The 57,671-nt window shown below is 47.3% G+C and carries 40 protein-coding genes and 1 pseudogene (1 of these 41 running past the window's edge); 17 read left to right on the top strand and 24 right to left on the bottom strand.

Annotation, left to right across the window (positions count from 1 at the left end; all coding sequences use genetic code 11):
- The 5 genes from H6F50_RS11225 to ftsE all read left to right on the top strand — a co-directional run.
- On the top strand, positions 1-496 hold the end of the coding sequence (locus H6F50_RS11225; RefSeq protein WP_190428756.1) for an adenylate/guanylate cyclase domain-containing protein. 1,247 nt of this gene lie to the left of the window's left edge; the window shows 496 of its 1,743 coding nt (coding positions 1,248-1,743); the start codon falls outside the window, past its left edge; the stop codon is at positions 494-496.
- A 43-nt stretch (positions 497-539) separates the two neighbouring features.
- Positions 540-800 carry a hypothetical protein gene (locus H6F50_RS11220; RefSeq protein ID WP_190428755.1) on the top strand — a complete coding sequence of 87 codons (261 nt, stop codon included), beginning with the start codon at positions 540-542 and terminating at the stop codon, positions 798-800.
- A gap of 289 nt (positions 801-1,089) precedes the next feature.
- Entirely contained in the window at positions 1,090-1,458 is a 369-nt protein-coding gene (locus H6F50_RS11215; protein WP_190428754.1) for a VanZ family protein, read from the top strand.
- A gap of 761 nt (positions 1,459-2,219) precedes the next feature.
- A complete protein-coding gene (locus tag H6F50_RS11210) occupies positions 2,220-2,960 on the top strand; it encodes a WecB/TagA/CpsF family glycosyltransferase (protein ID WP_190428759.1) in 741 nt (246 codons plus the stop codon).
- Between the two features lie 169 nt (positions 2,961-3,129).
- The gene (gene ftsE / locus H6F50_RS11205) at positions 3,130-3,789 is read left to right on the top strand and encodes a cell division ATP-binding protein FtsE (RefSeq protein ID WP_190411357.1); all 660 of its coding nucleotides are present in this window, start codon (positions 3,130-3,132) and stop codon (positions 3,787-3,789) included.
- A gap of 31 nt (positions 3,790-3,820) precedes the next feature.
- Here the strand turns inward: ftsE and H6F50_RS11200 are convergent, their stop codons facing one another.
- The 3 genes from H6F50_RS11200 to H6F50_RS11190 all read right to left on the bottom strand — a co-directional run bounded on the left by H6F50_RS11200 (position 3,821) and on the right by H6F50_RS11190 (position 9,061).
- Positions 3,821-6,574, bottom strand: a complete 2,754-nt coding sequence (locus tag H6F50_RS11200; RefSeq protein ID WP_190411334.1) for a chloride channel protein — start codon at positions 6,572-6,574, stop codon at positions 3,821-3,823.
- A 90-nt stretch (positions 6,575-6,664) separates the two neighbouring features.
- Positions 6,665-7,981 (bottom strand): TldD/PmbA family protein, encoded by a 1,317-nt coding sequence (locus H6F50_RS11195; RefSeq protein ID WP_190428753.1) that lies wholly within the window; start codon positions 7,979-7,981, stop codon positions 6,665-6,667.
- Between the two features lie 201 nt (positions 7,982-8,182).
- Positions 8,183-9,061 carry a Tab2/Atab2 family RNA-binding protein gene (locus H6F50_RS11190; RefSeq protein WP_190428752.1) on the bottom strand — a complete coding sequence of 293 codons (879 nt, stop codon included), beginning with the start codon at positions 9,059-9,061 and terminating at the stop codon, positions 8,183-8,185.
- A 59-nt stretch (positions 9,062-9,120) separates the two neighbouring features.
- On the opposite strand from H6F50_RS11190, the gene rtcA reads away from it, so the two are divergent.
- Positions 9,121-10,197 carry an RNA 3'-terminal phosphate cyclase gene (gene rtcA, locus H6F50_RS11185; protein WP_190428751.1) on the top strand — a complete coding sequence of 359 codons (1,077 nt, stop codon included), beginning with the start codon at positions 9,121-9,123 and terminating at the stop codon, positions 10,195-10,197.
- Positions 10,198-10,207: 10 nt separating this feature from the next.
- On the opposite strand, the gene H6F50_RS11180 is transcribed toward rtcA, so the two are convergent.
- Positions 10,208-10,345 (bottom strand): hypothetical protein, encoded by a 138-nt coding sequence (locus tag H6F50_RS11180; RefSeq protein WP_190428750.1) that lies wholly within the window; start codon positions 10,343-10,345, stop codon positions 10,208-10,210.
- Here H6F50_RS11180 and H6F50_RS11175 point away from each other — a divergent pair.
- Positions 10,324-10,995 (top strand): GNAT family N-acetyltransferase, encoded by a 672-nt coding sequence (locus H6F50_RS11175; protein ID WP_190428749.1) that lies wholly within the window; start codon positions 10,324-10,326, stop codon positions 10,993-10,995. The genes H6F50_RS11180 and H6F50_RS11175 overlap by 22 nt on opposite strands.
- Before the next feature lie 47 nt (positions 10,996-11,042).
- Here H6F50_RS11175 and H6F50_RS11170 read toward each other — a convergent pair whose 3' ends face one another.
- From H6F50_RS11170 to H6F50_RS11145, 6 genes and pseudogenes are all read right to left on the bottom strand, one after another.
- Positions 11,043-13,274 (bottom strand): glycoside hydrolase, encoded by a 2,232-nt coding sequence (locus H6F50_RS11170; protein WP_190428748.1) that lies wholly within the window; start codon positions 13,272-13,274, stop codon positions 11,043-11,045.
- A 150-nt stretch (positions 13,275-13,424) separates the two neighbouring features.
- Complete coding sequence (locus H6F50_RS11165; protein ID WP_190411328.1) at positions 13,425-13,667, bottom strand: NifU family protein; 243 nt, start codon at positions 13,665-13,667, stop codon at positions 13,425-13,427.
- A gap of 130 nt (positions 13,668-13,797) precedes the next feature.
- Positions 13,798-14,448 (bottom strand): DUF3386 domain-containing protein, encoded by a 651-nt coding sequence (locus H6F50_RS11160; RefSeq protein WP_190428747.1) that lies wholly within the window; start codon positions 14,446-14,448, stop codon positions 13,798-13,800.
- Positions 14,449-14,574: 126 nt separating this feature from the next.
- The gene (locus H6F50_RS11155; protein WP_190428746.1) at positions 14,575-14,781 is read right to left on the bottom strand and encodes a hypothetical protein; all 207 of its coding nucleotides are present in this window, start codon (positions 14,779-14,781) and stop codon (positions 14,575-14,577) included.
- 312 nt (positions 14,782-15,093) lie between these two features.
- Positions 15,094-16,368, bottom strand: a pseudogene (locus H6F50_RS11150) (ATP-binding protein); the annotation flags it as partial.
- A gap of 188 nt (positions 16,369-16,556) precedes the next feature.
- Positions 16,557-16,787, bottom strand: a complete 231-nt coding sequence (locus tag H6F50_RS11145; protein WP_190411356.1) for a type II toxin-antitoxin system CcdA family antitoxin — start codon at positions 16,785-16,787, stop codon at positions 16,557-16,559.
- A 456-nt stretch (positions 16,788-17,243) separates the two neighbouring features.
- Between H6F50_RS11145 and H6F50_RS11140 the strand changes: the two genes are divergently transcribed.
- The 4 genes from H6F50_RS11140 to H6F50_RS11125 all read left to right on the top strand — a co-directional run bounded on the left by H6F50_RS11140 (position 17,244) and on the right by H6F50_RS11125 (position 22,138).
- Positions 17,244-17,384 carry a hypothetical protein gene (locus H6F50_RS11140; RefSeq protein WP_190428745.1) on the top strand — a complete coding sequence of 47 codons (141 nt, stop codon included), beginning with the start codon at positions 17,244-17,246 and terminating at the stop codon, positions 17,382-17,384.
- Between the two features lie 190 nt (positions 17,385-17,574).
- Positions 17,575-19,386, top strand: a complete 1,812-nt coding sequence (gene lepA / locus H6F50_RS11135) for a translation elongation factor 4 (RefSeq protein WP_190411324.1) — start codon at positions 17,575-17,577, stop codon at positions 19,384-19,386.
- A 292-nt stretch (positions 19,387-19,678) separates the two neighbouring features.
- Positions 19,679-20,638, top strand: coding sequence for a UDP-glucuronic acid decarboxylase family protein (locus tag H6F50_RS11130; RefSeq protein ID WP_190428744.1), 960 nt, complete (start codon positions 19,679-19,681; stop codon positions 20,636-20,638).
- A 108-nt stretch (positions 20,639-20,746) separates the two neighbouring features.
- Entirely contained in the window at positions 20,747-22,138 is a 1,392-nt protein-coding gene (locus tag H6F50_RS11125; RefSeq protein WP_190411322.1) for a UDP-glucose/GDP-mannose dehydrogenase family protein, read from the top strand.
- Positions 22,139-22,174: 36 nt separating this feature from the next.
- Here H6F50_RS11125 and H6F50_RS11120 read toward each other — a convergent pair whose 3' ends face one another.
- Both H6F50_RS11120 and H6F50_RS11115 read right to left on the bottom strand, forming a co-directional pair.
- Positions 22,175-23,467 carry an amino acid permease gene (locus H6F50_RS11120; RefSeq protein WP_190428743.1) on the bottom strand — a complete coding sequence of 431 codons (1,293 nt, stop codon included), beginning with the start codon at positions 23,465-23,467 and terminating at the stop codon, positions 22,175-22,177.
- A 185-nt stretch (positions 23,468-23,652) separates the two neighbouring features.
- Positions 23,653-24,447: a DUF2993 domain-containing protein gene (locus H6F50_RS11115; RefSeq protein ID WP_190428742.1), complete on the bottom strand. Its 795-nt coding sequence runs from the start codon at positions 24,445-24,447 to the stop codon at positions 23,653-23,655.
- Between the two features lie 481 nt (positions 24,448-24,928).
- Here H6F50_RS11115 and H6F50_RS11110 point away from each other — a divergent pair, with 481 nt between their 5' ends.
- Positions 24,929-26,800: a tetratricopeptide repeat protein gene (locus H6F50_RS11110; protein WP_190428741.1), complete on the top strand. Its 1,872-nt coding sequence runs from the start codon at positions 24,929-24,931 to the stop codon at positions 26,798-26,800.
- Between the two features lie 199 nt (positions 26,801-26,999).
- The gene (locus tag H6F50_RS11105) at positions 27,000-31,667 is read left to right on the top strand and encodes a CHAT domain-containing protein (protein ID WP_190428740.1); all 4,668 of its coding nucleotides are present in this window, start codon (positions 27,000-27,002) and stop codon (positions 31,665-31,667) included.
- Here H6F50_RS11105 and H6F50_RS11100 read toward each other — a convergent pair.
- The gene (locus H6F50_RS11100; RefSeq protein WP_190428739.1) at positions 31,628-31,921 is read right to left on the bottom strand and encodes a hypothetical protein; all 294 of its coding nucleotides are present in this window, start codon (positions 31,919-31,921) and stop codon (positions 31,628-31,630) included. The two genes, H6F50_RS11105 and H6F50_RS11100, sit on opposite strands and share 40 nt — an antisense overlap.
- 1,232 nt (positions 31,922-33,153) lie before the next feature.
- Here H6F50_RS11100 and H6F50_RS11095 point away from each other — a divergent pair.
- On the top strand, positions 33,154-36,294 hold the full coding sequence (locus H6F50_RS11095; RefSeq protein WP_190428738.1) for an MFS transporter: 3,141 nt from the start codon (positions 33,154-33,156) through the stop codon (positions 36,292-36,294).
- A 68-nt stretch (positions 36,295-36,362) separates the two neighbouring features.
- Here H6F50_RS11095 and H6F50_RS11090 read toward each other — a convergent pair whose 3' ends face one another.
- Positions 36,363-36,674, bottom strand: a complete 312-nt coding sequence (locus H6F50_RS11090; RefSeq protein ID WP_190411315.1) for a chromosome segregation ATPase — start codon at positions 36,672-36,674, stop codon at positions 36,363-36,365.
- A 468-nt stretch (positions 36,675-37,142) separates the two neighbouring features.
- The gene (locus H6F50_RS11085) at positions 37,143-39,302 is read right to left on the bottom strand and encodes a tetratricopeptide repeat protein (protein ID WP_190428758.1); all 2,160 of its coding nucleotides are present in this window, start codon (positions 39,300-39,302) and stop codon (positions 37,143-37,145) included.
- A 1,047-nt stretch (positions 39,303-40,349) separates the two neighbouring features.
- Between H6F50_RS11085 and H6F50_RS11080 the strand changes: the two genes are divergently transcribed.
- Together H6F50_RS11080 and H6F50_RS11075 are read left to right on the top strand one after the other, a co-directional pair.
- Entirely contained in the window at positions 40,350-43,058 is a 2,709-nt protein-coding gene (locus H6F50_RS11080; protein WP_190428737.1) for an RNA helicase, read from the top strand.
- Positions 43,059-43,282: 224 nt separating this feature from the next.
- Positions 43,283-46,027, top strand: a complete 2,745-nt coding sequence (locus H6F50_RS11075) for a family 10 glycosylhydrolase (protein ID WP_347277157.1) — start codon at positions 43,283-43,285, stop codon at positions 46,025-46,027.
- A gap of 81 nt (positions 46,028-46,108) precedes the next feature.
- Here the strand turns inward: H6F50_RS11075 and H6F50_RS11070 are convergent, their stop codons facing one another.
- The 9 genes from H6F50_RS11070 to H6F50_RS11030 form a co-directional block, all read right to left on the bottom strand.
- On the bottom strand, positions 46,109-46,498 hold the full coding sequence (locus H6F50_RS11070; protein WP_190411312.1) for a hypothetical protein: 390 nt from the start codon (positions 46,496-46,498) through the stop codon (positions 46,109-46,111).
- Positions 46,499-46,718: 220 nt separating this feature from the next.
- Complete coding sequence (locus tag H6F50_RS11065; protein ID WP_190428736.1) at positions 46,719-47,837, bottom strand: HAMP domain-containing sensor histidine kinase; 1,119 nt, start codon at positions 47,835-47,837, stop codon at positions 46,719-46,721.
- Positions 47,837-48,811: an adenylate/guanylate cyclase domain-containing protein gene (locus tag H6F50_RS11060; protein ID WP_190428735.1), complete on the bottom strand. Its 975-nt coding sequence runs from the start codon at positions 48,809-48,811 to the stop codon at positions 47,837-47,839. The genes H6F50_RS11065 and H6F50_RS11060 overlap by 1 nt, the downstream gene beginning before the upstream one ends.
- A 42-nt stretch (positions 48,812-48,853) precedes the next feature.
- Positions 48,854-49,351, bottom strand: a complete 498-nt coding sequence (locus tag H6F50_RS11055; RefSeq protein ID WP_190411309.1) for a Rab family GTPase — start codon at positions 49,349-49,351, stop codon at positions 48,854-48,856.
- Complete coding sequence (locus H6F50_RS11050) at positions 49,351-51,132, bottom strand: OmpA family protein (protein ID WP_190428734.1); 1,782 nt, start codon at positions 51,130-51,132, stop codon at positions 49,351-49,353. The genes H6F50_RS11055 and H6F50_RS11050 overlap by 1 nt, the downstream gene beginning before the upstream one ends.
- Before the next feature lie 126 nt (positions 51,133-51,258).
- Positions 51,259-51,882, bottom strand: a complete 624-nt coding sequence (locus tag H6F50_RS11045) for an OmpH family outer membrane protein (RefSeq protein WP_190428733.1) — start codon at positions 51,880-51,882, stop codon at positions 51,259-51,261.
- Positions 51,883-52,310: 428 nt separating this feature from the next.
- Positions 52,311-53,408: a YihY/virulence factor BrkB family protein gene (locus H6F50_RS11040; protein WP_190428732.1), complete on the bottom strand. Its 1,098-nt coding sequence runs from the start codon at positions 53,406-53,408 to the stop codon at positions 52,311-52,313.
- A gap of 99 nt (positions 53,409-53,507) precedes the next feature.
- Positions 53,508-54,194: a ribonuclease III gene (gene rnc, locus H6F50_RS11035; RefSeq protein ID WP_190411305.1), complete on the bottom strand. Its 687-nt coding sequence runs from the start codon at positions 54,192-54,194 to the stop codon at positions 53,508-53,510.
- Between the two features lie 190 nt (positions 54,195-54,384).
- Positions 54,385-55,137 carry an NYN domain-containing protein gene (locus H6F50_RS11030; RefSeq protein ID WP_190428731.1) on the bottom strand — a complete coding sequence of 251 codons (753 nt, stop codon included), beginning with the start codon at positions 55,135-55,137 and terminating at the stop codon, positions 54,385-54,387.
- Positions 55,138-55,676: 539 nt separating this feature from the next.
- Between H6F50_RS11030 and bchD the strand changes: the two genes are divergently transcribed.
- Positions 55,677-57,671 (top strand): magnesium chelatase ATPase subunit D (bchD, locus tag H6F50_RS11025; protein ID WP_190428730.1); only part of this gene is annotated, 1,995 nt, incomplete at its 3' end.

The raw sequence follows: 57,671 nt of genomic DNA, 5'->3' as shown, positions 1-57,671 counted from the left end.
ATCACCAGTAGAACTAGTCAACTTGCTCAACCAAATATTTTCTGCGTTTGACCAACTTGCGGAACAACATGGTTTGGAAAAGATTAAGACCATTGGCGACGCCTATATGGTGGTTGGCGGTTTACCTATCCTTCGCACGGATCATGCAGAAGCTATTGCCGAAATGGCGTTAGATATGCAAAAGGCAATTGACCGATTCAATGCAGTGAATGGCGAAGAGTTCAACATCCGAATTGGCATTAACACTGGCCCGGTTGTTGCTGGAGTCATTGGTTTGAAAAAGTTTATCTATGATTTATGGGGAGATACAGTTAATACCGCCAGTCGCATGGAATCCCACGGAGTCACAGGTTCTATTCAAGTTACCGCCGCCACTTACCAGCTTTTACAGGACAAATATCAATGGGAAGAGCGGGGTGCAATCCAGGTGAAAGGAAAGGGAGAAATGATGACTTATCTACTTATCGGCAGGAAAACAGAAAAACTGCTAGTGTGAGCTAGAAGTTTATAGATATCGCTGTTTAGAAAGGCAAAACTTTATGGGTCGCTTAAATCCTTACACGCTACAGATGCAGATTACCCGGATGTTCCAAGACGGGCAATCTATCTTCGCGCCAGTGAAGGTGCAGGATTGGCTGCGAGAGCGCAATCACGATCCAGCCGAATATGATATTCTCTTCCATCAGCAACCCGCGCCGCCGGGAGCCAAAGAAGCGATCGCTATTCAGATTGAGTTGCGCCGCAAAGATGGACAGCCGGTCGATCCGTGGCTCCAACAAGAAGTCAACCGCCACGCTTAACGCTGTTTAATGCACTAACTTGTCAGCCAAATTTGTCAGCCAAAATGGATGGGTTGTAGAGACACGATTAATCGTGTCTCTGCTTGACCGCCTACCACCCTAAAAAATCTGTTTTAATGGACGTATTTTAAGAAGAATCCCCTTTAATTTCATAAACAAATCGCAGTATAGTTGTGTAATTTGTTATTAAATATAACCAGTTAAATTTATTGAAATTATTTTAATTGAAAGCAAACAGATTTTCTAAACTTACGCTGAGGGGTGACACGCGCCTCAGGGAGCAATGGGTATGAAATCAAATCAGCGTTGGGTTCTAGCTTTTATTCTTTATTTCGTAATTTTACTGACAATTTTTGTTTCTGCTTATTTAGGAATTGTGCCAGTTAAAATTTCTGCCATTCCTTTTTATGACACAATTGGACATTTCATTTTATTAGGATTTGCCAGTTACTTAGGTCAGAAAGCTTTAGGGAACCGGGTGATTAATATTTGGTCTCGTTCCATAAGCCTACCACTATCACCAATTCTGATTAGTATCTTTGCCTTATTTGATGAGAGTCTGCAAGCCCTCTCACCGCTTCGTTCCTCCACCTTGTCTGATCTCGCTGCCAACCTAATCGGAATTTGGTTTTTTTACTGGCTAGCATCGTTAAAGTAGAGCCTGGGAATCGTTTTTTGGAGTTGGTTACATCCTGAGCATTTGGATTTACTAGAGATTGATGGCGTCGCCGATGCTGCGATGATTCGGCGGCTTTCTCAACGCTTGGTACGTGACGACTGGGCAGAAGTTATTGACATGAGCATGGGAGAACAGAGATTACTTCCCTTGTCACCGATCTCTATCTCAAGAAGTATTCACTTAAAGTAATTCAGTTTATGTGTATCTACAGACTTAATTCCAAGGGTTAATGACAGGCAATTCCTGTGGATTTACCCTTAATTTAGATGGCTTTAGACGATACAAATATAGTTCTACACAGTCCAAGTTTTTACAAAACAATCATTAGAAAGCTTACTATTCTCTTCTGGAGCTTTCAAGCGACTCAGTGTAGCAAAAAAGTAAGTCTAAAGAGAAGACATTGGAATAAAATCAACTAAAAAATTCTGAAAATCAAGGTTCACGCGGAGGTTTAATATGTCTTATCGCTACAACCAAAATAAAGCTCCCTTTGTGAGAATCGTCTACTCAAAGGTTAATGTAAACGGAAAAACTGAACTAGTGCCGCTGGAGTTATACGCAGATGGCTCTCTTAAGAGAGCTATCTGAAGAGAAAATACGATCTGCAAATATAAAAAAATTCTGTTTCCCGATTCTGTACCAAAGTTCGGGAATACTCTACAATACAGCGAATAAGTTAGCGTTCATAGTCTTGAAACGACAGAGCTGCTATGGCTGGTGTAAAGCCTTACCAAAATTCGATGCTATTGGAGAAACCCGAACATTTTCCCGTCCTGGGAGTGCCCGTTCATCTGTTAGAAGACTATTCTAAGTGGCTAATCTCGCGCCTACATGAGAAGGTAGGCGGTCATGTCGTTACGCTAAATGCGGAAATGGCGATTCAGGCAGAAGACAACCCCACCCTTGCGGGGATCATCCAGCAGGCTGAACTGGTGATTCCGGATGGAGCTGGGGTTGTCCTTTATTTGCGGCTAAAGGGTAGACGCCTGAGACGCTGTCCGGGAATTGAGTTGGCAGAGTCACTTTTACAGGAAGCTGGGCAAATGGGGAAGCTTTGCCCGATTTTTTTCTATGGTGGGGCACCGGGAGTCGCGCAAGCAGCAGCTGCGGTTTGGGAGGAACGAGTGCCGGGAATTGCGATCGCTGGGAGTCAACACGGCTACCTCTTACCCGAAGCAGAACCAGAATTTAAGACAACCCTGCAAACTCTCCAACCCCGTCTGATATTCGTGGGTTTAGGCGTTCCCCGTCAGGAATTATGGATTGCCCAAAACCGACACCTGTGTCCCGAATCGATTTGGATTGGTGTCGGCGGTAGCTTTGATATTTGGGCTGGAATTAAATCCAGGGCACCCGCTTGGTTGCGGGATAATCATCTGGAATGGCTTTATCGCTTGTATCAAGAACCCTGGCGCTGGCGAAGAATGATGGCTTTACCGCAATTTGCCTTGCGAGCTGTGGTAAAAAGTTATGAGTTTTGAATTGTTAATTGTTCATTGAAGTTGCCATGAACGATGAGCGATTAGCTATTAGCCCTTAGCATTACGCACTGATAACTTTTATATGACCACAGCTTCTGCTCATCCCAGCATTGGCAAAGATCGCCGGAGTGACGCACGGGACGCCAATTACTCAGCCTCCTCAGCAGTCATGGTGAAATTGCGGGAAGTGACAAAAATTTATTCCAATGGCAGCCGTGGGTTATTGGATGTGAATTTGGAAGTTAAGCGAGGGGATTTCTTGTTTGTTACCGGGCCTTCTGGTTCTGGTAAATCAACACTCTTAAAGCTGTTGTATGGGGAAGAACGCCCCACGGATGGCGAGGTCATGGTCGATAACTGCAACGTGGCGCAGTTGCGGGGTCATCGCCTGTCTTTGCTGCGGCGGCGCATCGGCGTTGTTTTTCAAGACTACAAACTCATCCCCCGCCGGACAGTCACGGAAAATATTGCTTTTGTACTGTGGGCGCAAGGCTTCACGCGCAAGGAAATTGAGCGCCGCCTTCCTCCAACGCTGAAATTAGTCGGGTTGCAGCATAAAGCGGATTGTTTTCCTGAAGAACTCTCTGGTGGAGAGCAACAGCGGGTCAGTCTTGCTCGTGCCATTGTCGGAACGCCGCCGCTGCTACTGGCAGATGAACCGACCGGAAACCTCGATGCTGATAATTCGGCATCGGTGCTGAGAATTCTCCAAAAACTCAACGCCTTCGGTGCCACAGTGATGGTGACAACGCACGACGAACGCTTATTGCGGATGGCGAATCGACCTGTGGTGCAAATCCGTGAGGGGCAAGTCAAAATCAGAAATTAACCAGAAATGAATAATTCTTCTGTTTAATTTTTTACTGGGCGCTTCTTACCAAAATCACGGTGCTTTTCACGCCACGCGCGATCGCTTCGGGGATATTTCCCTTCATCACCTGCTGCAATAGCCCTTCCCGACTAGCACCCAATATCACCACATCGCAGGCGTCAGCTTGCGCTAGATCGATCACGGCATCCGAGACAGAACTGGAACGAAGGGGAATCGCCGTCACGCTTGCACTCAGTTGGCGGCTGAGGAACAAGGCTGATTTTTCTAACATGGCGGTGTCCGGCAAGAGGGTGGAAGGATGGAAAACTTGGGCTAGCTCAATTGCGGGTGTCTTACTCAGACACATCAAAGCGGGTAGGAGTTGCAAAGCTTGCTGGGCGTTGGGACCACCAGCAATCGGAACCAGCCAGCGATTGAAGCAGAGGGACACGGTGGGTGAGTGGGTGCCGATGCGATGCCGGGGTGCCAGGATGCGGGGCGGCCGGGGAGAATTGGCAGCGATATGCGCCCTGATGCCTCTGCTTCTCGGCTCTTCTACACCTGGAGTCTCTTCGCCCATTTTCACCAGCACCACCTCGCAGGGAGCCTGCCGGATGATCGTGTCTACCACATCGCCAAAAACTCGACCGGGCGTGATGCTGGTGCCTTTCCAGCCCATCAGCAGCAAATTAATGTGACGCTCGTTAATGGTTTCCAGAATCGCTGGAGCAACATCATGAGACACGCGGATCTGAGTGTGGACGGGAATTTGCCAATCTTGCCCCAGTTTTTCGGCATGACGGAGCAACCGACGACTTTTCGTTGTGCTAACGGGCGTTTGAGCCGGGGCACTGTTGCGGGGAACCGAGATAACCTGAAGACATTCGATTTCGTAGTTGCGATCGCGCGCAATTGCAGCTGCCATTTGCAACAATGCGGGTGCGGTTTGCGGGTTGGCGATGGTAACGAGCATTCGTCCGCTTCCCACTGCCGGAGAACGAGTTTGATAAACACAGTAAGAAGGCTCCGGACGCGGGCCAATATTCACCGATTGACCGTTCAGCTTATCTGCTTGCGCCCGAATAATATCAGCACGGGTAATAATCCCAATCAGCTTGCGCCCTTCCGTCACTGGCAACCGACTGAGTTGATAGCGATTGAGTAAATAGAGAACATCACCCAAGGAGTCGGTAGGGTTTACCGCCATCGGCTTCGGCGTCATGATTTTGCTCAAAGGGGCATTCCCTGGTAATCCCCGTTGGGCAATTCCAGCAAGGTCAGTTTGGGTAATAATCCCAACCAGTTTCTCTTTATACACAACCGGAAAGCCGCGATGATGGGAGCGAGAGAAGGCTTGCACGGCTTCATCAAGGGTCATATTGCTGGTTAAGGTTTCGACTCGGCGCTGCATCACGTCTGCCGCCTTCAGCATCGATAAGAGTCCATCGGTAGTTGGCTTTTTCTCTAGTTCAATCCCATTCCACTTCAGCAGGCGATCGTAGAGCGACCCCCTAACTATCTTTTCTGACACCAGGTAAGCAACAACAGACCCAATCATCAGCGGCAGAACAAGATTGAAGTCCATTGTCATTTCAAAAACGATGACAATAGCAGTGATGGGCGCTTTGGAGACGGCACTAAAAAATGCCCCCATGCCAGCCAGGGCGTAAGTAGTCGGTGAACCCACTGCCAAGGTTACCTCCTGCACGAACCCGACCAGATAGCCAAGCCCAGACCCCAGAATCAGGGAAGGCGCGAATAACCCCCCAGGGGCACCAGAACCACAGGCGACGAGCGTGAGTATATACTGAGCCACAAAAGCGATCGCTGCCATTTCCCAGCTCACTCCACCTGCCAGCAGGGACTCTCGCAGCCCGGTGTTGTCTCGAAATGTTGAGGGGAGAAGGGCGGTCACGATACCAGAAATTAATCCAGCCAGCCCAATTCGCAGCGGTAGAGAAAGTTTGAGGCGGCGATAGAAGGCGAGGGAAGTAAAAATTCCTTTCCCAAACATTGCCCCCAGCACCCCAGCCAAGGCTCCTAACAACAGGTAAAAAGGAATCTCTTGGGCAAAAAAGCTAGTCTGAGATTGGCTAATATCGAGGTTGAGGTCAAGGCTACGACCGCCCAGCAGCCGCGACACAACCGCACCGATAAAGGATGCGAGAATGGCTGTGCCCAAGGTGAGGTCGGATAAATCTTGGAGGAGTTCTTCGACAATAAACAGCACACCGGCAATCGGTGCATTGAAACCAGCCGCTAACCCAGCACCCGCACCAGCGGCAATCATCTGGCGGCGATGGTCGGGCGAAGTAGGAACCCAGTGGCTGAATTGAGCAGCAACGGCTGCACCGATATGCACGGTTGGCCCTTGACGCCCCAAGGTGAGTCCGGAACCCAGAGCAATAATGCTGCTGGCTAACTTCACGAGGGCAACTCGTAAATTCAGGGCGATGGGGAATTGAGAAAGGGCAGCTTTAACAAAAGGAATGCCGCTCCCCGCTGCTTCTGGTGCCAGACGTTCGACTAGGAAGCCGGAGAGGAGTCCAAAGGATAAACCAATGGCGGGTAATGCGAACCATGCAGGGAGAAAGTGGGAAGCATGAACTCGCCATGCACCCAAGGTCCCGACGCCGACTTTGAACAGAACTGCGGCGAGTCCCGATACTAACCCAATTAGACAAGCTTCAGCGATCGCTAAACGCCGTCTGGGTTGTAAGAAAGCTTTGACCTTGGATTTGGGAAATTTGAGTCTTGAGTGTAAAGACAAAACTTGAGAACTTAACACTCTCAAATAATTCATAAGTCATTCAACATTTTGCCCTCAACTCATTTCATGGCTAATGGCTAATGGCTAACGGCTAACGGGCAATTAGCCAGTCTTCGATTCGGATTAACTCAGCATTTTGCCGGTGACAGACAGCCCTTCCACAATCAGAGATGGGGTATAGACCGAACCATTCCACTCGGCGTCGCCTCCCAATGCCACTAGCTGCTTGAGGGCTGCGTATACGTTACCTGCCACCATCGTATCTTTTACCCTGCCGACCACCTGACCGTTCTTGATCCGGTAGCCCAGGTCAACGTTAATCGAGAAGTCCCCCGAAATCCCAGAACCGCCTCCCAGCATCTGATCTACTACCAGCCCATCACCCATCTGCTGCATTAAGCTCAGCAGATCCCCAGTTCCCGGATGAATCAGCAAATTAAATAGCCCCGGTGTCGGGTAACTACCTAAACCGGGACGAAACCCGTTTCCAGTAGTCCCGCTACCCAGCTGGCGTCCGGTCGTGCGGTCGGTATAAAACAGCTGCAAAATGCCGTCTTTGATAAATTCCAGATTCCGCGTGACCGTGCCTTCATCATCAAAAGGACAGCTAAACGGCCCAGATTCTGGGTTTTGGGTAATGGTGAGGGCTTTTGAAGTCACGGGTTCGCCCAAGCGATCGCTCCACGGCGAAGCCCCCTCAAGGGTTCGTTTCCCATTCAGTGCAGCTGAGAGGGTTCCCCAAAGCATATCCGCTGCTTTGGCGGTAAATAACACGGGCACGCGACCGATGGGGGGTGAAATGTTTTCTTTCGCCCACGCTAACCGCTGCAAAATTTGGTTTGCCAAGGCGACCGGATCGAGGCTATCCCGCTGGGTTTGTCCATCGCCAACGCTCAAGAAATCATCCCCCCGCACCCATTCGGCTGCCAGATAACAGCTGAGGGTCGTATCGGTATAGCGACAATCCAATCCTTTGGTGTTGACAAGGCGCGTCGTTTCTGCTTCGCATTCCCATTGAGCGGTGCAGAGGACTTCTGGGTAGGCATCTCGGACGAGGGCGATCGCTTCTTTGCCCATTAATATCAGCTCCTCCACGGGCATAAACTCGCCCAAGTCGGGATACTTAGATGCCCGCCCCTCAGTCAATTCCACGGTTTCCACTCCGTTGAGTGCCGACAAAGCGAGCGCTCGATCTACCAGTGCTTGCGGTTCCACAGGCCCATAAGCAACGGCTAAACCCGGACGCCCTTCTCGCCACAGCCGCAACGCCGTCCCTTCTGATTGGGCACTTTCCAGTTGTTTGAGCCGGTTGGCTTCAAAAAAAACTGGGCGAGAAAGCGATCGCGCTTGATAAACCTCCGCTGCCTCGGCTCCGGAACGAGTGGCTAACTCCAATAACTGCTCTGCTAGCGTCTCTTGTGGTAAATCGTTAAAACCCATATTCTGACCGTGGAATTTATTGATGGAACCGCCAAGACGCCCTCATAAAGTCAAAGTAGAAAGTGCGAAATTCTGTCGTTCAGTCTCAAAATCCGCGCTTTTACTCCGACTTTTATGCTTGTCTGAGAGCCTTTTTTTATGTCTTTGTCTTCTATTCTCCCAGTCTGGTTGCGAAACCGAAAGATTTACTTTGGAATCAATTTAACTTAGAGGCAATTCTTGCATTAGCCAAAAACCCGCAAAGGATTCTGATTGCGGATCGGACTGAATCGCTAAAAAATGCAACATCCCAGCTTTTCGCTTGGCATCCTCAAAGTTTTCGGCTTCCGTCAAAGTTTTTGAATCTTTGATACTTGCCAAAATCCAGCTATTACTCTCACCCGTCTCTAAAAGCAATCTAGGCGGTGTGTTCCGATTAAATTTCAGGAACGCCGGTTCAATTCCCGACATCCAGCCAGCCATTGGCACTGCTCTGGGAGAGAAAATCACCACCCCTGGAATCTGCGTCTCCGGTGGCAAAGGCGCGAAATCTCCTAATCCAATGAGTGGGAAAGCTTCTCGAAAGCCAATGTCCCACTCGTGCATTTCCTCAAAGGCTTCTGCTGACAAGGTTACAAATGCCCACTTTTGCCCAATCAGCGCATCCGGTAAAGGTTGGGGCGGCTGGGGTTGGTATTGGACAGAGGGATTCGGGGCAACTCCTTGGTAGCCCGATTGCTGGGGATAAACGTCCTGCATCCGCTCTTGCAGCCACCGATACAATGTAAAAGTTCGGCGGCTCAGCTGAGCGGAAATGCCCAACTCATCGCAGGCTTTCACAATCATTTTGGTCATCGGGCGGCGGAAGAAGCGGATTTTTTGAGGAGGTTCAGCTGCCCTAGCGATCGCTTCTTCCAACGTCGTTCGCAGCCAGATCGAATTTACCGTGCTATTGGGGCAAAACTCGGCGTAACGAAACAGGGACTCAGGTTTGGTGCGGATATCCAATGGACTTTCGCACACCAATAATTCCCAAATCTTTTTCTGTTGTTCGTCCAAAATTGGACGCGAATAAAAATCTAATTCCCAAACTGTTCCCATGCCGCGCCGTTAAAATCTGGTCACTTCCTTCATAATACGTTTGAAGCATCCTTTTACTCATGATTTACATCGACGGTTCCTACGGAGAAGGCGGCGGACAGGTTTTACGGACTTCCCTCAGCCTGGCGGCGATCGCAGGTCATCCGATCCGAATCGGGCGGGTTCGGGCGGGACGCAAAAAGCCCGGACTCGCTGCCCAACACTTAACGGCTGTGCGTGCCGCTGCTGCCATCTGCGGAGCGAAAGTGCAGGGGGATACGTTAGGTTCAACGGCTTTAGAGTTTATTCCGGGTGATTCAATCCAACCGGGAAAATACACGTTTGATGTCACCGAAGCACAAGAAGGCGGTTCGGCGGGTGCTGTCACTTTGGTTTTGCAGACAATTTTGCTGCCTTTAGCGATCGCGCAGGGAGAATCGCAGGTGACGCTGCGCGGCGGCACCCATGTCGCCTATAGTCCCGCTTATACCTACATCGAGCAAGTCTACTTGCCTCTGTTACGTCAGATGGGAGTGGAAGCTGAGGTGAGGATACGCAGTTGGGGGTGGTATCCCCAAGGCCAAGGAGAAGTGGAACTTCGCGTTAGCGGTAGGGGCGTTAGGGGTAAGAACAGGGAAATCCAACCATTGCGAGGGATTAGCCTTCTGGAACCTGGAGAATTTCAGCAGGTGCGGGGGATTGCTGTGGTGACACAACTTCCTTCCCACATTCCCCAACGGATGGCTAGCCGCGCCGAGAATGTGTTGCATCAGGCAGATCTCAAAGCCACTGTCCAACCCTTACGGGAAAGGGGTATCGCACCGGGGGCGGGGATTTTCCTCACCGCTGAGTACGAGAATAGCAAGGCTTTCTTTGGTGCTTTGGGACGTCTGGGACTGCCAGCCGATAAAGTTGCCGATATGGCTTGTCAGGAGTTGCTGGATTTTCATAACACTGGCGCACCCGTCGATGTACACCTGGGGGATCAGTTGCTATTGCCAGCGGCTTTAGCTGACTCGACGAGTCAATATCGAGTGGCGGAGATTAGCACCCACCTAACGACCAATGCATGGGTGATTGAGCAGTTTGGGTTGGCATCAATAACGATTGATGAAGTCGATCGTCGGGTGACGGTAACACCCAACCCCGATAGATGAGTAGGGACAGTTAGGCGATCGCTTCTAAATTTCCAGTTAATTTAAACACGACAACGGCTCCCATACTGCTAATATTGCCCTCATCGCCGCAGACTTTGATGTTCGCTGCTGCAACAAAATGGACTAATGGCTGACCTACCTCCTTCATTGCCACCAGGGTGTGTTCTCCGACCAGCCCGTGCGGAAGAAAAATGGTTAATTCAGCAATTATTATTAGAATTCACAAAATCTGAGGCTTTAAAATTTGATTTGAGAGTTTTATCTTTCAATTTCCTAATTTTGATTGCCTTGACTTTTTTCATGCTAGCAATCATACAAATTATCAAAATTCTTGCTTCTAATTTCTTGCTCGGAATTCTTTTATTTCTTATCCTTGCACTTCTTTTTATTGTTACTCTTTGTTTAGCAGCTTCCTTTATTCTATTTTTCTTCTCAATTTTTACCTATGCTTTTGTCAATTGGTCGCGGTTCTGGGTCATTGAATGTAATGGAAGCTTAGTAGCTTGCGGTGAAATAAACGGCTACAATACGCACTCTATGCTGTATTACTTATTTGTGAAACCTGTTTGGCGCAGCCAGCACCTGGGTTCCTATCTAGTGAAGCGTCTTGTTCAAGAAGCGACCCACCCCCTCTATTTAGTCTGTAAGCCTAAATTAGTACGATTTTATTCGCAACTTGGCTTTACGATTGTTCCTTGGCAAGAAATCTCACAGCCTCTCAAATCAAGTTTTCACATTTTCCAACTAGATACCCTAATTAGTGGAAATGTTTGGACAGTTATGCGGTATCAAAGTTAGAAAAATCAGGGATTTTTGTAAAATCCCTGATTTTTGCGATTGAATTCTTAAGGAACATCAATCGGAATCAAGGCATTTTCAGGCACATAGCTACTAAACCGTTCGCCATCCGCTAAGATAGCTACCATCCGCAGCGGAAAATCTGGACCGATTTGCAAATCTGCCCAAGGAACTGCCACTTCCAAACACTTATTTAAACCCACTTGAGCGCGGCTAAACCGAGGATGCCACTTGAGATGTTCCCCAGCCTCCTCAAACTCAATCGTGTGAGTCAGTAAGTTAATCCCTAAATGGTGGTGGAACAGATAGTTCAGTGGCGCTTCGTCAGGTAAATTTTCCAGCGGAATGGGGCTATTGTGCATTGTTTGGTTGGGATAGAACCACAGCAAATGCAACTCTGGCGGACAGCCTTTACCCGGTTGAATGCCGGTCTGGAAGTCCAGCCGTAGATAGAAGTTAAGGTGATCCACGCCGTACCAAAGACGCTGAATGGCACTGCTCTTGTGCATCGTACCCCGCGATCCGCCCACATCAATCCGACCAGCGCGATCCCAATCCTGTTCGTCACCCAGTCCATCGATGGTGGGATGAATAAAGCCTTGGGGTCGATGGTCTCCCCGCGCTTCGTGAGCTTCTACGGGTTGGCGCAAGTTCGACGGGATCGGCTCATTTAAAGCTTGGTAAATCGCACACAGGTGTTCCCGGAACAGCTGGTCGAACATGGCATCTTGGTTTGAGGAATGACCTTCGCCAAACCACCAGAACCAATCGGAACCTTCTGCGGCGTACAAAGCTTCCCAAACTTCTGGATTGTTTTCCTCGGTTGCTTCTGGATGGCTAGCCAAGACTTTCCGCGCATCTTCTAAGAGATCCCAGGCGCGATTTTTGGCGGGATCGCCAATCCAAGTTGTAAAGCTGCCATCGACCCAAGAGCCGCTGTGCAGCTGCTCGGCGGGGATGGTTGCCTTGGGAGGGAACTGGTCTAGAAATTCCGAAACCGTGACCAATTTCAGCTCTGAGTGGTCGCTCAGCGTTTGATAAAGAGCTTCTAAGAAGGGCTTACCATCCAGATGGTAGTGTTCCCAACAGTTTTCGCCATCAAGGGCAATGTTGACCAGCCACGGTTGTTCTAGGGCTGTACCGCCTCCTTTCTGGCGGTGTTTCAGGGTGCGAGCGATCGCTTCCAAATGCCCGACTAAGTCGGCGGCGGCGCGGCGCGGTTCCATCGCTCCATAAGTAAAGCCAATTAAATCTGATAATCGGTGATCCCGAAACACCATCGCTAAGTCGCCGAACTCGGTTTGCAGCCGATAAGGTTGATATAGTAATTCGGGTTCGTAGACATTCCCCGCGCCGTCTCGATGGAAAAATTGCTTCTTAGACCAACCTAAGACGGCTTCATCCGAGCAGATCCACTTATATCCTTGCTTGGCGATATAAGGCAAAATTTCGGGGCTGACCGATTGTTCTGAAGGCCACAAACCACGCGGTTCTTGCCCAAACCGATCTTTATACATATCCCAAGCTTTTTGGAGATGTCTGGGGATATCTTCAGCCCACTGGAAGCGCTGCTTCGGCAAGGTCATGTTGGGCACCGCCACCCGACCGGAGTTGGTATCGTTCAGTAAGGGCAAAATTGGGTGCGTGTAGGGCGTTGTCGATACTTCCAGTTGCCCCGCTTCTTGCATCTGCCGGTGCTGCGGAATGATGCGACTCAAGATTTCTCGTTGTTTAGAGAAAATTCGCTGGCGATCGCTTAAAGTAAAGTTTCTTCCCTGCTTCAACCAGCCCTCAATCTCTGGATCGTCCCAAAACAAAGGATCGATCCACGCCAGATTATGCCAAGCGAGCAAATCGCTGTAATCTTGCGGATTCCAATTTGTCCAACACCATTCTTCCCCCTTTTCTTGACGTTGCCCGTACAGTTCTCCGTAGCGAGGATGAGGGTCAATTAAGGTATGGTGATTGGCGTCAAAAAAATGCTCAATAATAAATCTTTTTTGTTCATCACTCAGTTGCTGTTCCGGCGTCAAAGCTGCTGCTAAGTACGGGTCCATCGCCGTGCCAGCAACATAATCCTCTAACTGCAAAATCAAAGATGGCACGAGATTAACCGTTTGATGCAGCTTCGGATAACGAGCCAGCAGCAGCACTAAATCTAGGTAATCTTTCGTCCCATGCAGCCGCACCCACGGCAAACGATACTGATTGACTGCGCGGCTTTTGTACAGAGGTTGATGTTGATGCCAGATGAAAGAGATATAGAGAGGATGGGGCATAGGAAAAGTAAATAGTAGAAACTAAAAAGGCAAAAGAAATATCTGTTTTATTTCTTTTGCCTTTGGCTTTGAAAAGACTGGTTCAATTAAACTAAAAAGGCAAAAGAAATCAGAAAAAATCTTTTGCCTTTTGCCTTTTACCTTGTGCCTTTAAAGGACTTGCTCAACTTCGGCAATTTCGGGGATAAATTCACGCAAGCGGCGCTCAATTCCCATTCTCAGCGTCATTGCTGAACTAGGGCAAGATCCGCAGGCTCCTTGGAGGCGTAGCTTCACGACTGGACCGTCGATGTCTACCAGCTCAACGTTACCACCATCGGACATTAAGTAAGGGCGCAGTTCATCCAAAACTTGTTCGACGTTTTCTGAAGTCAGTGCCAGTGTTTGTGACATGGTTAGTTTACCTTATCGAATCTTTCTTTCTATTGCAGCTATGTTGATCCTAGTTCACGCAGAGATAAAAACTCATCGCGAAAATGGAGAACACTGGGGACAGCCGAGAGGGTATCGTAACGCGGACCGCCTATACCGCTGCTGGTTCCAGTAACTTGACGTTCGCGTAGTTGAACTCGGTGGTCGTTTTTTGACCTTGCTCATTCGCGTGAATTACCTGCTTGGTCATCACGTAGTAATCGCCGACTTTCTGGAAGGTATCCTCAAATTGCATTTCTCTGAGCAATTCACCTGTCTGAGGATTCCGGAAGACAACATCGTAGCGACTGGCGGCGTAGCCTTCTCCTGTGTCTAAACTTTCAGCGGTATCGATGACAAATGCCATTCGACCCATTACCCGACTCACCTGGCAAATTTCAGTGCCTCGGATTTTGTAGTTAGATCCCATCGCATCGCCTTTAACCAGAATTTCCGTAGCGCCGCTGGCGTCCGTTTCCCCCAGGTTAAATTCGTTCTTGCCGTGAGCTTTGTCAAAAGACCCCCGCTTGCGGTGGGTGACAATATCCCTGAGCTGAGTATAGATGCTCTCTTGCACCGTTTCGTCTTCGATGCCGGTAACTTCAACAGTCATGTCGCTGTTGATGCGAATTTTGCCTTTGTAGACTTCATCACCTTGCTTGAGTTCTACATCAGCACTATATCCTGGGAAATTAGTATCCCAGGTGTAGCGGTTTTCGTAGGCAGCCCGAAACAAGTCACGAGCATTTGCTTGCTCAGTCATAGACTCTTACTTTAATCAACTTCTTTCCTAGTGTAAAAATGTTTGCAGAGTAGTGACACGCTTTGGCGACACAATTCTCTGAAAACTGGGGTTAGCAGAAAAATCCGATAGCGTCGCTGTACCCACCTAGATTAATAGCCCTATTGAACCCGTCTGTGGCGTAGTCATCATCACTGAAGCTTGATACAGGGGTACAGTGACCATGACTGTTGAGCCGAGTCCTTCGCCGTAACGATGAACATGAATATTGCCAGCCATTGCTTCAAGCAGTTTTTGAGAGATTGTTAGTCCGAGTCTCGTCCCCGCATCGGGAGTTGTGTGAGATCCATTCACTTTACCGAACAATTGAAACTAAGGCACCGGCTTATGTCCAATTCTTTTCCCAAACTTTCAACCGTTTGCTGAAAATCGCTTTTAGATCGAGTGTGCGATCGCTCCTGTTAGCAATTTGGTTCAAAGTTTTGGTACGGTTCGGAAATTGGCTCAGTCATAGAATCCTGTTGACCTCGCAGGCTATGTTGGCGTGCTTGCTTTCTCGAAATTTCATCGTAGAGCCTGAAACTACCAGCAAGCAGCTTGTTTGTGCTTTCAACTGGTAGAGCCAACTCAATCCAATTTCATCAATCCCCGAAAGTAGCACCTACATTAACAATCCATCGAACCTGTCTGTTGCGTTGAAATCATTACCGGCTCTTGATACAGAGGCACGGTGAACGTAACGGTTGAACCCAGCCCTTCGCCCATACTGTAGAAGTTTACGACCCCACCCATTGCTTCTACCAGCCTTTGAGATATTGCCAATCCCAATCCGGTACCACCGTACTGTCTAGTGCGAGAGCCATCCACCTGGCTAAATGATTGAAATAGTTTGTCTTGCTTGTCAAGGGAGACGCCAATTCCCGTATCGGCGACTTGGACTTTCACGACGCCTGGACATTCCTGTCCTCCAAACTTAAGTTTCTTTTTACTGACCTCGGCACTGACCGTGACGCCGCCTTCATGGGTAAATTTGATTGCATTCCCTATCAGGTTTAACATCACCTGGAGCAGCCGCTGGTAGTTGCCATACAGGATAATTTCATCGTAGGTAGATGGCATTTGAATGCATAAGCTCAGGTTTTTCTGCTGCGCCTGATTCTGGGTAAATTCCTCGACATCCCCGAATAGTTCTTCCAGCTTCACCTGTCCCAGTTCCAGCTCCATTTTGCCTGCTTCAATTTTGGCGACATCGAGAATGTCATTGATCAGGTTGAGGAGATGTAAAGCTGAACGGTAAGCATCTTGGATAAAATCCAGTTGCTCTTCTGGCTCGTCTACCGTCCCATCTAGGATCAGCTTCAGGGAGCCAATCATGCCGTTTAGCGGTGTCCGAAGTTCGTGGGAAGTATTTGCCAGAAACTCTGATTTGAGGCGAGAAGCTTCTTCTGCTTGTTCGCGGGCTTCTTCTAATTCTTTATACAGGGTGGCGTGAGCGATCGCGGTTCCCACCTGATCTGCCAGTTCTCTAACTAACTCAACTTCGGCATCGTTCCATCGCCGAGTGCGATCGCACTGTTGCAAAGCGATGACGCCATTTGGCTGGTTTTGATAGCAGGTAGAAACGACTAATACCGATTGTTGCCCAAACGCATTCACCCCAGCCTGTTCTACCACAACTGGCTCGCCTTGTGTCTCCAGTGCTTGCCTTAGGTAGGGTTGCTCGGCAAGCTGTAACTGTTGTCCCAGCATCGACCGAAACGTCTCCTGGCAATACTCCGCCACCACCTGCACTTTGGGCTTAGAACTTTCGTAGTTGCAGATGATGCAGCGACTAACGTTAAGCGCTTCTCCTAGTCCTCTAACCGTTTGCTGCCAAATGGTATCTAGATCGAGCGTGCGACGGATATTCCTAGCAATCTGACTCAGCAGTTTTTGGTACTGATCTGGACTTGACACAGTTGACTCGAAAGTTGGCAGTGAGACATTAACAGGAGCCGCCATCAGAGTATACCTGTAAACTGCAAAAGGAGAAGAAGCTAATGATTACCAGCCGTTTTCTGTGATAGATACAACCTCAAAAGACTTGCCCTGCGGCTAAAGTCTACATCTAGAGTGTTCTTTATTTTTCATTAATCGTTCCATTCTCCTCTCGGAGGCACGGGCGGATTCCTCTCTAGGTTCCGAGTCAGTTCATCATCTCGATCTCGTTCGCCTCTAAGCCACTGCCGAATTGCCGTCTCAATGACCTTACTCGGATCGTTGGTCAGGTGCTTAATTTGTGCTAACAGTTCAGAATCAAGGTGGATAGAAATTTCCACCTTTTCGGCTGAACCCTGAGAATATCTGGCCCGATCGTTCATATCAGTGCAGTGATGACATTTCCAAGCAAAACCAACGCGGAAGAGGATGCGCCGTCTTTCCATGCTAACTGCTGATGCAAGCAACGCAGTCAGTAGAATGCAGCTCCTATCCTAATGGGCAACAAAATTTTGCAATTCCGATCCCTAGTATGCATTCTGACATTCTCTGGGCGCTAACTGCTAGTTGGCAATAGCGCTCTATTTTCTGGTGAGGACGGCTGCTCCTGAAGCATTGCCACTTTTCGGTAGAGAAGTCGTTCTCTCATCAGAAAATTACCCTTTTTTTAAAGGTTTTTCATCAGAGCAGTTTTTGCATGGATTTAATTCCAATGTGCCCTAATCTACTTGAATACACAAGATTTCTTTTTAAGTCTTTAGATTCACAATACCTTTTGCTGTGTTCTCATCACCCTCCCATGCCAAATTAAATGGTTATCGCTTCGCTTGACTGACTGTTTGACAGTTACTCAGTCCTCCTTCCTCAACCCTCAGTCCTCCTTCCTCAACTCTCAGTCCTCCCTCCTCAACTCTCAGTCCTCAGTCCTCAACTCTCAGTCCTCAGTCCTGCATCTATTTTTATCGCTGTCTCTGATTTAGGTAAACCGCGCAGATTTTCTACTGTATAGTCATCGAAGGCGGTAACTGTCCTACTCAAAGTTAAAGAATTGTTTCACGTTGACAGTTAGGACATATCTGCGGCTGTCCTAACTGCCTGGGCATCGGAAACATTACAATATTTGAAGTCCGCTGAACTTTTCAATTGCCGTTCGTGCCTTTTTGTTTGGCTATGACTGACGTACCTGTTTCTCGCATTCGTAATTTCTCGATCATTGCCCACATTGACCACGGAAAATCCACTCTGGCGGATCGCCTCTTGCAGTTTACGGGCACGGTGCAAGATCGGCAGATGAAGGAACAGTTCCTGGACAATATGGATTTAGAACGGGAGCGCGGCATTACGATTAAGCTGCAAGCTGCCCGAATGAACTATACCGCTAAGGATGGTCAACAGTACGTTCTAAATCTAATTGATACACCTGGTCACGTAGATTTTTCCTACGAGGTGTCGCGTTCCCTCGCCGCTTGCGAAGGTGCACTCTTGGTCGTGGATGCCTCTCAAGGGGTGGAAGCGCAAACGCTTGCCAATGTTTATCTCGCCCTTGAGAATAATCTGGAAATTATTCCAGTATTAAATAAAATCGATCTCCCTGGAGCTGAGCCAGATCGGGTAAAGGGAGAAATTGAAGAAATTATCGGACTGGATTGTAGCGGTGCAATTCTCGCTTCTGCCAAAGAAGGGCTTGGGATTGACGAGATCCTGGAGTCGATCGTTCACTTAGTCCCGCCGCCGATAGATACGGTGTCGCAACCGCTGAGAGCTTTAATTTTTGATAGTTACTATGACAGCTATCGGGGTGTAATTGTATACTTCCGAGTGATGGATGGTACGGTCAAAAAAGGCGATCGCGTTCGTCTGATGGCGACCGGCAAAGAATATGAAATTGACGAATTGGGTATCCTTTCCCCGACTCAGAAGCCGGTGAACGAACTGCACGCCGGAGAAGTGGGCTACCTAGGAGCGGCGATTAAAGCGGTGGAAGATGCTCGCGTGGGCGACACCATTACCCTAGCGAATGCCCCTGCTAGCGAGGCATTGCCCGGTTACACCGAAGCGAAGCCGATGGTCTTTTGCGGCTTGTTCCCTACCGATGCTGACCAATACCCAGACTTACGGGAAGCCCTGGAAAAACTGAAATTAAATGATGCGGCGTTGAACTACGAGCCGGAAACGTCCAGCGCGATGGGGTTTGGCTTCCGCTGCGGCTTCTTGGGCTTGCTGCACATGGAGATCGTCCAAGAGCGTCTAGAGCGGGAATACGATTTAGATTTGATTATCACCGCTCCTTCGGTGGTCTATCGTGTGATCACCAATAAGGGAGAGGAAGTTTACATTGATAATCCCAGCCACCTACCGCCGCCGAACGAACGGGAAAAAATAGAGGAGCCTTATGTCAAGGTAGACATGATTACCCCAGAAGTCTATGTAGGGACTTTGATGGAGTTATGTCAAAACCGGCGTGGTGTCTTCAAAGATATGAAGTATTTAACGCAGGGGCGAACCACGCTGACTTATGAGTTACCCCTGGCGGAAGTGGTGACGGACTTTTTTGACCAAATGAAGTCCAGAACTCGCGGCTATGCCAGTATGGAATATCATTTGATTGGCTATCAGGAAAATCCCCTGGTTAAGCTAGATATTTTAATCAACAACGACCCCGTTGATGCCTTGGCGATGATTGTGCATCGGGATAAGGCTTACAACGTAGGACGTGGTTTGACAGAAAAGTTGAAGGAACTGATTCCCAGGCATCAGTTCAAGATTCCGATTCAAGCCGCGATTGGCAGTAAGATTGTCGCCAGCGAACATATCCCCGCTTTGAGAAAAGATGTGCTTGCCAAGTGCTACGGCGGTGATATTTCTCGAAAGAAAAAGTTGTTGCAGAAGCAGGCTAAAGGGAAGAAGCGCATGAAGTCGATTGGGACGGTTGATGTACCGCAATCAGCTTTCATGGCAGTGTTGCGCCTGGATCAAGAGTAGCGCTTGGATTGAGACTACTGAATTGAGACTTACGCTGGATTTTTAAGCTAAGCTTAGGAATCCAGCGTATTTTCATAGCTTGGCGTCTTAAATAGGGTACTATTCCAGGCGAAGAGTGGGAAAGGAACGAACTTGAGGCGAAGAAATGAATGCCGAGGAGCGATCGCTAATCTTTACATTATCTTCATCGATATCTTCAAAGATTTATTGAAAATGCAGGTACATCTGGACACCATCGCATGGCAAGGTTAGTCTAAGATGGATTCCAACTCTTAAAAGACTCAATTGCCAGATGAGAATTTTAGTCACAGGTGGTGCTGGTTTTATCGGTTCCCATCTGATCGACCGGCTAATGACGCAAGGGCATGAAGTCATTTGCCTCGATAACTTCTATACCGGACACAAACGCAACATCCTGAAGTGGCTGGATAATCCATATTTTGAACTCATCCGTCACGACATCACCGAACCGATACGCTTGGAAGTGGAGCAAATTTATCACCTAGCTTGCCCCGCCTCTCCAGTACACTACCAGTTCAACCCAGTAAAGACCGTGAAAACGAATGTCCTGGGTACACTGAATATGTTAGGACTGGCAAAGCGGGTGAAGGCGAGATTACTCTTGGCTTCCACCTCAGAAGTGTACGGCGATCCTGAAATCCACCCCCAGACTGAAGAATATCGCGGTAATGTCAATACGATAGGAATTCGCTCCTGCTATGACGAAGGCAAGCGAATTGCAGAAACACTGGCGTTTGACTATTATCGCCAGAATCATGTAGAAATTCGAGTCGCGCGAATCTTCAACACCTACGGCCCTCGAATGTTAGAAAATGACGGTCGAGTGGTTAGCAACTTTGTAGTGCAAGCTCTGCGGGGTACCGCCCTAACCGTTTATGGTGATGGTTCGCAAACCCGAAGTTTCTGCTACGTTTCAGACCTAGTAAAAGGGCTGATGCGGCTGATGAATGGCGAGCATACGGGACCGATTAATTTAGGGAATCCCGATGAATATACGATTTTAGAGCTGGCTGAGGCTGTCCAAAAGATGGTGAACCCAGACTCGAAGATTAAGCTTGAGCCACTGCCAGAAGACGATCCTCGCCGACGGCGTCCGGATATCACGCGGGCAAAGACTTGGCTGGATTGGGAGCCAACAATACCCTTGCAAGAAGGGTTACAACTGACTATAGAAGATTTTCGCGATCGCTTAGCTTCTCTGCCGGAGAATCGCATCCACAGCGATTCGTGAATTAGAGTCCTTTGTCAAAAGTTAATTATCAATGACTTTTAACAAAAGACTACCCAACAGAATCGTACCCCCAGAACTGTCATTCCAATTTTTTTGAGGTTTACTCCTATGCGTGTTTGCGTAATTGGCACTGGATATGTTGGCTTGGTCACGGGTGCCAGTCTTGCTCATATTGGACATCATGTCATCTGCGTTGACAATAACGAAGAAAAAGTCAAGTTGATGAAAGCGGGACAGTCCCCGATTTATGAGCCAGGACTGTCAGAAATTATGCAATCGGCTTCCCAGTCAGGGCATCTTGAGTTCACTACCGATTTGGGTGCTGGAGTGGCTCATGGAGAAATTTTGTTCATCGCAGTAGGGACGCCCGCTTTGGCAAATGGTGAAAGCGATACCAGGTATGTTGAAGCCGTTGCCCGTGGAATTGGCGCTCATCTTGACGGTGGTTACAAAGTCATTGTGAATAAATCCACAGTGCCAATTGGTTCTGGGGACTGGGTACGGATGATTGTACTTGATGGCGTGCTGGAGCGCCAAAAGTCCTTAGTGGGAGCTGGTGGCGTTGTTACCGAGGAGCTGACACTAGAAACAACTCCTCAGTTTGATGTTGTTAGCAATCCAGAATTTTTGCGCGAAGGTTCGGCAGTTTACGACACCTTTAACCCGGATCGGATTGTGCTGGGTAGCACCAATCCGAAAGCGATCGCCATGATGCAGGAACTCTATGCTCCCATTGTCGAGCGCCAGGTGGCAGAAGACAAATCCTTACCGCAAGTGCCCGTCGTGGTGACAGACATCAACTCTGCTGAGATGATTAAGTACGCCGCCAATGCCTTCCTCGCAACCAAAATCAGCTTTATCAACGAAGTTGCTAATATTTGCGATCGCGTTGGTGCTGATGTTACCCAAGTCGCTAAGGGCATCGGTTTGGATTCTCGGATTGGTAACAAGTTCTTGCAAGCTGGGATTGGCTGGGGTGGTTCCTGCTTCCCGAAAGATGTCTCGGCTTTGATTCATACCGCGGACGACTACGGCTATGAAGCTCAACTGCTCAAATCTGCTGTGAGTGTCAACCAGCGCCAGCGCGTGATTGCGATCGAAAAACTGCAACAGGCGCTAAAAATCCTCAAAGGCAAAACGGTGGGATTGCTAGGTCTGACTTTCAAACCCGATACCGATGATATGCGCGATGCTCCAGCGCTCAATCTCATCGAGCAACTCAACCGGCTGGGAGCGAAAGTGAAAGCCTACGATCCAATTGTTTCTTCAACTGGGATGCGTCATGGGTTAACCGGCGTGATGGTGGAAACCGATCCCGAACGGCTGGCTGATGGCTGTGACGCCCTTGTGTTGGTGACAGACTGGCAGCAGTTCCAGACCCTAGACTACAGCAAAATGTCTAAGCTGATGAACAACGCGGTGATGATTGATGGTCGTAACTTCCTCAACCGGAAGGAAATAGAAAGCGCCGGTTTCCAATACATCGGTGTTGGTCGCTAGGAAAAGTTTTGAGTTAGGGAGTTATGAGTTAATAACTCATAACTCCCTAACTCTTTGCCTGACTTGGTGCCAGATTAGACCAGCGACAATTAATCCCAGACCCATTTGCCAGATTTGCGGCTCTACCCAGAAAGCCAGGAACAGGCAAGATCCTAGACCTGCCCAGGCTATCCATTTGGGATAGAGCCGTTCTGAATCTGGCATTTTTAATGCTGCCAGATTGGTAATTGCATAGTAAATCAAGACGTTAAAGGCACTGAACGACCAAGTCGTTTTGACATTGCCAAGCAGAACTAAAAGAGCGATCGCAATTCCTACCACGACCACGGCTAAATCGGGTGTCGTTCCTTGCCGATTTAGCCGTGCCAAAATTCTGGGCATATCCCGGCGTCTTCCCATCGCCAGCAGCACGCGGGACAAACCCAAAATCAAGTTTAATAGTACCCCCAGCATCGCCGCGATCGCACCAATTGATAAAATCGCCGCACCTCTTGAACCGGCAACGCTGCGAACTGCCACCTCGAGGGGTGCTGCCTGTGCCTGGGTTGCTTTGCCCAAAATTTCTGTCCCGACCGCCCCAATGCCAACCGTTGCCACTGCCATGTAAAGCAGCATTGTCACCCCCAGGCTAACAATCATCGCGATTGGGATTGTCTTCCGGGGTTCCCGTGCTTCCTCGCCCAACGTGGCAATCCTTCCATAACCCGTGTAAGCCACAAACATCAGCGCACTGGCTTGGAGTACCGTCGCCGGAGAACTTTTGAAAAATGGCGTGAGATTTTCTGTACCAACCTCTGTGGCGCGGGGTAGACAGATAAGGACAAAGAAAATTAAAGAGAGCAGCGACACCGAGACGATGGCAATATTGGCGCGATTTGAGCGGCGAATCCCGCTCAAAACAATTAAAGTCATCAAAATCGCCGCAGCTAGCGCCGTGGGAATCAGAAATCCCCGCCCATACAAACCCGTCGCATTCAGCAAGTAGCCAGCAAAACCCAAAGCTGCCGTTGCTGCTGAAGCAGTCTTTGCCAATAGAAACATCCAGCCTGCGGTAAAACCCAGACTCGGATTGAGATACTTGTAGCCATATTCGTAGCTGCCACCGCTGACGGCGTGATTCGCTGCTAACTGGGCACTATTGAGACCATTGCAGGTTGCCACGACGGCTCCAATCGCGATCGCCAAAATTACCGCCGGTCCTGCGATTCCGGCGGCAATGCCGATGCTGACAAACACGCCCGTGCCTACGATCGAACCCAAACCCATCATCGTGGCACCCAAAACCCCTAACTCTCTCTGAAGCTGCGGGGGTGAGGTTCCAGCAGTCACAAGATATCTCCCAGATAACACTACTGTTATCCTAAGGCTGAGAGGTTAAGACACAGTTGTGCGATCGCTGACCTTTACGAATTAAGGATAGAAAAGGGGTGTTCAACCACCGCTCCTTATCCCTGTTCCTTTTAACGCGGTTCTGACCCTGCGATTGCCTACTAACCGATGACGATTGACTAAAATCAAGGGTTATTGGGAACGCGCTCGATTTGGGCATAGCCACTGAAAATTAGCTTATCTCCTTGGGTTTCCAAGCGGTTAATTCGCATGGTTACGCCGTCGAGATTAAAGCGATCCAAATCGACCATGTTATCTAAAATTTCAGAAAATGCCGAGGTCAACGTCTGAGAAATCTCCCGTGTTTCTTCTGGCACCGCCTCTGCCTGAAATTGAGGATCTTTAAACCGAATTCGACGTCGCCGTTCCACGCTTAAGGTTGATTTCATGCTGAGTGGCACCAATCCTTTTTCGCCCAAATCTGCCTTTGCAAAAATTTGCACTTGGTTTTCGGGCAGCAGCTGTACTTGGACTTCGGTAAAGGAAACGGGCTGACCGCCAGATAAATCTGTCAAAGCTGGTGTGGAAATATCTTGCAGGCGCTTCTGCACCAGTTCTGCCTGAAAGGATTGGTTAATATCTGCCTGGGTTAGCGTCACCTGTACAACTGCCTGGGTGGGTTGCTTAAGGCGAATCTGACCTTGCATTACACAACTGAAGTCAATCGAGACGGCGTCTGTCTCAAACGACATCTCCTCGGTGCGAAACTCGCGGCGAATCACAAGACCACTACCGCTCATTTTGAAGCTGTCAATACTGCCCTGCAAAAGCTTGCTGGAGGGATAGCAGCGAACAGCAACTTCCACAGACTCACTCTGGGTAAACATGTGGCGAATAGTCTTGCTAGCGACTGTATTGAGGAGGCGTTCTCCCCAATCAGTGCCAGTATTGTTTGTGAAACCAGTAAGGCCGCCTAACATAATGTTTCGCGTCCATAAGAGTGCTTACTCTCTTGTTTGTAACAAAATATTAACAAATAAGCAAGAAGACCTAAGACAGAGAGAACCCCAGAGAGCCTACTGCTTAAGGTTATCAGCCGGAAAATGGCGCGATTGATAGAATTTTCTGAATTTTCCAATTAGTTACAACAATTAGAGTCGCAGATGTGAGCAGATCGCCCTCTTGATGCGCGATCGCCTACAACATCACTAGGTGCTGCAAAGACTCTGGGCTGAAGATCCCAGATTACTGCCAAAAGTTGCAAAGTATCATTGGAGACAATTAAATTTCACAATCTCTAGAGTCTTCCGATGCCAGTAAGGGCAGGGCTTCCCTACTCCTTATGACAGATACACGAAAATTATTTGGAGTGTGGCAACGAAAGCATCGTGACTCAGACTAGGGGAATTTTGAGCGACTGGTGTGGGATGAACACTGTTCTGTATTCTTAAGTTGACGGCGATGACACGGATCATTATTCGATATTACGATCCTAGCTATCCCTATCTAGAACGGGCTATCCGTTCGATTCAGGGAGATTTTGATATTGTTGTATACGATGATGGAAGCAATATTTTTCCTGATTTGGCTGCTGTTAAAAGTAGATGCCAAATTAGACGACTAGAGCATAAAGGGCCAGCTTCTACGCTGATACAGGCTCTGACTGATGCAAAAAGAGAAAATGTAAAACAAGTATTTATTCTAGATGGGGATGATGAGGCGCTAGAGAGTTTACCAAGCTTTCTCAATGCATCCTTAGCATTACCTTATACAGCAGTTATCGGGCGGTTCAAGGATGTGCCTTCCCCGATTTACCAAGCCCAGGGAAATGAATTATTTCGAGAAGCGATCGCTAATTTAAAATTCTGCCCTCCCTGCTTCAGCCTCAAGATTGGAGACTGGGTACAAGACTTGCCCCGCATCTTCAACCTAGTGCAAACCGAATATCTCTCAACTGGCACTTTATTTTTAAGCTTATTCCTCTCTGGTCAAACCGGGATTTCTGTTGCTGAACAAGTGATTATCTGGAGACAGCACGAAGCCCAAACTTACAGACATCACCACCAGGAAAGACATTTAACAGTACAGAGAATTTGGCAAATTTACCATCAAAAAGCTTTCGAGGAATATAGTCAAATCTTGCATCTCAATCTCCATGATGCTGTTGCTTATTACAATCGGGGTAATACTTGCTCCAGACTTGGCGATGGGCAAAAAGCAATTGAGGATTACACTCAGGCGTTGAATATCAATCCTAATTTTCCTGAAGCTTACACTAATCGAGGTGTCGCACGCTTCGATTTAGGAGATAGTCAAGGAGCGATTGACGATTATACTCTGGCATTGCAGCTTAATCCTAACTTTGCCGCCGCCTACAATAACCGGGGAAATGCCCATTCTAAATTGGGTAACTATCCAGAAGCGATCGCCGATTTGCAGACATCTGCTCAACTTTTCTCTGTTCAAGGGGATATAAGTAACTACCAGGGATCGCAAAACCTCTTAGCTGAAGCCTATTTTAAAATGGGAGCAAGATTGTGGATGCAAGAACAGATTGAACAAGCGATCGCTTGTTATCAGAAAGCGCTGGAAGTTAAACCTGACTTTCCTGAAGCCTACTACGATTTAGGCATGATTTTCCAGCAAAAGGGTAGAGTTGCCGAGGCAATGAGCTATTACCGTAAACTCTTAACAATCAAGCCTGAATTTTCAAAAGCTCGTTATCAAATTGAGATAATATTGAAAGGTTATCAATTTTCTACAGACTGGTTTAGCCGCAACCTTGATATTTTGAATGAGCATGTTAAACCCTTATCTAAAATACCTGGATTAAATATTTTAGAAATAGGCAGTTGGGAGGGACGATCTACTTGCTGGTTTTTAGAAAATATTTTGATAGATAGTTCTAGCCAAATTACCTGTATAGATACCTTTGCAGGTAGCTTAGAACATCAAAGATATGATTGTGACTATCTAAGCTCTATAGAAGAGCGATTTGACTTTAATATAAATCGTACAGGTGCAGCGGAAAAGGTGCGGAAAATAGTAGGTAAATCTCAACGAATATTGCGTTCGTTACCCTTGGATTTTTATGATTTAGTTTACATTGATGGCTCCCACCTAGCCAGCGATGTTCTGGAAGATGCAGTTTTAAGTTGGGCGCTTGTTAAAGTTGGCGGCACGATCATTTTTGACGATTATGATTTTATTTTTGCAGAAAATTCCTTTCAAAATACTAAGGTGGGGATAGACGCTTTTATATCAGTATTTTCCGATAAAATTAAATTCATCCATAAGTCTCATCAAATTCTTCTAAAAAAACTTTTTTCTTAGACTTGGTTGTTTTTAGTTCCTGAAGACAATCCTGGTTGAGATAAGTTATAACAGCAGTATAATAACTGTCCAGAAAGTACATCACAGTTAGCGATTGGTTAAAGGAACAACCCGTGTAAACAAAAACGTAGTGACTTCGGCAAAGCAGAACTGCGATTGGTTGTTCAATATTTCTTAATATCTGGAAGAGAGAGCAATTATGAAACCCTTAGTGAGAAAAGTTAGCTTAGTGATGGCAGCCTTGCCTCTAGCAGGAGTCATCAGCTTAGAAAAAGCATTGGCACAACCCATCATTCCGGCTGCTGATGGCACTGGTACCCTTGTCAACGTCAATGGCGATCGCTTCGACATCACTGGCGGTAAGCTATCAAGCCAAGGTGAGAATCTCTTCCACAGCTTTAACCAATTCGATCTCCATCAAGGTGAGATTGCCAACTTCCTATCCACCCCCAGCATTCAGAATATTCTCGGTCGAGTTGTGGGTGGAGATGTCTCCGTCATTAATGGCTTAATTCAAGTCACTGGCGGCAATTCAAACTTATTTTTGATGAATCCAGCCGGAATTGTATTTGGCAACAACGCTAGTCTAAATGTGCCTGCATCTTTCACTGCCACCACCGCCAACAGTATCGGCTTTGGCAATAATTGGTTTAATGCGATTGGTAACAATAATTATGCCGCTTTAGAAGGAAATCCCAGCACTTTTGCTTTCACGGCTCCCCAACCCGGTGCCATCGTTAACGCTGGAAACTTAGCAGTAGGACAGGGGAAAAACCTCACCTTACTCGGTGGCACTATCGTTAATACCGGGCAACTTTTGGCACCAGAAGGAAATATTACTGTGGCAGCGGTTTCCGGCGGAAAATCCGTGCGGATTAGTCAACCTGGAAACCTACTCAGTTTGGAGGTCGCGACTCAGAATTTTAATCCCCAATCCCCTATCCCTAATCCTCAATCCGTACCGCAGCTGCTGACTGGCGGAAAAATTGGGAATGCGACTAAACTCACTGTTAATAGTAAAGGTCAAGTGGTACTCACGGGATCTGGCGTTGCAATCCCCACCGATACAGGGACTGCGATTGTAGCTGGCAACCTTAACGCATCCGGTCAGACTGGCGGTAAAGTGCAGGTTCTGGGTGACAAAGTAGGGCTGGTGGGTGCCAACATCAACGCTTCCGGCAGTCTTGGCGGCGGAACGGTGCTAATTGGCGGCGATTATCAAGGGAAGGGAACGGTACCGAATGCCTCTAGAACTTATGTCAGTCCAGACTCTTCGATCGATGTCGATAGCAAGAACAACGGTAATGGGGGTCGTGCGATCGTTTGGTCTGACAAGGCAACTGAATTTTACGGCAATATCAGCGCTCGTGGCGGCAAAAATTCCGGCGACGGCGGATTTGTGGAAGTTTCAGGCAAGGAAAGCTTAACTTTCAAAGGTAAGGTGGATACGCTTGCGCCACAAGGTAAGGCGGGAACCTTACTACTTGATCCACTCAATATCACGGTAACAGATCAAAGTGCGGGTCCGGGAGCGCAAGACGTTGAATTAGCCGATGGCACAATTCTTGAGGGTGATGCTCCTGCAAATTTCATCATTTCGGAAACCGAACTGGAAAATGCCTCCGCCTCTGGCAATGTGATTTTGCAAGCGACTAACAACATCACTATCAACGATCTTACAAGTGACGGAACTCTGAACTTCGGCGGCGGGCCTGCTACGTCAATCACTTTTACGGCAGACGCTGATGGTGATAAGGTTGGTTCTTTTGTGATGCAAAATACGGCGAACACCATCCGAACCAATGGAAGAGATATAACAATTTCCGGAGCAAGTATCACTGTTGGAAATATTAAGATCGATCCTCCTCCTGGTTTTGGTCCGTTCGGGAAGATTCAACTCACCAGTAGCAACGGCGCGATCGCTACCGGCAATCTAGACACCTCTAACTTATACGCGAACAGTGGAAGTATCATCCTGGATGCCACTAATGGAAACATTCTTACAGGTGATATTACTTCCTCTAATAATAATAATGATGGTGGTCTGGTGAGTTTAACTACTAACACCGGCACAATTACAGTTAATGGCGATATCAATTCCTCCTCCACCTCTTATTTTCAATCTACAGGCGGCGCAGTCACTTTAGAAGCTGGCAGTAACATCACTACAGGCACAATTAATTCTTTTGCAGAAGCTGACATATTTTTCCTTGGAGATAATCCAGGAGCTACAGGGGGTGACGTCAAGATAACATCTGGAGGCAATCTTAAAACAGATGCCATTAATTCCTCTGCTGTTGTTAGCCAAACAAGTGGTGGTGCCACTTTATTCGATGCGATAGGCGGCTCAGTTACCTTAGATGCCCAAGGTAGTATTCAAACCGGCGATATTGATTCCTCTGCTACTGACCCCATCGTTGCTACAGGGGGTGCGGTCAACTTCACAGCTAAGGACGATATAATCACCGGCAACATTAATTCCTCTGCTACTGTTAATCCCCCCCCTCCCGATCCAGATTTTCCCGATCTGGTTACTAATGCATTAGGTGGGTTAGTTAGCTTAACAACAGATGACAATATTACCTTTAATACGATAAATACCCAAGCTAAAGAACAAGTAGATGGAATCGATGGCTCACTCAGCGGTGGTAATGTCACAATATCTTCCCTAGGAGTTGTTAAGGGACTGAATATAATTGGCGGCACTTCAGCAACCATCCTCACCAGTGGAGTGACCCAAGGAGGCTCTGTTATCATCCAACATGATGGGGGGCAAGATAACTTTCAATTTATCGTCGGCGATGCGACTAACAACGGTACGGAAGGAGCGATTGATACGGGTGGAAGTAGTGGGAATGGGGAGCTGATTTCTCCTGCACAAACCATTCCATCTATCGATACTCTGATTCCCAATAACAATACCTTCGAGGTGGGCAATCCTAGTGTTGATGGTATTCAGATAACTTTTATCAACCAAGCACCGACTTTGACCGCAAATACTCTGCTAACGGCTACTCAACAAAATCAGTCGATTACATTCACCGTTGCGAGTTTAAATCCATCTATAACCGATGCAAATAGCGATTTTACCTCAATACGCATTGATGCCATTAATGGGGGAACGCTGACCAAACAAGATGGTACCGTCATCGTACCGGGAACCATTTTGTCGTTGAGCGATGTTTTAGTTTACACACCGCCTACGGGTGCGACTGGTTTGCTCAATGCCTTTACAATTAGTGCGAGCGATCGCGTTTCCTTCTCCGCCCCGCAACAGCTCACCATCAATGTAGCTGAGCCAATCCCCACACCAATTCCCACGCCAATTCCCACGCCAATCCCCACACCAATTCCCACGCCAATCCCCACACCAATTCCTACGCCAATTCCTACGCCAATCCCCACACCAATTCCTACGCCAACGCCACTTTCCAGCGAATTATCACCACCGCAGGAGACGCCGCTGACACGAATACCGGCAACGAGAAATCTTGCCTCAGTCGAAATCGATCCAGTTGTTGCTCAAATCGACCAAGAGTTTACAAGGCAATTCCAGCAATATTTGGGACTCGCTCCCGATCTTCCCTTAAAAACCTTGGATGAGGCGCGTGAAATTCTTAACGAAATTGAGAAAGCAACTGGAGTGAAACCGGCACTCATTTATGTTGCTTTTGTGCCTGCAACAGTTACACCAGGAACAGCAGCAGATAAAAGTCAACTCTCTTATCCCGCGCCACAATTAGATATTCTTTGGCAATTCAACTCTCAGGGATTAGCCCTAAATCAGCTAGCTCAACTTCCAGCTCAATCGTCAAACAATCCCCTACCGCAGGATAACGACCAACTCGAACTCGTCATTGTGACAGCTAAAAAGCCACCAATTCGCAGGAGAGTCACAGGGGTAACACGCCGTCAAGTTCTCAAAGTCGCCCAGGAATTTCGCTCAGAAATCACTAAGCCGCTTAAAACAAACCGTTACCTCAATTCTTCCCAACAACTCTATAAGTGGTTGATAGCACCCGTAAAAGCTGATTTAGAAGCTAGCAAGATCGATAATTTGGTTTTCCTTATGGATACAGGGTTGCGGAGTCTTCCGGTTGCTGCCCTCCATGACGGTCAACAATTCCTAGTGGAAAAATACAGCGTCGGACTCATGCCGAGTCTCAGCCTAACCGATACTCGTTACCGGGATATTAAAAAAACCCAAGTCTTGGCAATGGGAGCAGCCAAATTTACTAACCAAAACCCCTTACCCGCCGTGCCCGTGGAATTGTCCATTATCGCCTCTTCCCTATGGTCGGGTAAATCTTTCCTCAACGATGCCTTCACTCTGAAAAATCTTAAGGCGCAGCGTCAGCAAGAACCTTTCGGAATTGTTCACCTAGGCACGCATGGGGAATTTAAGTCAGGGAACCCGAGCAATTCCTATATTCAGCTGTGGGACACCAAGCTGAGATTGGATCAGCTGCGGGAGTTAGGTTGGAATGACCCTCCTGTAGAATTGCTGGTGCTAAGTGCCTGTCGCACAGCCTTGGGAGATGAACAGGCAGAATTAGGCTTTGCCGGGTTATCAGTGCAGGCAGGCGTCAAGTCAGCCCTAGCGAGTCTCTGGTACGTCAGCGATGAAGGGACTTTGGGGTTGATGACAGAGTTCTACGAACAATTGAAAAAAGCGCCCATCAAGGCGGAGGCGGTGCGTCAGGCACAGGTGGCAATGCTCAACGGCAAAGTGCGCTTAGAGGGAGGTCAACTCCGCACCCTCAATGGCAGCTTTCCCTTGCCACCCTCAATGGCTGGACTGGGAAATAGAAGTCTTGAGCATCCTTTCTACTGGGCAGCTTTCACGTTGATTGGCAACCCTTGGTAAGAGAAGGGAGGAGAGATGACTGAGGGCTGAGAGGTGAGGACTGAGGACTGAGAGGTGAGGAAAAAAGGGCTGAGGAAAAAAGAGGTCATACCAATTCTTTTTAAAGATGCGCTTAATAAATAGATAGTGTCTTGCGTGTCAAGAGCGATCGCAAACGAGCAAAGGCAAACGCTGAAAACAGGCTGGCAAGCACTAACTAGTCCGATGCGCTCGTCAACAGCTTGCCATCGAGATGCCTCCCACAAAGTCCTCACTCCACTTCACCCGATCGCTCGCCTGCCACTGAAGCTCTATTATTCTATTATTAAGCGCATCTTTACAGAGAATTGGTACGAGATACATCGGCACGGGAATGGCAATCAAAAATCTGCTACCGAACATGAGAACCACAATATGTTCAAGCCATCTGAGAAACGCTATAGATATAGAGACATATCACTTTTTCACGTTCTTTTTCTAACCAAACCGTATTACCCCTCACCAGCTTTTACTTCAAGTAATATAAAATTATTCCTTTGATATTAAAATGTTCGTTAAGTTCCAAGGTTATCAGTTAATTTTGACGTTTATAACCATCAAAACTAACAAGAGTTAAATCTTTATTTACAAATACAATTGAAAATTTCAATACATCTACTAAAATTACCAAATCGAAATAACTGATAATATAGGTGCTGGCAATATTGGATAATTAGCTTAAAAATTAAGTTATACCTTTTAAGGGAATTATACTTAATGACCATATTGCATTTAAATTTGATATTTATGATAAGAATGAATCAAGCATTATAGTTCTAAAGATATGGAGAATACCTGTTACTTTTGCAAGCTCCGTTTGCACCTTCTCTCAAAAAAATCTCAGAAAATGGGCGGTTACTTCACGAATCAGAAACAATCCTGTAACAATGAATTCCTGGTGTTTTCTCAGATATTTAACGATTTTACACCGATAGGGGCTTGCATAAAAGCATCTGATATATTATTTTGTTCGTTCAGTCTAAGCCCTGAGCTAAGTATCTCTAGCTTCTGATTCAGTTCCTAAAATTTGGATAGAAGATAAACTTTCATTAAAGGTTATTGCTCCACTCCTTAAGTTAAACTGTACGTCATGGTTTCGGAGCAGATCGCCTAGATAATGGTGCTTAGGGAAAGAAGCAGCAGCGTGTTTTAGGAAAAGGTCTGCAAATGTAGTTTTATTGCTCGCGGCTTACTCCCTTACTCTCTCCATCCTGCCACAGGTATACATTTCAGACCTCAGGAGGATGCTTTGTAGTGACCGATTCGACGATTCTGGCGTACAGAGAGGAGTTAGGCGATACATACAGAGTAACTACTTAAGTAGATGAGTACAAAGAAACCAGAAAGATAATCACTCGTTTTTTTGACAAACGGGTGTTTCAGAGTGTGGTCTTTTTTGCAGATTTTGACCACTCAACATACCTTAATTTATAATTTGCGCGGGATTTGCTTTGAGGAAGAAAATATCATGTTTGAGAGTACGGGAATACTCATGGGAATGTACAAAACCCTATTTTGGCTCGCTCAAGTTACACCAGTCGATCCAACGGTGAATACTCCAGAAGAAGCGGCACTTGTCTTTTCAGGGCCTCAATTTTTTGTAGCGCTGATTTCTGGGATAGTGTTAGCTTTTGCGTTGCAATTATTGTTAACCAACCTCTCAGTCGCCGCCGGGATCTCTTACTTGGGTCATCAATCAGATTCAGATTCCGATCGGGATGAATCTGGAAGTTTGGGAGGGACAATTCGCAAAATAGGGACAGCAGTCGGAATTTGGACGCTGGTGACAGTCACCATTGCGTTAGCGATCGCGTGTTTCCTGGCAGTGAAACTGAGCTTGATTAGCAGTGGCGGCTTGGGTGCCATTATCGGTCTGGTAATTTGGGCAACCTACTTCTGCCTGCTATTTTGGGTAAGTTCAACGACAGTGGGATCGTTAGTGGGTTCAGTTGTTAATACTGCAACCAGCGGCTTCCAAGCAATTGTCGGCACAGCAACCGCAGCAATCGGCGCACAAGCTGTGAATAATCAAGTTGTGTCAACCGCAGAGGCAGCAGCAGCAGCCGTGCGGCGAGAACTGGGATCGGGAATCGATCCTGCCAGCATCCGCGAGACGCTGGAGGATTATTTAGGGTCCTTGCGTCCCCCTGAACTCGATATACAAAAGATTCGGGGTGAATTTGAAAGATTGCTCAACGACCCGCAACTAAAAGCGATCGCTAACACCGATAATCTTCGCAACATCGACCGCCAAACATTTGTAAATTTGGTGAGCGATCGCACAGACCTCTCGAAACGAGACATTAACCGCATCGTAGACCAACTTGAAGGCGTGTGGCGGCAAGCCGTGGGATCGCGAGAACAACAAACCGATCGGATGGGCGAACTGCTCAACTATCTCAAGTCTGCACAACCGGGTCAAGTAAAGTCAGATGATATCAACGCCAAACTCGACCAGCTGATTGCAGAGACGCGCGACTCTAAAAAAGCCGATCAAAAAGCAGCCGACGACGCAGCTCCTGGTCCAATTCAGCTAAGCGTTCAGCAGGGTTTAACGACCCTGATGGGATTAGCAATGGGACGCACAGATCTCTCAGATTTAGATGTGCAAACCATCTTAAGTTCCCTCTCGAAAGCTAAAGACAAAGTAACCGAGCAAACCGACAAACTAGCAACTCAAGCAGGAGTTAAACCAGAACTCCCCTACAGCACCATTCGAGCAGATGTAGACAACTACCTGCTCAACACGTACTCCTGGCAGATTACCCGACCAGGACTTAACCGGGAATTCAAAGAAGTCATCTACGACCCCCAAGGAGATCCGGGGACAATTCGCCGGGAATTGGAGCAACTAGACAAGTCATATTTTGCCAACCTGTTGCAACAACGGGGCGTCTTTACCCAAGACAAAATCAACGACATTTCCGATCAATTGGAAGGCATCCGGCAAGAAGTTTTGGTGACAGTGCGGGCAGCTGAAGAAGAAGAAAGGACGCAAGACCTGCGCCGCCGAGTTGAAGATTATATCCGAACAGCACCCAAGACAGAACTGAGCGCAGAAGGCGTTAACGACAATTTCAAAAAGGTGCTAGAAGACGCAGATGCCGACCATGACACCCTTGAGCGTCGTCTTGCTTTGTACGATCGCTATGCCTTGATGCAATTGCTGCGGGGACGCGAAGACATCGGCGAGACAGAAGCTGACGCGATCGCTACGAATTTAGAACAATCACGCGATCGGGTGCTGATCGAATCCCAAGCCCTCCGAGACCGAATTCAATCGGAAACCGAGGCAGTGTGGGTCAATTTAGAGTCCTATCTGCGGAACACTGGCAAAGACGAACTGAATCCTGAAGGCATCCAGCGAGATATCAAAACTCTCCTGAACGACCCGCAGGCAGGAATGTGGGCTCTTCGGTCGAGAGCTTCTCGCTTTGACCGCGATACCTTAGTTCAGCTACTGAGTCAGCGACAAGACTTGAGCGAGGACCAGGTAAATCAAATCATCGATCAGGTGCAACATTCTTGGAGCAGCGTTGTCCAAGCACCGCAAATGGTCGTAGATAAAGCCAAAGAGCAGGTAGACAAAACCAGCACGGCTCTAGCAGATTACCTGCGGAACACTGGTAAAGACGAACTGAATCCCGAAGGCATCCAGCGGGATTTGACCAGGCTGCTCTCCGATCCCAGAGAAGGTGCGACGGCACTGCGGCAACGGCTATCTCAAGTAGACCGCGATACCCTGGTGAAGCTACTGAGTCAACGGCAAGACCTAAGCGAAGAGCAAGTAAATCAGGTCATCGATCAGGTGCAGGGTACGATCAAAAACATCGTCAGAGCGCCTCGTCGCCTTGCCACCCGGACGCAGGCACAAATCCAAGATTTCCAAAGCACGCTACAAGACTACCTGCGGAATACTGGCAAAGACGAACTCAACCCAGAAGCAATTAAGCGCGATTTGCAGTTGTTGCTGCACGATCCGCGCACCGGAGTTGAGAGTCTGACCGATCGCCTATCTCACATCGACCGCGACACGATGATCTCTCTGCTGTCGCAACGGCAGGATATCTCTGAGGAAGAAGCTGCCCGAATTGTGGATCAAGTCCTCTCGGTACGCGATCAATTTGTGGAGCAAATTCGCAGCATTCAACGGCGAATTCAACAGACGATTGACGGGATTTTTGCTCAAATTCGCAACTACCTCAACTCGCTGGATCGCCCAGAACTCAACTATGACAGCATCAAGAAAGATGTTCGCAAGTTGTTTGACGATCCGCAAGCTGGGTTTGATGCCTTGCGCGATCGCCTCTCCCATTTCGATCGCAATACTCTGGTTGCCATCATGTCTTCCCGCGAGGACATCTCCGAGGAAGATGCTAACCGGCTCGTCGATCAAATTGAAGGCGCACGCAACAGCGTCCTGCAACGGGTGGATCGCCTCCAACAGGAAGCGCAACGCCGCTTAGACGAAGTGAAGTATCAAGCGCAGCGGCAGGCAGAAGAAACTCGCAAAGCTGCTGCCTCTGCCGCTTGGTGGCTGTTTGGTACGGCAACTGTGTCTGGAATCGTTTCCGCGATCGCTGGCGCTTTAGCCGTTTCCGGTCGTTAAAGTTACCGATTTTCTCCGCTAATCCATAAACGTAGGGGCAGGATTGTTTTCCTGCCCCTACTGCTTTTTTATAAGCCCAACATCCGGTTAACTTGCTCGGAAGTTAAGGGTTTAGGCGAAATTTTGGGATCGTAGTCTAGCTGTCGCAAGCGATCGCGTAGAGCTTTAAAACTCGTCGTCTCCAGCAATACCAAATTCTGATATACAGATTCTTTTGGCATTTCCACTCTTAAAATCACATCTTGTAGCTTTTCTTGTTCTATCGCGTGTAAAATTTGCTTGCAAAATAATTCACGCTTCGACACCTGAGTTAATGTCACTAAATACCAATTTCTTTGGACAGGAACATTCGGTGAATCATCTTGAGGTATGTTCTGCACGGTATAGATTTAGGGATATTGGGTGACGGCAAATTGATGGAGGGAACGCTAGGGACACGGCATGGCAGTGCCCCCACTAAGAAGAATAAACTGGCTTCAACCATTTATAAAAATGGTTTCAATTAGCTTTAGGCAATTAATAACTCATTAAAACTTTTGAAAGTCATTATTAACAAGTCAGCAACTAATTCAGCCTCCAGAAAATATTTCATAGCTTCATTCCCCACAATAGTGTAGCAGGAGTCAGGGAAAGCTTCATTTTCTTCAATATCTTGGAATAAATGAAAATAATTTTTCGTTAGCAAGATCGCGATTTTGCTTTAGATTCCAAGCTCTAGCACTGCTAAATGATTTCCAAAGAAGAAATCCCCGACTTCTCTTGAAGTCGAGGATCTGAAGGGCTAACGTCTCACAGCTCAAATGGATTGCGATTTCTACACAAGCAGATTGATTCAGTGCATTGGAAAATTACAACCGCCGCAGTAATTCTGGCAACAGCTTACCCGGAACCTTAGAAAGGGCGAGATTTTGACCTTGTAAGCCACGTTCGCGGAAAAACGCCCGGATTGTCTGCACAACATAAGACAAAGTAGATTCGTAGGCATCGGGTTGAGCGCTAAAGCCCCGCAACGCTTGTAAATGGTTGTGTAACGCTGCCTCTAGATGCTCTAACAGGGAACCCTGAGCCAAAGCGAACTGCTTATCCGTCGCCATCTGGTAGTGAGCCAGCCCCAAATTATTGTAGGTGGCAGAGGCATCAAACGTAACCGGCACTGGGGGAGTGTTTTGGCTCAGCCGATGGACAAGCGCGATCGCAGTTTCATAGGCTGTAATACACGACTGCAAATATTCCTGTCGTGCCTCCACCTTCGTTTCTATCTGGCTTGCCAAATGCCAGTAAGCCGTACCCAAATTATTCTGCGTCGCCGCGCAAGCTGCCGGGACTACATCCGGCGTCCGATATTTTAGTCCATTCAAGTAAGCGTCGATAGCAAGTTTTAAATAGGTTGCGGGTTGTTCGTACTGGGCGAGATTCCAGTAGGCGGTGCCAATGTTGTTTTGCAGCATTGCCCAGCTAAGCGACTCTTGCTCTGGATTGTAATACAACAGCGCTTCTGTATAAGATGCGATCGCTTGTTGCAAGTTTGTCACCGGCTGCTGCTGCTGTGCTAAATGCCAGTAAGCCGTACCCAAATTATTGTGCGTCGCCGCATATTTGAGCGGCTCCATCTGGGAAGGACGATAGCGCAAAGCTTCCTGATAAGCGCCAATCGAGTATTGCAAGTTCTCGGCAGCATCTCGATAACGAGCCACTTCTCCGTATGCCGCCCCCAAATTATTTTGAATCATGGCATAGGTGTGGGGCGCTTCATCGGGATTGAAGGTGGTTAAAGCGGTTTGATACGCTTGAATCCCTTGCTCCAGATAGACAAGCATCTCCTCGACTTTGCTTGGATAGCGAGCTAGCATCCAGTAGAGATTGCCCAAGTCATTAAGGGTATCCGGTACCAGCGGCGAATCTGCCTCTAGCCAACTCAATGCCTGTTCGTAAGCTTGGATGGCAACGATCAGGTTTTCTTGCGAGGTATTTGATTGTTCGAGTTCAATCAGATCGCGGTAATGATTCCCCAGCCTCAGATAAGCTTCAGCAAGTGCCTCTGGCGGACAGGATTGCTGCTGTAATTGAGCAATTTCCTGCAACGATTGCACCTGAAGCAAATTCTCAATCACCTGATGAGGGGCTTCAGATTGGGAAGGATGAATGAATGCTGATTCATCGCTCTTTTCTTCTGATTCCTGTAGGGGAGAAGCATCAGTTGGCGAACTTGTCGCCGGATGCTGAGATTCGTCTCCCGGAGGCGTCGCTTCTACCTCTTCCTTACCAGAATCATTGCCTGAAACTGGATTTTCCGAACGGGTTTCGCTATATTTCGCGAAGTCGCGGTTCAGAATGTGCCACAGATTTTCTTGAGGTACAGCCGTCTCTTGCTCAGCCGCTTGTTCGCGGGGCGCTGAGAATTGTAGAGACGGATACCACGTCTCTTCTGATACAGGCGTGGGTTCCCCTTCAAACTCAAATAAGCCGGTGTGACACCGCCAAAACTCAGGTGCCGACTGCTGAATCGCCCGGAACCAAGGGCGAGGCATCCACAGCAACAAGCTAGATTCTAAGCGCGGCAAACTGCGCTCAATTCCCCTGAGAGAGCGCAGAAATAATCCCTGTACCGTTGCTGGCTGCTTGGTTAATAGTTCCACTCCCAAAATTTGAAATCCGGGTGGGTTGTTGTCAGGGGGTGGGTGTTTGGCTAACCAGCGATTGATCTGAGCGATGGGATGCGGCTGGCTCAAGTTTAAGTTCAGGCTAACCAGTCGGGGGTAGCCTTGGAAGGAGCCAGGATTCGGCAGGAAAGACGAATGAGTGCGATTGGACTTGTTTCTTCTTCCGTCTTCCGAAATCGCCAATTCTGCGTGTAATCGGGCAGCCAGACGATTTCTCAGGGTGAGGTCGTCGCATACCGCCACAAAAATTTGGCGACGCAAACTAAGACTCAGCGCCTGTTTCAATCGCTGATAGATGATCCGGTTTCCATCGGAAATTTTTCGGTGAGCGGTATCCGTCACCGTCATGCTGGCAGGGTAGTGTCCGTTGGCTTGTGGCACCGACGTTTAGGAAGGATAAATAAGGGACTGAGGGCTGTTTGGGGGGGTTTGGAACCCGCCCATTCGGACTGGGTACTAGAAAACCAATTCAGTTAGTAGGAGAACCGAATTCAACTATGTCATTTTGTCGGTGTCATTTTGTCGGTTGGGGGGCGTGGAGGGGTGAGGTACGAAACCCAACACGGCAAATTGACTGCTGAATCAGTACCGATAAAAATTCTTGCCTATCATCTTGAATCCGACTTCTGCCTTTTTTGAGAAGTGGATACCCATTTCTTCCCATTCCAGTTGCCTGGGTCAGGATTAAACGCAGCTTTTATCTATCCGCCAAAAGGATGATTTTAGATTTCATCTTTTTGAGCGATCGCAATTTCGCATAGCCGTAGCTCTGCTGGCAATCGCTGTATCGCTCGTTACATCCTCTACCCTACAGTTCCTTTTCATCAGAAGATGTGGGAATTGCCGACGATGGAAAAAGGCTAACTTAGATCGCGATCGAGAGGCTTTTCAGAAAATATTTAAAAAGCGTCAAATTTGCCAGAGAAAGCAGAAGAAAGATTTAAATAGAAACAGACAGGTATTGGCGATAATTCAGGCTTTTCGCTCGATATTTTCCATGAATTTTAGCTATATTATTTATTATAGTGACAATTGCTCTATTATTCTGCCGCTACGAATAAACTTGAAGTTTCGTAAAGCGGTTTCAAGTGACTTGAGAGACTAGCTTCGGGAAATGGCACCTAGAAAAGCAAATAGCGTCACGATTCTCAGGGCAAGCGTCATTATCGAAATCGATAATTCGGTAATCTGGTGCATCCCGCCGATTGGGTGCTAATTTGCACTGAAAGGAATTCCAAAAAAAATAGCGATGTGCCATCGTCGGGAGCCATTAAATACCGCGTCCCTAGAGCCATTGTTAAGATAATTTATTCCTGGGAAGTCCTTTAGAATTAAAGGAAGCACAAGAAGACAGTTGATGGCGAGATTTGGCTGAATTCTGTTTGCAATTTTTTAATGGAACTATTTGACCGTACCGTGCCCACTACCATACCAGAGCTAGACCTCAAGACCTTATTTCCCTTTGAACTGGATCGGTTTCAGCAGGAAGCGATCGCTGCGTTAAATGCCGATTGCTCGGTCGTTGTGTGTGCCCCTACCGGGTCGGGAAAAACGCTGATTGGGGAATACGCCATTTACCGCGCCCTGAGTCGCGGAAAGCGGGTATTTTACACTACACCCCTGAAAGCGCTATCAAACCAGAAATTACGGGACTTCCGCGATCGCTTTGGGGCTGACCGGGTAGGGTTATTGACCGGCGATACGTCCATCAACCGGGATGCTCCAGTCTTAGTGATGACCACGGAAATTTTCCGGAATATGCTCTATGGCACCCGCATCGGCGAAGTCGGCACCTCCCTCACGGGTGTAGAAGCCGTGGTGCTAGATGAATGCCACTACATGAACGACCGACAGCGGGGCACGGTTTGGGAAGAATCCATTATTTATTGTCCCCACGAAATTCAGCTGGTCGCGCTTTCGGCAACGGTCGCCAACAGCGATCAACTCACCGACTGGTTAAATCGGGTTCATGGTCCCACCAAGCTCATCTACTCCGATTTTCGTCCCGTTCCCTTGCAGTTTCATTTCTGCAATCCCAAAGGACTGTTTCCCCTGCTTGATGACTCCCAAAAAAAAATAAATCCGCGACTCAAGCCCAAGCGCCCACAAACCAAAGAAAAAGGCAAAAAGCAAGACAGCCCAAGTTTAGTTTATGTCCTGAGCCATTTGTGGAAACGGGATATGCTGCCAGCGATTTACTTTATCTTCAGCCGCCGGGGTTGTGACAAGGCGGTGGATGAATTGCGGGAAGTGACGCTGGTAAACGAACAAGAAGCAAAAATTTTAAAACAGAAAGTTGAAACATTTTTAGCCCACAATCCAGAAGCAGCCCGTAGCGGCGGGGTTGAACCGTTGCTGCGCGGGATTTCCTCTCACCACGCCGGAATTTTACCAGCATGGAAAGGTCTGGTCGAAGAATTGTTCCAGGAGGGCTTGGTAAAAGTCGTATTTGCCACCGAAACCCTGGCTGCGGGGATTAATATGCCTGCGCGAACAACCGTGGTTTCTAGCCTTTCCAAACGCACCGACCGGGGACACCGACTGCTGACGCCCAGCGAATTTATGCAAATGTCGGGTCGTGCCGGACGTCGGGGGATGGACACCACGGGTCATGTAGTGACCTTGCAGACGCCTTTTGAAGGCTCAAAGGAAGCGGCTTATTTGGCAACCAACGGGCCTGACCCATTGGTGAGCCAGTTTACCCCCAGCTACGGCATGGTTTTGAACTTGCTGCAAACTCATAGTCTGGAAGAAGCGAGAGAGTTAGTAGAACGCAGCTTCGGGCAGTATTTGGCGACTGTGCATCTCGAACCCACTCGGAAAGCGATCGCTGACTTATCCGAGGAACTGGCAAAAATCGAAGCGGATCTGGCATCAGTAGACGATAAGAGCCTGCAACAGTATGAAAAGCTTCAGGAACGTCTTAGAGAAGAACGGCGATTACTGAAAATTTTACAAACCCAAGCCGAAGCCGAGCGATCGCGAGAAATTGCGATGGCGATCGCTTCTGTAGAACCCGGTACGCTGCTGAGTTTAAAAGGGAAACACATTCCGGTGTCTTCTCCTGTACCCGCTGTCTTAGTCACCAAAACACGCGGTTCCGGTCAATCGCCCTATCTAATTTGCTTAGGTGCAGATAACCGCTGGTATGTAGTCACTGCTGCCGATGTCGTCGCTTGCAGCCAATTACCCCGCGTGTCCAATGTTAAATCCGTACAGCCCCCGCCGGAAATGCCGATAAAACCCGGTCATTGCAAAAAGGGCACCGAATCCACAGAGGTCATTGCCCGTCAAATTGGCTGGGCTTGTCGGAACGACGCTTGCGGTCGTCCGGACGCGGATCTCGAAGAAGATACCGCCCCAGAAGTGGTCGCGCAACAGCAGCAAGTAGCCGCAGTGGAAGCGCAACTGCAAAATCACCCTGCCCATCAATGGGGCAATCCCGCTGCCCTCCTCAAGCGCCAGCAGCGCCGAGAGGGATTACTAGACCAAATTTCCCAGCTTCAGAGCTTGTTCCAAGACAGCCTGGCACGCCACTGGGAAGAATTTATGGACTTGATTGAAATTTTGCAACGCATGGGCGGGCTAGAGGGCGTGATGCCGACACCCTTAGGAGAAGCCGCTGCTGCGATTCGGGGTGACAACGAGCTGTGGATGGCTTTAGCCCTGATGTCGGGTAAACTCGACGAGTTAGATCCCCACCACTTAGCCGCTGCTTGTGCCTCCTTTGTGACCGAAACGATGCGACCGGATAGCTGGACGCACTACGATGCACCGGCTGAGATGGACGAAGCTTTGGGAGGTTTGCGGGGCTTGCGGCGCAACCTCTTCCAGCTACAGCGGCGGTATCGCGTAGCGCTACCAGTCTGGATGGAATATGACTTAACAGGTTTGGTGGAACAGTGGGCGTTAGGGGTTCAATGGGATCAACTCTGCTCTAACACCAGCTTAGATGAAGGGGATGTCGTCCGAGTATTGCGACGGACGGTGGATTTCTTATCTCAAATTCCTCATGTGCCTCACATTTCAGATTCGTTACAGCGCAATGCCTATCGGGCAATTCATCTAATTGACCGCTTTCCAGTGAACGAAGTCGTTGCTTAGAACCAGCGGTTCGCTGTCAAAAGGTCATTGTGATTTGTCCTTAGCCATTCGTCATTAGTTTGTTGCGACTAACTGAGGTCGTTGCTTAGAATGAGCGATTAGCCCTTGGCTGTTAAAAGAAGTCATTGGTGATTCGTCATGAGTCGTTAGTTTGTGGGTAATGACTGATAACTGATGGCTAAGGATGAAAAGCTAATCGCTAACAGCTATTTCAGGAGCAGCTTGTGTTGAGGAGTGGTTTTGGTTTGAAGCGGGAACGCCAGGGAAAGGAAAAATCTCAGGCTTGGAATTGGGTATTTTTAGTTGTAAATTTTTCCTGTTTATTTTTTAATTCTTTTCCTGCCGGTGCCGCACCGGGTGTACTGGGAGTCGTGAAAACCCAGGACAATGCCAACCAATGGGAGGGGATTACAACCCGCCTGGGACTAAGTGGTGTTGCCTACTGTGTGGTGGATTTACAACAAGTCCGGCAGGCGGCAGATTTAGCAGGGACGCAGGTTTTATTTTTACCAAATGTTGAAACCCTAAGTGCCGTACAGGTACAAGCAATCCAAGAATGGATGGGTAAAGGCGGGCGAGCGATCGCCACGGGGCCTTTAGGCACTCTTTCCCAAGCGAACGTGCGATCGCAATTGCGATCGCTCTTTGGCGCTTACTGGGGATTCGGTTTACAAAGCCCCTCCACCTTGGCACCCGCACCCGCTAAAAATCAGGGTTGGGTGCAACAGAACGGACTTGCCGGAACCGCCCAGGGGGGTGTAATCATTCCCGCTGGATTGACCAGTCAAACCGCTGCTGTCTGGAAGTCGGTTGAGAATCCACCGGCGGTCGTAACCACCGATCGCTCGGTCTTTCTGGGCTGGCGTTGGGGCGTCGATACTGCCTCTAGCCCAAACCTGGATAGTGCATGGTTGCGGGCATCCCTGAACCGCTACGGGGGAGTGAGAACAGCCAAAAATGCACCAACCAATGCGCCCCAGCAGTGTTCCTCCCCAGCCGGAACCACTGCGGCTGCCACACCACGCCCGCCAAACGGGCAGCCAAATTCAACGAATTCCGTTTCTCCAGGGACTGCGGCAGATCGGACGCCTGCCGCTTCCCGCACCCAGTCGGGAACCCCTATCCTTTTCCCTCCTGCCCCAGCAACCCAAGCCGCAGACGTCAACGCCGATGGTTTAGTGGCTCCACCTGGACTCGAAGTAAAACCAAGCTCCCAGCTCATCACAAGCGGACAAGCAACCGCCATGCGCCAGGAGTTGGAAGCGCTCATCGGACGCTTTGAGAGTGCAATGTTAACTGCCAACGCCACGAACAAGGTGGGAACGGCAAACGGAAATAATTCCTCAACCCAAACCAAGCTCATCGCTCAAACTTCTTCACGCTCTAATCAGGAATCAGCACTCAAAACTGCCCGGACAGGGTTGCAAAAATTTCTTCAGCTAGTTGACCAAAAAGACTACAGCGCTGCCCGACAGCAATGGCTCCAGGCGCGACGAACTCTCTGGGACAACTATCCCACCGACCGACCCCAAGGACAGTCAGAAATTCGGGCGATGTGGTTAGATCGGGGTACCATTGTCAGCGCTGGTTCGGAGCAAAAATTAGCAAAAATTTTCGACCGACTAGCAGCGTCAGGGTTTAACACGGTCTTTTTTGAAACAGTCAATGCGGGATATCCCATTTATCCCAGTCGCGTCGCTCAGATTCAGAATCCCTTGGTACGCGGCTGGGACCCCCTAGCTAGCGCAGTCAAACTCGCTCATGAGCGCGGCATGGAGTTGCACGCCTGGGTGTGGATTTTCGCCGTCGGCAACCAGCGTCATAACACCTTAGTCAAGCTTCCGAAAGAGTATCCCGGCCCGGTACTCGATCTGCATCCCACCTGGGCAGGCTACGATAACCGGGGGCGTTTATTCCACTTGGGTTCGGGAAAAACGTTTCTCGATCCGGCGAATCCGGAGGTACGGCGCTACTTAATACAGATGTTGGGGGAAATTGCCACAAACTATCAAGTGGATGGCATTCAGTTCGATTACATTCGCTATCCTTTTCAAGATCCCCGCGCGGGTTATGCTTTTGGCTACGGTACAGCGGCTCGTCAGCAATTTCAGCAGTTACACGGGGTCGATCCGGCAAAGATTTCGCCGAAAGACCGCAATTTATGGCAAAAGTGGACGCAATTTCGCACCAATGCCATTAACAGTTTTGTAGCAGATGCATCGAAAAGCCTACGCGCCTTAAAACCGAACCTGATTGTGTCAGCGGCAGTGTTTCCTTTTCCTGAAACTGAGCGCTTGCAAAAACTACAACAACATTGGGAAGTCTGGGCGCAGCGCGGAGATGTAGATTTGCTAGTGCCGATGACTTACGCTTTAGATACTAACAAACTCCAGAGTTTGGCACAGCCTTTACTTACTCAGGCTCTACTGGGTTCAACTCTAGTTTTGCCCTCGATTCGTTTACTGAATCTGCCAGATGTTGTGGCAATCGATCAAATACAAGCGCTGCGGAATTTTCCTGCCAGCGGTTACGCTCTATTTGCCGCCGAAAATCTCAACGAAAATCTGCAAGGAATCTTCCGCCGCACTCAGGGGAGGGAAATAAAATCATCCACAGAACCATTGCCTTATCGCCAACCTTTCCTAGCCGCTGCGACTCGTTACGCGGCACTCCAAAAAGAATGGGATTTTCTTTTAGAAACTAACCAGTTTGGGATTAAGGAACCAGCACTCTCGGAATGGCGCAAACAATCAGAGGCTCTCTCAAATACACTGAATCAGCTGGCTGCGAATCCTTCTGCGAATAATCTGGCAAAGGCGAAAATTTCACTCCAAGCTTTTAAATTTCAGTTCAATCAATGGATGAAACAGGAAGGTATAGAGCAGCCCTACCAAGTTCAAGTTTGGGATAACCGTTTGGCAACTTTGGAAAGGCTACTGCGCTATGGCGAGCGAGGAATTAAGAATTAAAGATTCAAAAATAGGTGTAAAAAGCGATATATTGCCTATTTCTGAACTTATTTCCCATCCCAAGAAACGCTCAACCGTCTGTCATCGAGTGACTTGGAATGTTCCAAAAATCACTGTCATAATTAGTGCAACAGCAACAAAGAAGACCGCTATCAATATCAACCAGTATTGGAGTGTATAAAGTTTTCTAAGTTCCCCAAGGGCACCAATCAAATTTTCCATATCGCTTCCCTGAGTATCGACAATAAGCTGGAAAGAAGAGGCTGCTTTACTTGTCCATAAACCAATGAAGATTTGAACAACGCCAGTGATAATGCCGCCAATTTCACCTTTTGCGATACTGACAATCCCATCTATAACCAGAAGCACCCCTAAAGCGATCAGAAAGTAGCTAACAAAGCGCATTTTCTGAGCAAGATCCCGAATCAGCTGGTTCTGCGTCTGGTCAAATTCGTACACTCGACTGTCCATTTTACGCTTTCTCCCGCACGAGCTCACTCAGATTTTACGATATTGCTGCCAGATTGAAATCACTTTGAATGCAAAAAACTAAGAGCGATCGCTTTTTACCGTAATCAATACTACGTAGGTAGGTGTCAATAAACGTAGGCTCTTGATAGTTCTTAGTTCATAGCAATGAACCATCCAACTTCTCCGACCGAAAAATTTTGTAGATAGTTAAAATCCAAATCTATGATTGCACAATGGGTCTAGGGAGCCGGAACCAAAATCGGGAACCTCGTTCACTACGGGGTGAATAACCAATACTGCCACCCCAGCGTTCAACCGTAATCCGACAAAAATAAAGTCCTAAACCGGCTTTGCCAGCTTTCTCTGTACCTTGAGAAAATTTTTGAAACAAATTTTTTGAAAGCTCCGGCGGTACACCAAAACCCTCATCGTCCACACTCACCAAAATAAATTCTCCATCTTCTTGGAGATTAACTGTCACAGTAGAACCAGATGGACTATGTCTAAGAGCATTTTCTACTAAGTTAAAAAGAACTCTCTCCAAACGCGAGTTTTCCCCAACTACCTTCCAATCTTTCGAGCTATTAATGTCAGCAGCCAATTGCAACTGCATTTTATGGAATGTAAAAGTTGGTAATAAAGCATCCACCACTTCCACTGCACAAATCATTGCATCTGGAGCGTGAGCAGGATCGAGTGAAAAAGCCTCTAGTGATTTTACCTCGGCAGAAAATGCCTTCAATATTTCCTGAATCAACATCTCTTGCTTGGTACATTGCTTCCTCCCGATTTCTAGGCGTTCTCTGCCTTTTGGTGTCAAATTGTCTAAAGCAAGAAGTGCAAAGCAGCAGTTAAGTCCCGTTAGTTGTCCTGCTATGTCGTGTACAAAGCAGTGAAGTAAAATTTCTTTTTTTTGTATTTCTTTAATAAGATGTTGATAAGTTAGATTATTTTGTCTAGCTTTCTGGATCAGAGACTGTTTTTCTTCATAAGCAAATCCCAAACACTCAATCAAGAGTATTTTCTTATCTTCCAGACAAACGGCTGATGCCTCTAGATGGCATTCGTTTCCCAATATATTAATTTCAGTCCACAGCCCGGATTTTAGGGGTTCTGTACCCTTTTCTTCCCAGAAATTTTCAGCATCAATGAGAAAGTTATCCAGAAAAGGAAATTGCTGACCCAAATTTAATCTATCCGGTTCCTGCGTAGTATTTACATAGAAATTATTAAACCAATCCGGCATCGTCCCAACTATTGTAAAAAATCCATTATCCAGGCGTTCTAAAATTACAATATTCAGGGCGGCAAAAAGCTCGTTTGTAATAGATTCTTTCATTATTTTACCAGGCAAGAATAAGTTCGTATAGGTTCAACAATTCCTTTCAATAGAAGGAAATTTTCTAAAAAATATTTTTTCATCTCATCAAGCTCTTGAAATGTATTTTCGTCGATGAGAATCTCGCTGGGACGTGCCTGACTTTCCAAGCAAGCTGCTAAATTAACATAGTAGCCAATAGCAGTGAACATTCTGCTACCTTTGCTACCCAAAATACCGAAAGTAACGGGCCCCGAAGCGATACCAATAGCGATTTCGAGAGTTAAACCAAGCTCGCCTTTCCTCGCTTCACCTATCTCTGCAATGGCCTCAATTATGTCTCGTGCAGCTTTTATTGCCTGATTTTTAGGACATCCCGTTGAGGCAATAACCCCGAAGAAAGCCGTTATTACATCTCCAGTTATTTTATTGACTATCCCAGCTTCATCAATAAGTATCTGTATCATAATAGGGATACATAAATTTAATGTTTTAAAAACCACTTCGGGAGGGTTATTTTCACTGTAAGAAGTGAGTCCACAAATATGGATGGAAAGAATAGTAACATCCCGTCGTTCTCCTCTGTCTTGAAAGGTTAGAACTGCTTGTGGCAATTGGGTAATGTCCTTTCCAAAATATTGATTTAATATTTTCCAGTGTTCCTCTCGCAAAAGGTTCAATTCGTTTCCTTGTTGTTGCATCAGACGGTGCTGGCTTTCTTCCAAAGTTGCATCTAATAGCAATACCCAGTCTCTCTCTTCTCCAGGTACAAGATGGACATCTGCGGAAAGTCCATATTCCGTTTTCATGCAAGGGATACAGATAGGAGAACCGTTCAGGGGAAAAAGACCTTCTAGAAAAAAGACTTGTTTCCCGATATATTCTCCTTTTTGCAAATCATTCACTCCATAGGCTTCCAGTTTCCCACCCCAATCTGACAAGCGACCATCTTTTTCTACCAGGAGATAGGCTGGAGAACGATTTTCAACAGCCAAAGTGTGAATATAATTCAGAATTGGCGAAGGGAGGTCAAGCATCTATGCCTCTATCATTTTCTTCGCAAGCGTTAGAAAAGCTTCTTCTACACCTAAACCTGTTTTTGCGCTGCTTTTAACGACTAGCCAACCTCTTTCTACTATTTCGTCCATTGCCGTATCATCAATATCCCATTCCTCCGTCAAATCCCATTTGTTGAGTACCAAAATGAAGGGAAGGGTGCCAATCGTATCTTCTACTCTTTTTTGAAGTGTAAAAGCTTTATCTAAGGTAGTACGGCGGGTTCCATCAGCTACCAGGAAATAGCCTGACGAACCCCGCAGGTAGGACATCCGAACTTTTTGAAATTCGTCTTCTCCATAAAGATCCCAAAGAATGAGATTTAATTCTTTCCCTCCAATATTGAGTGATTTTTTATCAATTTTTACTCCAACAGTTGTTTGATAAGTATCAGAGTAAATACTTTTAACAAAACGTGAGACTAAACTCGTTTTTCCGGTGGCGAATGCACCCACCATACACATTTTTTTCTGGATCATTACTGAGTTATTTCTCTCCCGGAGGTATCAGTTATTTTTACCTTGAAAGAGACGCTGCGATTCAATGATCGATCCTGTTGGGTCGTTTCTTTATCCAAAATTTCTTTTGTGCCTACACCCACCGCAGAAAGATTGGTTTTCTTTATTCCTTGCGAAACTAGAGTAGAAAGGATGGCATCGGCACGCCCTTGGCTTAGGATCATATTTCTCTGCTCTGAGCCTATTTTGTTAGCGTGTCCTAAAATTTCAATTTGGACATTTTTACCTAAATAAGGCGCGGCATTTGTAAGTTTTTTAACTTCTTTTATAAGGTTTTCTATCATGATCTCCTGGTCAGGTTCAAGTTGTGTACTTCCCTCTGTAAAAAAGAGTAACTGCTTTTCGATCTTGTTTTCACTAAGCTCAAGTTCTTTAAGCTCCATCTCAATAAGGTTTTTTTCGTCAAATTTATTAATTCCGGGAATTGCTCGCACCAGTTTTCTGGCTTCAATAATCCATTGATAAGGAGCAGAACCTTCAGCACGAAGAGTGCCCTTTTCATCAACGATTAAAGATACAGTTGCCGGAGGTTGAAGCAAGTCTTTCGCTCTAATTTCAGTAAATTTTGGATAAAAAGATAAGTAAGGCTCCCAGCGGCTAATAACTATTTTGGGATTAATATTTGATTCTTTCATGATCTTGATTGGATCTGCCGCCAAAGGATCTCGAAGTCCGGAAATAAAATATTTTCCCCGACGTTTCTCGGAAGTAACTACGGTCATTCCTGGCTGGGCATTTAATTTTTCCAAATACGCTGTCCATCGCTGTTTCTCTGTGAAGTCAAAAAAGAACCAGCTACCCAAAGCTATTAATATAGAGCTTAATAAAATCCATAGAACAGGAGAAGGTTTTGTCTTTTTGGGTTGATACTGGGCCTGAAAGCAATCTTCAAGATAAAGCGTGCTGCCTTCAAAGGGAGCAGTATCTCCCTCAAACGAATTAAATTTTTGGTCGTATTTGAGATGAATTTTTTCTATTACTTCTTGGAAAACTAACTTAAATTCTTTGGGTGCATTTCCCCGGATAATCCCTGCTAATATTGCCTGCGGACCAGGTTCAATCCAGATAGTGAGTTCGCCAAACTGCAACGTTTCTAGGGAATCGCCGGTTTGTACGCTAAAAGAGTCTTGGACAAAATCCCGGATCACTGTTAACATCGCTGAAACTAAGTCTGCATCCTGAGCGGCTACGTTTGGCGCTACTACGTGCTGAAGTAACAATCCAGTTTTTTTATGAATCAAAAAAACTTGTTCAACTCGATAGAGAAGAGTGCGGAGAAGAACAACTTCGGCAAATGATTTTCCTGTCTGTAAAGCTTCCAATCTCCACTTAAAGCCTTGTGGAGACAAGCTGTGTTCAACAGTTTGATTGAGGGACTGGACTGTAGTTTCCAGAGCTGTAGCGATCGCTTTGCGCGTGGCGGGGCCGATTACGGGAAAAATCGCCTCTGACAGGATATTCAGGTCTTTTGTGACCGATAAATGAATCGCTTCTTCAACCGTTGGCACGATTGCTTCGCTTAGCTGCTTATCTCGCATTGTCCGTAGGATAATCGCCTCTGGAAGCAGTTGGCTGATATCCTCTGCATGAATATTGGGATTATTTAGTCGCTCATGAAGTTTATCAAGTTCGCTTTGCTCAAAACCAAGAAGCAAACTCCGAAGTTCTGAGAGATCCTCGTTCGTTGAAAGATTATTTTCTGGAGTATTGCTAGATAAATCATGGGTAGAAGAGTCAGCCATTGCTCAAATCCCCCTATTCACAACTAAATTATTATGCCGACATTAGATGAGGGAGCTAGAGCGATTTAGTAGTCTATGGACGGATAATTTTGGATTCCCCCCTTAAAAATCTCTTTTGTAGAAAAATTATTCATTTCGAGAAATTCCCGGTTGAGTGTTAAGTCTCATTGCTAGTTCTGCAAACAGAGATGCCAGAGTTGAACGGTCTGTTTTATCCTTACGAAGTTCTTGGGCTTCTCGTTCAAGCGCAGCCAAAAGTTCTTCATATTTTTGCCTAATCTCATCGTCCAAATTTTTAGATTGTTCTAAAATCTGCTGACGTAACTCTCGCTCTTTCGTTGTAGTTTGTTCATCCAGTTGCGCGAGCTTCTTTTCCAAAGAACCAATCAAGTTTTTTAATTCCTGAGAAAGCCCTTTTACTGATTCGTCTCGTTCTGATTGCTCAGTTTTTAATCGGTCAGTTATAGATTCAAGTTCTTTTCGGAGGTAGTTTTCAATATTATCTAAACGTTTTCTCGTGTCATCGCGTAAGTTAGTGGATTCTTTCACTAAACGTTCTTCCAAACGAGCAAACCTTTTTTCGTATTCCCGCGTCTGATTTCCAAAAAGAATATCTCTGACTTTATCGAGATTTCCACTTTCTGTCCCATTTACACTGGGAAGCGAAGAATTATTTTTAGACTGAATTGGATTTGTTTGAGCGGATTCCAATTCTATATAATTGATGTGATTTTCTTCCGGAGAACTCATAAATTTAATCCTTTATTAAAAAGACTTATTGTTGTCTTATCTTCTTGCTTTTTAGGCAAGGGAGAAGTGGTTCATGGCGGCGAACCAGTAAATCGAATTGTCTTCTAGAGCGCAAAAACCTCGCTTTTCGTACATTAAGACTTTACCCTAAAGGTCAGCGTCAGTAAATGCAAGGGCTAAAAGGACTGCCACAAGTATAAAAAAATCTATATTGCAAAGAACGGAAGGCTAGCCTTTTGCATCTTCCGTTACCATTTCCGTAAGACGTGGACAAGGCACAAGCTAAAGTTGTTTCTGCCTTTACTGCTATCTTGCCTAAGAAAGTCAATACTTATGAGAAACTTGTAACAAACCAAAACATATATTGATAGCCTCTGCGCCCTAAGAAAACTCACCTAATAAATCTCTGCAAAATTCCTCAGAATACATCATTTTTGTTTGTTCTTCTTCCCCTTGGCTCCCACTAGAGATGCAAAGCCTTGGTAAACGCCAATCATTAAGGCGAGGACTGTTACCATCGGGTGTCTGGACTTTGGCGGATCTACCCGTTGTATGGTGCTGGTAGAGGTTCCAGAGGAGCGATCGCCTTGGTCTTGTGCGGCAGCGGCTTTGATGTCGTCAGTGCGCGGTATTCCCTGCTTTGCCCTCGCTTCTTCACTAAGGGGTACGGCATTCTTAGAGGGGACAATTCGAGAGCCGTACTTGTTGGCGTAGACTTGAGTAAATTCGGCACCGAAAAAGAGAATCTGGGCGGAATAATTTACCCACAACAGCAGCACTACAAATGAGCCAGCTGCGCCGTAGGTTGAGCCGACGCTGCCATTGCCTAGATATACCCCCAGTAGGTTCTTACCAATGGTAAAGAGTAAAGAGGTAATGGCGGCACCGATCCACACGTCACCCCAGGCAATTTTGGCATCTGGCAAAATTCTAAACATCAGGGCGAACAGCACCGTCACGACGCCGAAGGAGATGAGAAGGTTTAGGGCTTCCAGGAAGGGCAAGCCGGGTATCAAATGACCGAAATAATTGCCGACTGCTGTTAAACCAGCGCTCAAAAGGAGGGAAACCAAGAGCAAAAAGCCAATGCCCAGTACCATTGAGAAGGACAAAAATCGGTCTTTGATAAAGCCTTTGATTCCGCGTCCAGGCTTGGGGGCGACTTCCCAGATGGTGTTCAGTGAATCTTGCAGCTGACCAAAAACGCCGGAAGCACCGAACAAGAGGAGACCAACGCTAATCAGGGTGGCAATTGTGCCTTCCTCTGCCTTGCGAGAATGTTTGATCATTTCTTGGACGGCTTCTGCACCCTGTTCTCCAAGCAAGCCTCGAAGTTGCTCTTCTATTCCACCTTGGGCAGCTTCTTGCCCAAATACCAAAGCTGCGATCGCGATCGCAATAATAACTAGCGGTGCCAAAGAAAACACGGTGTAATACGCCAGCGCCGCCGCTAACCGCGATGCCTTATCTTCTTGCCACTCCGCAAATGTGTCTTTAAGCAGTCCTACTATATCTTTTGGCTTCATAACTAACTTCTAGCCTGCACTACCACTCTTCTTTGAGTTTGCAGCGCCTTGTCAAGAAGTTAAAAGACCCGAAAGTTAGAGTTTCTCCAGAATTCCAGCTTACATCAGCCCTCGTTTTTTCAGTTTGGACAGTGCATCTTCAGCAGCAGCTTTCTCAGCATCTTTTTTGCTGCGTCCTTTACCTTCCCCGTAGGCTTTATCGCCCACAAGCACTGTGGCGATGAACTCTGGGGCGTGGGGTGTTCCGCCTGCTTGTTTGGTGACATATTTCGGTGGTGTTGAGCCAAGGTCAGGATTTGCTTGCACCCATTGTTGAAACCGATTTTTCGAGTCCACCTTGGAGAGAGACACTACAATATCCTCCGGAACGGAATCAAATAGTGGTTCTACAAAATCGCGGACTTTCTCAACATCTAAATTGTTATCTAGATAATAAGCGCCGACGACGGCTTCAAAGGTACTGCTGAGTAAATTTGGATTATAGTAGCCTCCCTCACGAATGGCACCTTGACCTAACCGCATTTTGAAGTTTAAATTTATCTCGGTAGCGAACTTTGCTAGCTGCTTTTCATCTACCAGCGCGGAACGCCTACGAGTCATTTGGTCTTCTCCCATTTGTGGGTGACGACGATAGAGATATTCGCCACTTAAGAAAGTTAGCAAAGCGTCACCCAAAAATTCTAGACGTTCGTTGTTTTCGCACTCTCCGGGATTTTCATTGGCATAAGAACGGTGTGTAAGCGCATGAAGCAAGAGTTTTTCATTCTGAAAATTTGGAAATTCCATTTTGATTGCTCCTAGTTTTGGGTAAATTAATTGCATGGAAATATCAGTACAAGTCATTGATGGCTATTAACTAGGTGAACACGAAAAAACCGCTCAATAGCGGTTTTTGGATAAACCCGGTTTCTATATCAAACCGAGTTTTTGATAAGTAGCGATCGCTTGATTATCTAGCTTTTAGCAATCTGCTTAACTATACTAACAACATTTCTTCATTTTGCAATTTGATTTTCCCCTCTTTTTCAACAGCAGCAACAAATTTTTTAAACCGTGTAAATTTCGTACCGTCCTGTTTACGAATAGAGGAAACTCCTTGATAGTTAGGGAAATCTTGACTGTGACTCATCAGGCTGGCAATGATGCGATATGTTGTATGCTTACCTTTATTGACCGCAGTTTTGATAGCTTCAATAAGGCAGTCAACAGCATCATCGTAGTTGATATAAGACAGAACGCCATCTGTCTGAATCGAAGTATTGTTGCTAACTAGACTAAGCAACTCCTCTACAAAGTAGAATTTATCAGCACTCTTAATAAGCTCTTTACTTACACTACCTTGTTGAGCAAAGAATATGACTTTTTTCCCCTTTCCTTGTAACTCATCGAGTAAAATCTGACCGTAACAATCCCCAGTTACAAGGATTATTATATCTGAGCTATCGTTACTACAGTCTATGCACAATTTAATATCTACAGCGTTTTTGAAGCTCCGAGGAACATTAATACAGTCAAATTTCTGGTTTTCTAGCCTTGTTTTAGTTTTGTTTGCTCCACACCAATTACTATAAGCCTTTCGGTTGACTACAGCATCTCCTTGTAAACTAGCAAATCGCAACAAATAGTTCGCAAGTTTTACTTTTGGAACATTTTGGTAATCCCAATAAATTGAAACCGACTGTTGCTGCTGTTTTGTCTGTTTACAGGATGCTAGCTCAATATTTTTCATGCTAATGTGCCCAATTTTTTTTGTGGATTGGACAGCATCGATAAATCACGCATCTAGCGTCAGCAAAGCTTGGTTCAGGAATAAAAAATAATTATTTCCTATGACCGAACTCATAGTCCGAACGCAATTCTTCGTTGTTAAGATTAGAGTTGGCAGTCTCAGGCGCAGGATTTTGTAGTCTCCTACCAAGCGTCCAATCAACCAGTTGACCGGACATTCTGCTAGATTTTTGTCATCTTTCCAAATGCTTTGTCGGCTCGTTGACAAAGATCGAACTGAATGCTCAGTCAACTCGTTGACTAGACGCTCAGTAGAAGACTACAAAATCCTGTACCTGAGACAGCAATCAAAACTTCGCGCCTTTGAATGCGGATATTTTAGCTGTCTTTTTGCAGACTAGCATTGTCAGGATTCGGTGTCAAGGGCATTTCAGATTTATTTGTCAGAGCAGGACTTCGTTCTAATTGAAGGCGATCTCTTAGTCAGCCAGTAAGACATTGCGCTATGCTGAAAAGTTGGACTTGCGTCGCTTTTAAACTATGCCTGCATCTGTAGCTAACCCCGCCTTCCCCCTCGCTGCTGTTGTGGGGCAAGAAGCAATAAAAATGGCGCTGCTATTGGCAGCAATTGATCCCGGACTGGGAGGGGTAGCGATCGCGGGTCGTCGCGGGACTGCTAAATCGGTCATGGCACGCGCCTTGCACTCCCTTCTGCCCCCCATTGAAGTCGTCAAAGGATCGATTAGCAATTGCGACCCCGATTCCCCCAGCGAGTGGGATGACAAATTATTGGCAGAAGCGAATGCTCAGACGGATGCCCCGATTGACGCGCAGGTGATTCCGGCTCCATTTGTGCAAATTCCTTTAGGAATCACAGAAGATCGACTGCTGGGTTCTGTGGATGTCGAGCAATCCGTTAAACAGGGGGACACGATATTTCAGCCTGGGTTACTGGCGACAGCACACCGGGGTGTCCTCTATGTAGATGAAATTAATCTACTTGATGAGCAAATTGCTAACCAACTGTTGACTGTTTTATCGGAAGGACGCAACCAGATCGAGCGGGAAGGGATTAGCTTTCAGCATCCTTGTAAGCCTTTATTTATTGCCACTTACAACCCGGAAGAAGGGTCACTGCGAGAACATTTGCTCGATAGAATTGCGATCGCGCTTTCCGCTGATGGTGTACTCGGCTTAGATGAACGAGTGCAAGCAGTAGAACAAGCTCTCGCCTACGCTAAATCCCCAGAAAAATTTCTAGAACAGTATACCGAAGACATCGACAACCTGAAAACTCAGATCGTCTTAGCGCGGGAATGGCTGAAGGATGTTCGCATCACCCGCGAGCAAATTGCTTATCTAGTTGATGAAGCAATTCGAGGCGGAGTGCAGGGACATCGAGCCGAACTCTTTGCAGTGCGAGTTGCCAAGGCTGCGGCTGCTTTAGAGGGACGCACTAATGTGACGGCGGAAGACTTGCGCCGTGCAGTGGAATTAGTTATCGTGCCCCGCGCTACAGTTGTGCAGACGCCACCAGAAGAAACGCCTCCGCCGCCGCCCCCACCGCCACCGCCTCAAGATGAATCTCAGCAAGAGCAAGATGAGCCGGATGAGAAGGATGAAGAGGAACCGGAAGAACCCCAGGAGGATCAGTCGAGTATTCCAGAAGAATTTGTCTTCGATCCAGAGGGTGTCATCCTCGACCCTACCGTGCTTTACTTTGCTCAAATGGCGCAACGTCACGGCAAGTCGGGCAGTCGCAGTCTCATCATTTCAGAAGATCGAGGGCGCTACGTCAAGCCAATGTTGCCGAAAGGCAAGGTGCGGCGAATTGCTGTTGACGCGACGCTCAGAGCCGCTGCACCCTACCAAAAGGCTCGGCGGGAGCGAAACGATGCCGCGATCGCTCAATCCCCTCTGGGTCAGGGAGGACAAAGAGGAGATCGGCGGGTATTCGTCGAGCAGGGGGATGTACGCTCCAAGCGCTTAGTCCGCAAAGCCGGGGCGCTCGTCGTTTTCGTCGTTGATGCCTCTGGTTCGATGGCGCTCAACCGAATGCAATCAGCGAAGGGTGCGGTGATGCGCCTGCTGACGGAAGCTTATCAGAACCGCGACCAAGTGGCGTTGATTCCCTTCCGAGGAGAACAAGCCGATGTGCTGCTACCGCCAACCCGTTCGATTGCCTTAGCGCGGCGGCGTCTGGAGCTATTGCCTTGTGGCGGCGGCTCCCCTCTGGCTCATGGTTTGACTCAGGCAGTGCGCGTCGGGATGAATGCTCAGATGTCTGGAGATATCGGTCAGGTGGTGATTGTGGCGATTACCGATGGACGGGGTAATATTCCTTTAGCTCGTTCTTTGGGCGAACCGATACAGGAAGGGGAAAAGCCGGATATTAAAGCTGAATTGTTAGATATTGCTTCCCGAATTCGCGCTTTGGGGATTCAGTTGTTAGTGATTGATACGGAAAATAAGTTTATTTCCACTGGATTCGCAAAGGAATTGGCAAAGCAATCTGGGGGGAAATATTATCACTTA

This window comes from Coleofasciculus sp. FACHB-712 (assembly GCF_014695635.1).
Taxonomy (GTDB): Bacteria; Cyanobacteriota; Cyanobacteriia; order Cyanobacteriales; family FACHB-T130; genus FACHB-T130.
This window is presented reverse-complemented; position numbering and strand designations above follow the sequence as displayed.

Bases quoted from the DNA above. Each gene is read 5' to 3' on its own strand.
- H6F50_RS11220 (WP_190428755.1), top strand. From the start codon at position 540: ATGGGTCGCTTAAATCCTTACACGCTACAGATGCAGATTACCCGGATG.
- H6F50_RS11215 (WP_190428754.1), top strand. From the start codon at position 1,090: ATGAAATCAAATCAGCGTTGGGTTCTAGCTTTTATTCTTTATTTCGTA.
- H6F50_RS11210 (WP_190428759.1), top strand. From the start codon at position 2,220: ATGCTATTGGAGAAACCCGAACATTTTCCCGTCCTGGGAGTGCCCGTT.
- ftsE (WP_190411357.1), top strand. From the start codon at position 3,130: ATGGTGAAATTGCGGGAAGTGACAAAAATTTATTCCAATGGCAGCCGT.
- H6F50_RS11200 (WP_190411334.1), bottom strand. From the start codon at position 6,574: ATGAATTATTTGAGAGTGTTAAGTTCTCAAGTTTTGTCTTTACACTCA.
- H6F50_RS11195 (WP_190428753.1), bottom strand. From the start codon at position 7,981: ATGGGTTTTAACGATTTACCACAAGAGACGCTAGCAGAGCAGTTATTG.
- H6F50_RS11190 (WP_190428752.1), bottom strand. From the start codon at position 9,061: ATGGGAACAGTTTGGGAATTAGATTTTTATTCGCGTCCAATTTTGGAC.
- rtcA (WP_190428751.1), top strand. From the start codon at position 9,121: ATGATTTACATCGACGGTTCCTACGGAGAAGGCGGCGGACAGGTTTTA.
- H6F50_RS11175 (WP_190428749.1), top strand. From the start codon at position 10,324: ATGGCTGACCTACCTCCTTCATTGCCACCAGGGTGTGTTCTCCGACCA.
- H6F50_RS11180 (WP_190428750.1), bottom strand. From the start codon at position 10,345: ATGAAGGAGGTAGGTCAGCCATTAGTCCATTTTGTTGCAGCAGCGAAC.
- H6F50_RS11170 (WP_190428748.1), bottom strand. From the start codon at position 13,274: ATGCCCCATCCTCTCTATATCTCTTTCATCTGGCATCAACATCAACCT.
- H6F50_RS11165 (WP_190411328.1), bottom strand. From the start codon at position 13,667: ATGTCACAAACACTGGCACTGACTTCAGAAAACGTCGAACAAGTTTTG.
- H6F50_RS11160 (WP_190428747.1), bottom strand. From the start codon at position 14,448: ATGACTGAGCAAGCAAATGCTCGTGACTTGTTTCGGGCTGCCTACGAA.
- H6F50_RS11145 (WP_190411356.1), bottom strand. From the start codon at position 16,787: ATGAACGATCGGGCCAGATATTCTCAGGGTTCAGCCGAAAAGGTGGAA.
- lepA (WP_190411324.1), top strand. From the start codon at position 17,575: ATGACTGACGTACCTGTTTCTCGCATTCGTAATTTCTCGATCATTGCC.
- H6F50_RS11130 (WP_190428744.1), top strand. From the start codon at position 19,679: ATGAGAATTTTAGTCACAGGTGGTGCTGGTTTTATCGGTTCCCATCTG.
- H6F50_RS11125 (WP_190411322.1), top strand. From the start codon at position 20,747: ATGCGTGTTTGCGTAATTGGCACTGGATATGTTGGCTTGGTCACGGGT.
- H6F50_RS11115 (WP_190428742.1), bottom strand. From the start codon at position 24,447: ATGTTAGGCGGCCTTACTGGTTTCACAAACAATACTGGCACTGATTGG.
- H6F50_RS11110 (WP_190428741.1), top strand. From the start codon at position 24,929: ATGACACGGATCATTATTCGATATTACGATCCTAGCTATCCCTATCTA.
- H6F50_RS11105 (WP_190428740.1), top strand. From the start codon at position 27,000: ATGAAACCCTTAGTGAGAAAAGTTAGCTTAGTGATGGCAGCCTTGCCT.
- H6F50_RS11095 (WP_190428738.1), top strand. From the start codon at position 33,154: ATGTTTGAGAGTACGGGAATACTCATGGGAATGTACAAAACCCTATTT.
- H6F50_RS11085 (WP_190428758.1), bottom strand. From the start codon at position 39,302: ATGACGGTGACGGATACCGCTCACCGAAAAATTTCCGATGGAAACCGG.
- H6F50_RS11080 (WP_190428737.1), top strand. From the start codon at position 40,350: ATGGAACTATTTGACCGTACCGTGCCCACTACCATACCAGAGCTAGAC.
- H6F50_RS11070 (WP_190411312.1), bottom strand. From the start codon at position 46,498: ATGGACAGTCGAGTGTACGAATTTGACCAGACGCAGAACCAGCTGATT.
- H6F50_RS11065 (WP_190428736.1), bottom strand. From the start codon at position 47,837: ATGAAAGAATCTATTACAAACGAGCTTTTTGCCGCCCTGAATATTGTA.
- H6F50_RS11055 (WP_190411309.1), bottom strand. From the start codon at position 49,351: ATGATCCAGAAAAAAATGTGTATGGTGGGTGCATTCGCCACCGGAAAA.
- H6F50_RS11050 (WP_190428734.1), bottom strand. From the start codon at position 51,132: ATGGCTGACTCTTCTACCCATGATTTATCTAGCAATACTCCAGAAAAT.
- H6F50_RS11045 (WP_190428733.1), bottom strand. From the start codon at position 51,882: ATGAGTTCTCCGGAAGAAAATCACATCAATTATATAGAATTGGAATCC.
- H6F50_RS11040 (WP_190428732.1), bottom strand. From the start codon at position 53,408: ATGAAGCCAAAAGATATAGTAGGACTGCTTAAAGACACATTTGCGGAG.
- rnc (WP_190411305.1), bottom strand. From the start codon at position 54,194: ATGGAATTTCCAAATTTTCAGAATGAAAAACTCTTGCTTCATGCGCTT.
- H6F50_RS11030 (WP_190428731.1), bottom strand. From the start codon at position 55,137: ATGAAAAATATTGAGCTAGCATCCTGTAAACAGACAAAACAGCAGCAA.